55 protein-coding genes and 4 pseudogenes are annotated in these 55,787 nt (G+C 66.8%); 26 read left to right on the forward strand and 33 right to left on the reverse strand.

Annotation, left to right across the window (positions count from 1 at the left end):
* Positions 1–128: 128 nt before the first annotated feature.
* From G9373_RS18440 to G9373_RS18455, 4 genes and pseudogenes are all read right to left on the reverse strand, one after another.
* Complete coding sequence (locus tag G9373_RS18440) at positions 129–821, reverse strand: GntR family transcriptional regulator (RefSeq protein ID WP_120659976.1); 693 nt, start codon at positions 819–821, stop codon at positions 129–131.
* Between the two features lie 277 nt (positions 822–1,098).
* Positions 1,099–1,419 carry a flavin reductase family protein gene (locus G9373_RS18445; protein WP_240482858.1) on the reverse strand — a complete coding sequence of 107 codons (321 nt, stop codon included), beginning with the start codon at positions 1,417–1,419 and terminating at the stop codon, positions 1,099–1,101.
* 125 nt (positions 1,420–1,544) lie between these two features.
* Positions 1,545–1,892, reverse strand: coding sequence for a cupin domain-containing protein (locus G9373_RS18450; protein WP_167116115.1), 348 nt, complete (start codon positions 1,890–1,892; stop codon positions 1,545–1,547).
* Positions 1,893–1,898: 6 nt separating this feature from the next.
* A pseudogene (locus G9373_RS18455) lies at positions 1,899–2,513 on the reverse strand (pyrrole-2-carboxylate monooxygenase subunit); the annotation flags it as partial.
* On the opposite strand from G9373_RS18455, the pseudogene G9373_RS18460 reads away from it, so the two are divergent.
* The 4 genes and pseudogenes from G9373_RS18460 to G9373_RS18475 form a co-directional block, all read left to right on the forward strand.
* Positions 2,512–2,842: pseudogene (locus G9373_RS18460) on the forward strand (4-hydroxyphenylacetate 3-hydroxylase N-terminal domain-containing protein); the annotation flags it as partial. The pseudogenes G9373_RS18455 and G9373_RS18460 sit on opposite strands and share 2 nt — an antisense overlap.
* A 44-nt stretch (positions 2,843–2,886) precedes the next feature.
* The gene (locus G9373_RS18465) at positions 2,887–3,438 is read left to right on the forward strand and encodes a TetR/AcrR family transcriptional regulator (RefSeq protein ID WP_054246727.1); all 552 of its coding nucleotides are present in this window, start codon (positions 2,887–2,889) and stop codon (positions 3,436–3,438) included.
* Positions 3,439–3,566: 128 nt separating this feature from the next.
* The gene (locus G9373_RS18470) at positions 3,567–5,162 is read left to right on the forward strand and encodes a GMC oxidoreductase (protein ID WP_120659973.1); all 1,596 of its coding nucleotides are present in this window, start codon (positions 3,567–3,569) and stop codon (positions 5,160–5,162) included.
* Between the two features lie 2 nt (positions 5,163–5,164).
* Positions 5,165–6,505 (forward strand): lipase family protein, encoded by a 1,341-nt coding sequence (locus G9373_RS18475; RefSeq protein ID WP_120659972.1) that lies wholly within the window; start codon positions 5,165–5,167, stop codon positions 6,503–6,505.
* Between the two features lie 90 nt (positions 6,506–6,595).
* On the opposite strand, the gene G9373_RS18480 is transcribed toward G9373_RS18475, so the two are convergent.
* Positions 6,596–7,678 (reverse strand): VOC family protein, encoded by a 1,083-nt coding sequence (locus tag G9373_RS18480; RefSeq protein WP_005571545.1) that lies wholly within the window; start codon positions 7,676–7,678, stop codon positions 6,596–6,598.
* Between the two features lie 222 nt (positions 7,679–7,900).
* On the opposite strand from G9373_RS18480, the gene G9373_RS18485 reads away from it, so the two are divergent.
* From G9373_RS18485 to G9373_RS18505, 5 genes are all read left to right on the forward strand, one after another.
* On the forward strand, positions 7,901–8,779 hold the full coding sequence (locus G9373_RS18485; protein WP_011596410.1) for an acetaldehyde dehydrogenase (acetylating): 879 nt from the start codon (positions 7,901–7,903) through the stop codon (positions 8,777–8,779).
* On the forward strand, positions 8,776–9,807 hold the full coding sequence (dmpG, locus tag G9373_RS18490; protein WP_120659971.1) for a 4-hydroxy-2-oxovalerate aldolase: 1,032 nt from the start codon (positions 8,776–8,778) through the stop codon (positions 9,805–9,807). The genes G9373_RS18485 and dmpG overlap by 4 nt, the downstream gene beginning before the upstream one ends.
* 15 nt (positions 9,808–9,822) lie before the next feature.
* Positions 9,823–11,301 (forward strand): aldehyde dehydrogenase, encoded by a 1,479-nt coding sequence (locus G9373_RS18495; RefSeq protein ID WP_120659970.1) that lies wholly within the window; start codon positions 9,823–9,825, stop codon positions 11,299–11,301.
* Between the two features lie 77 nt (positions 11,302–11,378).
* Complete coding sequence (locus G9373_RS18500) at positions 11,379–12,131, forward strand: SDR family oxidoreductase (RefSeq protein ID WP_007296210.1); 753 nt, start codon at positions 11,379–11,381, stop codon at positions 12,129–12,131.
* Between the two features lie 26 nt (positions 12,132–12,157).
* On the forward strand, positions 12,158–12,577 hold the full coding sequence (locus G9373_RS18505) for a tautomerase family protein (RefSeq protein WP_005572672.1): 420 nt from the start codon (positions 12,158–12,160) through the stop codon (positions 12,575–12,577).
* A gap of 68 nt (positions 12,578–12,645) precedes the next feature.
* On the opposite strand, the gene nphA is transcribed toward G9373_RS18505, so the two are convergent.
* Entirely contained in the window at positions 12,646–13,176 is a 531-nt protein-coding gene (nphA, locus tag G9373_RS18510; RefSeq protein ID WP_005572670.1) for an NADH-dependent flavin reductase, read from the reverse strand.
* A 27-nt stretch (positions 13,177–13,203) separates the two neighbouring features.
* A complete protein-coding gene (locus tag G9373_RS18515; protein WP_005572668.1) occupies positions 13,204–14,766 on the reverse strand; it encodes a 4-hydroxyphenylacetate 3-hydroxylase N-terminal domain-containing protein in 1,563 nt (520 codons plus the stop codon).
* A gap of 165 nt (positions 14,767–14,931) precedes the next feature.
* Between G9373_RS18515 and G9373_RS18520 the strand changes: the two genes are divergently transcribed.
* Complete coding sequence (locus G9373_RS18520; protein ID WP_043793351.1) at positions 14,932–15,939, forward strand: AraC family transcriptional regulator; 1,008 nt, start codon at positions 14,932–14,934, stop codon at positions 15,937–15,939.
* A gap of 186 nt (positions 15,940–16,125) precedes the next feature.
* On the opposite strand, the gene G9373_RS18525 is transcribed toward G9373_RS18520, so the two are convergent.
* The gene (locus G9373_RS18525; protein WP_043793349.1) at positions 16,126–17,154 is read right to left on the reverse strand and encodes a 2Fe-2S iron-sulfur cluster-binding protein; all 1,029 of its coding nucleotides are present in this window, start codon (positions 17,152–17,154) and stop codon (positions 16,126–16,128) included.
* A gap of 3 nt (positions 17,155–17,157) precedes the next feature.
* Positions 17,158–18,372: a cytochrome P450 gene (locus G9373_RS18530; protein WP_005260734.1), complete on the reverse strand. Its 1,215-nt coding sequence runs from the start codon at positions 18,370–18,372 to the stop codon at positions 17,158–17,160.
* Between the two features lie 124 nt (positions 18,373–18,496).
* On the opposite strand from G9373_RS18530, the gene G9373_RS18535 reads away from it, so the two are divergent.
* Positions 18,497–19,519 (forward strand): AraC family transcriptional regulator, encoded by a 1,023-nt coding sequence (locus G9373_RS18535; protein ID WP_054246735.1) that lies wholly within the window; start codon positions 18,497–18,499, stop codon positions 19,517–19,519.
* A 12-nt stretch (positions 19,520–19,531) separates the two neighbouring features.
* On the opposite strand, the gene G9373_RS18540 is transcribed toward G9373_RS18535, so the two are convergent.
* The 6 genes and pseudogenes from G9373_RS18540 to G9373_RS46510 form a co-directional block, all read right to left on the reverse strand.
* Positions 19,532–20,800 carry an acyl-CoA dehydrogenase family protein gene (locus G9373_RS18540; protein WP_005572661.1) on the reverse strand — a complete coding sequence of 423 codons (1,269 nt, stop codon included), beginning with the start codon at positions 20,798–20,800 and terminating at the stop codon, positions 19,532–19,534.
* 90 nt (positions 20,801–20,890) lie between these two features.
* Positions 20,891–21,127, reverse strand: coding sequence for a tautomerase family protein (locus tag G9373_RS18545; RefSeq protein WP_005572660.1), 237 nt, complete (start codon positions 21,125–21,127; stop codon positions 20,891–20,893).
* Positions 21,127–21,918: a fumarylacetoacetate hydrolase family protein gene (locus G9373_RS18550; RefSeq protein WP_005572659.1), complete on the reverse strand. Its 792-nt coding sequence runs from the start codon at positions 21,916–21,918 to the stop codon at positions 21,127–21,129. Before G9373_RS18550 ends, G9373_RS18545 begins: the two co-directional genes overlap by 1 nt.
* On the reverse strand, positions 21,918–22,712 hold the full coding sequence (locus G9373_RS18555; RefSeq protein WP_054246730.1) for a 2-keto-4-pentenoate hydratase: 795 nt from the start codon (positions 22,710–22,712) through the stop codon (positions 21,918–21,920). The genes G9373_RS18550 and G9373_RS18555 overlap by 1 nt, the downstream gene beginning before the upstream one ends.
* 48 nt (positions 22,713–22,760) lie before the next feature.
* Positions 22,761–23,576, reverse strand: a complete 816-nt coding sequence (locus G9373_RS18560; RefSeq protein ID WP_043793345.1) for an IclR family transcriptional regulator — start codon at positions 23,574–23,576, stop codon at positions 22,761–22,763.
* Between the two features lie 418 nt (positions 23,577–23,994).
* Positions 23,995–24,177 (reverse strand): annotated as a pseudogene (locus G9373_RS46510) (wax ester/triacylglycerol synthase domain-containing protein); the annotation flags it as partial.
* A gap of 239 nt (positions 24,178–24,416) precedes the next feature.
* Between G9373_RS46510 and G9373_RS18570 the strand changes: the two are divergent.
* Complete coding sequence (locus G9373_RS18570; RefSeq protein WP_064080228.1) at positions 24,417–25,088, forward strand: nucleoside/nucleotide kinase family protein; 672 nt, start codon at positions 24,417–24,419, stop codon at positions 25,086–25,088.
* 1 nt (position 25,089) lies between these two features.
* Here G9373_RS18570 and G9373_RS18575 read toward each other — a convergent pair whose 3' ends face one another.
* The 4 genes from G9373_RS18575 to G9373_RS18590 are packed head-to-tail and all read right to left on the reverse strand — an operon-like array spanning position 25,090 to position 29,097.
* On the reverse strand, positions 25,090–26,091 hold the full coding sequence (locus tag G9373_RS18575) for a Gfo/Idh/MocA family oxidoreductase (RefSeq protein ID WP_120659969.1): 1,002 nt from the start codon (positions 26,089–26,091) through the stop codon (positions 25,090–25,092).
* Position 26,092: 1 nt separating this feature from the next.
* The gene (locus G9373_RS18580) at positions 26,093–27,274 is read right to left on the reverse strand and encodes a Gfo/Idh/MocA family oxidoreductase (protein ID WP_005571321.1); all 1,182 of its coding nucleotides are present in this window, start codon (positions 27,272–27,274) and stop codon (positions 26,093–26,095) included.
* An 8-nt stretch (positions 27,275–27,282) separates the two neighbouring features.
* Positions 27,283–27,642 (reverse strand): universal stress protein, encoded by a 360-nt coding sequence (locus G9373_RS18585; RefSeq protein ID WP_005571320.1) that lies wholly within the window; start codon positions 27,640–27,642, stop codon positions 27,283–27,285.
* 36 nt (positions 27,643–27,678) lie between these two features.
* The gene (locus G9373_RS18590; protein ID WP_052024048.1) at positions 27,679–29,097 is read right to left on the reverse strand and encodes a sugar porter family MFS transporter; all 1,419 of its coding nucleotides are present in this window, start codon (positions 29,095–29,097) and stop codon (positions 27,679–27,681) included.
* 176 nt (positions 29,098–29,273) lie between these two features.
* Between G9373_RS18590 and G9373_RS18595 the strand changes: the two genes are divergently transcribed.
* Entirely contained in the window at positions 29,274–29,912 is a 639-nt protein-coding gene (locus G9373_RS18595) for a TetR/AcrR family transcriptional regulator (RefSeq protein WP_005260721.1), read from the forward strand.
* A complete protein-coding gene (locus tag G9373_RS18600) occupies positions 29,909–30,571 on the forward strand; it encodes an enoyl-CoA hydratase-related protein (protein ID WP_054246732.1) in 663 nt (220 codons plus the stop codon). The genes G9373_RS18595 and G9373_RS18600 overlap by 4 nt, the downstream gene beginning before the upstream one ends.
* A gap of 36 nt (positions 30,572–30,607) precedes the next feature.
* On the opposite strand, the gene G9373_RS18605 is transcribed toward G9373_RS18600, so the two are convergent.
* From G9373_RS18605 to G9373_RS18615, 3 genes are read right to left on the reverse strand one after another with little or no spacing between them, the layout of a single operon-like run.
* Positions 30,608–31,807, reverse strand: coding sequence for an acetyl-CoA C-acetyltransferase (locus tag G9373_RS18605; protein WP_167116121.1), 1,200 nt, complete (start codon positions 31,805–31,807; stop codon positions 30,608–30,610).
* 32 nt (positions 31,808–31,839) lie between these two features.
* Complete coding sequence (locus G9373_RS18610) at positions 31,840–32,502, reverse strand: 3-oxoacid CoA-transferase subunit B (RefSeq protein WP_005260718.1); 663 nt, start codon at positions 32,500–32,502, stop codon at positions 31,840–31,842.
* On the reverse strand, positions 32,499–33,266 hold the full coding sequence (locus G9373_RS18615) for a CoA transferase subunit A (protein ID WP_005260717.1): 768 nt from the start codon (positions 33,264–33,266) through the stop codon (positions 32,499–32,501). Before G9373_RS18615 ends, G9373_RS18610 begins: the two co-directional genes overlap by 4 nt.
* A 199-nt stretch (positions 33,267–33,465) precedes the next feature.
* Here G9373_RS18615 and G9373_RS18620 point away from each other — a divergent pair, with 199 nt between their 5' ends.
* A complete protein-coding gene (locus G9373_RS18620; protein WP_007296189.1) occupies positions 33,466–34,248 on the forward strand; it encodes an IclR family transcriptional regulator in 783 nt (260 codons plus the stop codon).
* A 242-nt stretch (positions 34,249–34,490) separates the two neighbouring features.
* On the opposite strand, the gene G9373_RS18630 is transcribed toward G9373_RS18620, so the two are convergent.
* From G9373_RS18630 to G9373_RS18645, 4 genes are all read right to left on the reverse strand, one after another.
* Positions 34,491–34,730: a DUF6400 family protein gene (locus tag G9373_RS18630; protein WP_167116124.1), complete on the reverse strand. Its 240-nt coding sequence runs from the start codon at positions 34,728–34,730 to the stop codon at positions 34,491–34,493.
* A 165-nt stretch (positions 34,731–34,895) separates the two neighbouring features.
* The gene (locus G9373_RS18635) at positions 34,896–35,450 is read right to left on the reverse strand and encodes a YceI family protein (protein ID WP_064080231.1); all 555 of its coding nucleotides are present in this window, start codon (positions 35,448–35,450) and stop codon (positions 34,896–34,898) included.
* A gap of 123 nt (positions 35,451–35,573) precedes the next feature.
* On the reverse strand, positions 35,574–36,050 hold the full coding sequence (locus tag G9373_RS18640; RefSeq protein WP_120659964.1) for a carboxymuconolactone decarboxylase family protein: 477 nt from the start codon (positions 36,048–36,050) through the stop codon (positions 35,574–35,576).
* Positions 36,051–36,067: 17 nt separating this feature from the next.
* A complete protein-coding gene (locus G9373_RS18645) occupies positions 36,068–36,529 on the reverse strand; it encodes a MarR family transcriptional regulator (protein WP_005256464.1) in 462 nt (153 codons plus the stop codon).
* Between the two features lie 100 nt (positions 36,530–36,629).
* On the opposite strand from G9373_RS18645, the gene G9373_RS18650 reads away from it, so the two are divergent.
* From G9373_RS18650 to G9373_RS18675, 6 genes are all read left to right on the forward strand, one after another.
* On the forward strand, positions 36,630–37,139 hold the full coding sequence (locus G9373_RS18650; RefSeq protein ID WP_005569211.1) for a VOC family protein: 510 nt from the start codon (positions 36,630–36,632) through the stop codon (positions 37,137–37,139).
* Positions 37,140–37,191: 52 nt separating this feature from the next.
* A complete protein-coding gene (locus tag G9373_RS18655; RefSeq protein WP_005256469.1) occupies positions 37,192–37,968 on the forward strand; it encodes a pirin family protein in 777 nt (258 codons plus the stop codon).
* 36 nt (positions 37,969–38,004) lie between these two features.
* Positions 38,005–38,208: an alpha/beta hydrolase fold domain-containing protein gene (locus G9373_RS18660; RefSeq protein WP_257237440.1), complete on the forward strand. Its 204-nt coding sequence runs from the start codon at positions 38,005–38,007 to the stop codon at positions 38,206–38,208.
* A 132-nt stretch (positions 38,209–38,340) separates the two neighbouring features.
* Positions 38,341–38,925 (forward strand): hypothetical protein, encoded by a 585-nt coding sequence (locus tag G9373_RS18665; protein ID WP_005256471.1) that lies wholly within the window; start codon positions 38,341–38,343, stop codon positions 38,923–38,925.
* A 141-nt stretch (positions 38,926–39,066) separates the two neighbouring features.
* The gene (locus G9373_RS18670) at positions 39,067–39,267 is read left to right on the forward strand and encodes a hypothetical protein (protein ID WP_005256474.1); all 201 of its coding nucleotides are present in this window, start codon (positions 39,067–39,069) and stop codon (positions 39,265–39,267) included.
* 143 nt (positions 39,268–39,410) lie between these two features.
* A complete protein-coding gene (locus G9373_RS18675; RefSeq protein ID WP_005569213.1) occupies positions 39,411–40,349 on the forward strand; it encodes a hypothetical protein in 939 nt (312 codons plus the stop codon).
* 26 nt (positions 40,350–40,375) lie between these two features.
* Here G9373_RS18675 and G9373_RS18680 read toward each other — a convergent pair whose 3' ends face one another.
* Complete coding sequence (locus tag G9373_RS18680; RefSeq protein WP_182624103.1) at positions 40,376–40,981, reverse strand: hypothetical protein; 606 nt, start codon at positions 40,979–40,981, stop codon at positions 40,376–40,378.
* A gap of 137 nt (positions 40,982–41,118) precedes the next feature.
* A complete protein-coding gene (locus G9373_RS18685) occupies positions 41,119–42,021 on the reverse strand; it encodes a LysR family transcriptional regulator (RefSeq protein WP_005256479.1) in 903 nt (300 codons plus the stop codon).
* A gap of 74 nt (positions 42,022–42,095) precedes the next feature.
* On the opposite strand from G9373_RS18685, the gene G9373_RS18690 reads away from it, so the two are divergent.
* Positions 42,096–43,052, forward strand: coding sequence for a DMT family transporter (locus G9373_RS18690; protein ID WP_043791009.1), 957 nt, complete (start codon positions 42,096–42,098; stop codon positions 43,050–43,052).
* A gap of 28 nt (positions 43,053–43,080) precedes the next feature.
* Here G9373_RS18690 and G9373_RS18695 read toward each other — a convergent pair whose 3' ends face one another.
* The 3 genes from G9373_RS18695 to G9373_RS18705 form a co-directional block, all read right to left on the reverse strand.
* Entirely contained in the window at positions 43,081–44,127 is a 1,047-nt protein-coding gene (locus G9373_RS18695) for a GGDEF domain-containing protein (RefSeq protein ID WP_167116127.1), read from the reverse strand.
* A 70-nt stretch (positions 44,128–44,197) separates the two neighbouring features.
* Entirely contained in the window at positions 44,198–45,097 is a 900-nt protein-coding gene (locus tag G9373_RS18700) for a nitrilase-related carbon-nitrogen hydrolase (RefSeq protein ID WP_005569216.1), read from the reverse strand.
* Between the two features lie 4 nt (positions 45,098–45,101).
* Positions 45,102–46,607 carry an APC family permease gene (locus tag G9373_RS18705; protein ID WP_064080238.1) on the reverse strand — a complete coding sequence of 502 codons (1,506 nt, stop codon included), beginning with the start codon at positions 46,605–46,607 and terminating at the stop codon, positions 45,102–45,104.
* A gap of 128 nt (positions 46,608–46,735) precedes the next feature.
* Between G9373_RS18705 and G9373_RS18710 the strand changes: the two genes are divergently transcribed.
* Both G9373_RS18710 and G9373_RS18715 read left to right on the forward strand, forming a co-directional pair.
* The gene (locus G9373_RS18710; protein ID WP_054246758.1) at positions 46,736–47,332 is read left to right on the forward strand and encodes a TetR/AcrR family transcriptional regulator; all 597 of its coding nucleotides are present in this window, start codon (positions 46,736–46,738) and stop codon (positions 47,330–47,332) included.
* A 258-nt stretch (positions 47,333–47,590) separates the two neighbouring features.
* Complete coding sequence (locus G9373_RS18715) at positions 47,591–50,848, forward strand: protein kinase (protein WP_167116130.1); 3,258 nt, start codon at positions 47,591–47,593, stop codon at positions 50,846–50,848.
* Positions 50,849–51,150: 302 nt separating this feature from the next.
* Here G9373_RS18715 and G9373_RS18720 read toward each other — a convergent pair whose 3' ends face one another.
* Positions 51,151–52,005 (reverse strand): TauD/TfdA family dioxygenase, encoded by an 855-nt coding sequence (locus G9373_RS18720; protein WP_005256492.1) that lies wholly within the window; start codon positions 52,003–52,005, stop codon positions 51,151–51,153.
* Between the two features lie 204 nt (positions 52,006–52,209).
* Positions 52,210–53,565 (reverse strand): MFS transporter, encoded by a 1,356-nt coding sequence (locus G9373_RS18725; protein WP_005569219.1) that lies wholly within the window; start codon positions 53,563–53,565, stop codon positions 52,210–52,212.
* 493 nt (positions 53,566–54,058) lie between these two features.
* On the opposite strand from G9373_RS18725, the pseudogene G9373_RS46515 reads away from it, so the two are divergent.
* Positions 54,059–54,253, forward strand: a pseudogene (locus tag G9373_RS46515) (transposase); the annotation flags it as partial.
* Between the two features lie 426 nt (positions 54,254–54,679).
* Positions 54,680–55,693, forward strand: coding sequence for an AsnC family transcriptional regulator (locus tag G9373_RS18735; protein WP_167116133.1), 1,014 nt, complete (start codon positions 54,680–54,682; stop codon positions 55,691–55,693).
* Positions 55,694–55,787 lie beyond the last annotated feature (94 nt).

The following is a 55,787-nucleotide window of genomic DNA, read 5'->3' on the forward strand; positions in this document are numbered from 1 at the left end:
GACGGGCCTTCGAACTCCTCGACACCACCATCCCCCACACGGTCAGGTAGCCAGAACAACCACAACCGAAAACGACGAACCCCCAGCTCAACCGGGGGTTCGCTCGTTCTAATAGCAGTAACTTCGGATTAGTCGGCCGGTGGGGGGAACTTCAGCTGAAGCGCTCGCCGGGCCGACGACAGATGATGCCGCATCGTCGCCGCGGCGGCCTCCGGGTTGTGGGTGACGATCGCGGCGAGGATGGCCTCGTGCTCCCTGACGGAGTCGGTCCGCGGCTGCTCGCGGTCGGCGTCGCGGTACTGCTGCATGACGAGCGGGTACAGCAGGCTGTCGACGAACCTGGTGAGCGTGGCCTGCCGCGCCGCCCGCTTGACCTGTTCGTGGAACTTGCGGTTGAGATTCGCGTACTCCTCGCGCCCACCCGGTACCTGCCAGTCCCACATGCGCTTACAGGTTTCGGTCATCGCGGCGATGTCCGTATCGGTGGCGCGTTCGGCGGCCTTCGCCGCCAGCGCTGCCTCCATCACCGCGCGGGTCTCCAGTATCTCGACCGCCTCGTCCACCGAGAACGAGCGGGTGCGAGCGCTGCGGTTCGCCTCGGCGGTGACGTAGCCCTCCTGCGCGAGGCGCGCGAGCACGGAACGGATCGTCCCGCGCGAGACCTGGAGCTGCGTGGTGAGCTCCGATTCGGTGAGGCGTGAGTCCGGTTCGTAGTGACCGGAGAGGATCAAAGCACGCAGATCGTGGTAAGCCTGCGATGTCCGGTTGGCACCCGAATCCGGGCTGTCGTTGCCCGGGCCCGTGCCCGTAGCTAGCACCATGGTGTGTCACCTCGAGTAGTCGTGGATCTGGCGGGCAGACGCGTCACGCACAGCGCCCCACGTGATGTTGTACAACAACATCACCGGTTACGTATCGAGCGATCGATGGGAACGCGGTTAGGCGGCAGCAAAACTTTCCCTTCCTGCCTCAACTAGTCAGTACTGACGTCCACATTGTTGCACAATTCGCACCCTCCGGCCCACGAGAAACCCGACCCCGAAATACACGTGCTCGCCGGCGCACCGTCAGTGATGCGCCGGCGAGCACGTTCGCGAATCAGAACAACCAGGGGACCTCGTCGTGACCGAAGTCGTGGAAGTCGCCGAACCGCCCCGAGTAGAACACCAGGCCGGTGCCCTCCCGGCAGCGCATGTCGGTGACTTCGCCGTAGAAGACGCGGTGGTCGCCGATGTCGTGGGCGCTGTGGACCCGGCATTCGAGCTGGGCCAGAGCATCTTTGATCAGCGGCAGACCCGAGCGGCTGTGATCGCAGGGCAGGTCGTCGAATCGGGCGCCGCCCCGCGTGGCGAAGCGACGGGCGAGAGCTTCTTGACGGGAGCCGAGGACGGACACGGCGAACGAGCCCGCGGCTTCCATGGCCTCGGTGGTGCGGGAGCCGTGGGTAAGCGAGACGAGCAGGATCCCCAGTGGTGAACCGGCCCATGCTTCGTCGCATGTCCGTCGGGGTGGGCGCGTGGAATGCCGGTAGGGTCATCGTGGGCCTACTTACTGTGGTACCGGACTTCGAAGGTGACAACGCCCTCGTCCGTGCTCCAGGGGCCGTGCGGCATACCCGGCGGCCGGCAGGCGTACATCCCCGCGGTGAAGGTCTCGCCGAGGGTCAGATCGGTGAACGACCCCTCGAGGATGTAGACCTCCTCCCAGAAGTCGTGTTTCTGCACGCCCATCGGCGTCGAGTCGGCACCGGGTTCGTAGCGCAGGATCCGGGTGGCGACGTTGCCTTCCGGGTCCTTGGCGAGGATGCGTTCGGTGATCTTCGGATCGTCCCACGGACATACTGTCCACTTGACGTCGGTGACCGGGAAGAATTCGAATTCGGGCTTGGACATGATGGTTTACTCGCTTTCCGCTTTGTAGCCGTCGGTGAACTGCTGCACCCGCCGCGACGGTGTTGTCGTAGTTGCGGTACGTGTACGCGCCCTTCACCACGAAAGGGGCACCGGCGTAGAACATCTCGTACTGCTGGTGTCGTCCGGCGAATTCGGAGCCGATGATTTCCAGGCCAGCTTGAAGAGCTTGACGCGCTCCTCGGACGGCACACCGGGGGACTGGACGTAGTGTTCGATGTCCCGGGACGTCAGCGGGCTGGTGAGGTCCTTGACGCTCGACGGGAGTTGCAGCTCGCCGCCGCCGACGAGGTCGCGCAGGATCGCGATCACCCGCGGGTAGATCTCCGACTGCAGGCCCATCGACCCGTACAGGGCCTGCCTGCCCGGCAACCACATTCCGGCCGAATCCGGCTCGGCGGTGTACTCGGCGGCCAGCACCGCGGAACGGACTCCGCTGACGAGTGCGGCGAGCTCGCCGAGCTTCTCCTGAACGCTGGGGATCTTGTCCACCCCGTTGACCTGGGTGACCCGACGCGCAACGCCCGCAATGAATTCCAGCTTCGTCGCGAAGCGGATCTGCGACTGCCAGTTGCCGAGAACGTGGGCGCCCGTCTCGAAGAAGGCCGGCGTGGTCGAGGAGACCCCCGAGGGTCTCATCCGTGGTTCGCAGATGCTACCGGCGGAGCGATCGCCGACGAAATCTTCGTCTCGTGCATCAGCCGCTCGGCCCGGACGACAAGGACTTCGCCGTCGGGTTCGTGGTCCCGACCAACGCCCCCGGTCTCGAGCAGTACGTCCGCCGCCCGTACATCCCGGCCGCGACGAGCTCATTCGACTACCCACTGACCTGCCGCTACGACGAGCCCGATTCGCTCCTCGTCTTCGACGACGTCCTCGTGCCGTGGGACCGAGTGTTCGTCGACCGCGACACCACCGGTGTCCGCCGTCAGTGCGACGGTGCGGGCCCACCGGGATCGTCGTCGATAATGGTCGCATGCGGTCGCGGAGGAAGATCTTGGACGCCACGCTCGACTTGATCGCGAGTGACGGCTTCGAGGGGGTCACCATCGCGGCGGCGGCGCAGAGTGCGGGCGTCACGCGACAGACCGTGTATTCCATCTTCGGGTCGCGCGAAGAACTGGTGTCGCAGGCGATCGCCGGTCTCGCCGTCGAGGTGCTGGGCGGGATCCACTCCCGATCGAACGCCACCGACACCACGTGCGAGTACGTCGTCGAACTCATCGTCGCGGGCCGGGCCGCCGTGCGCGCGCATCCGGTGCTGGCTACCCTGCTCCAGGCGGAACGGGGCAACCCTGTCTTCGACACGGGCATGATGTCCCGCGCGAAACCCGTAGCGCGCGAACTGCTCGCGCCGCTCGTCGAGCGCGACCCCGGCGTGGAGTCGAGTCTGGACGACATCGTGGAGATCGCACTTCGGCTGGCGTTGTCGGTCGTCCTCTTCGACGACGACGCCGTTCACACCGACGACGACCTGCGCCGGTTTCTCACCCGCTGGCTCCTGCCCGCGATGCCGTCCAGCTCGTAACGGCAGTCACAGTAACTTCTTGACACATCTGGCTCAGAGTGTCTAGTTTGAGCTCGCCTAAGAGAAATGCTCCACGCTGATCTTTCGACATCTCGCCGAGTGAGTCCGTCTGTGATCCGGGGGAAGCTGTGTCTGCACTCAATCGCCGCTCCTTTCTGGCCGGGGCCGCTGCCGCGGGGGTCGCGTTGGCGAGTCCGCGCATCGCGCAGGCCGGGACCGGCCTCGCGGGCCGCCGGACGACCGTGCCGCTCACCCGCGAAGATCGCCGGGTCATCGTCGTCGGGTCGGGGTTCGGCGGCGGCGTCGCGGCGCTTCGGCTCGCGGAGTCCGGGGTGCCCGTTCTCGTGCTCGAGCGTGGAATGCGCTGGCCCACAGGGCCGGACGCGGAGACTTTTCCCCGTGCGACCGCGCCGGACAAGCGCATCCTCTGGTACCGGTCCAGTCCGCAGCTGTTCGGTGAGCCGGTGGCGCTGGAGCCGTACACCGGTCTGCTCGAGGCGGTGCCCGGCGACAACATGACCGCACTGTGTGCGGCGGGCGTCGGCGGTGGTTCCCTGGTCTACCAAGGGATGACGTTGCAACCGGCCGAGGCCGTCTTCAACGCGCACCTGCCCGAAGCACTCGACTGGGCCACCATGGACCGAGTTCACTACCCACGGGTCGCGCAGATGTTGCGGCTCGCCGTCGCCCCCGACGAGTTGATCGACAGCCCGAATTACCAGGCCGCGAAAGTGTTTGCGCAGAACGTGCAGCGAGCGGGACTGCCCGTGTCGAAGATCCCGATGCCGATCGACTGGAACTTCGCGCTCGACGAACTCCGCGGCCGCATGAAACCCTCGTACACCAACGGCGACGGCGCCCTCGGGGTCAACAACGGCGGCAAGCACTCGGTCGACGTCACCTACATCGCTGCCGCGGAAGCGACCGGCCGGGTGACGGTGGAAACCCTGCACCAGGTCACCGATGTCGAACGCGCCCCAGACGGCCGCTGGACCGTGTACGTCGACCGGATCGATACGTCCGGCAACGTGCTCGAGAACAAGATCCTCACCACGAGCGCCCTGGTGATGGCCGCCGGCAGCCTCGGCACCACCAAGTTGCTGGTGCGCGCGGCGGCGACGAGCCGGATCCCGGATCTGCCGGACGGACTCGGGACCGGTTGGGGAACCAACGCCGACCGAATCTATGTCTGGACGAGCCTCGAAGAAGAGTTCGGTGCCCCGCAGGGTGGCCCGGTCGTCTACGGCAGTCTGAACTGGGACGACCCCGCCACCGCCGTCACGGTCATTCAGGCGTCGATGCCACCACTGTCCTTCGACGCACGCAGCACCATGCTCGTCGGATACGGCGTCAGCGACGGACGTGGGAGTTTCGTGTACGACTCGGCCACCGACGACGCAGTCCTGCGCTGGCCGAAGGAAGGCGACGCCGTCATCCAGAACGGCCGCATCGACCCGATGGTGCGGAAGATCGCCGGGCCGGGAAGCCTACTCACGGACACCAACGCGCTGTTCCCCTCCACCTGGCATCCGCTCGGCGGGGCGTCGATGGGCTCCGTCTGCGACCTCGAAGGGAGAGTGCTCGGCCAGCGCGGACTGTATGTGCTCGACGGCGCGCTGATGCCCGGGAACACCGCGGCCTGCAACCCGTCGATGACCATCGCCGCGGTCGCCGAACGCGCCCTGGACCATCTGGTCGCCCGAGACGTCGGCACGGTGATCTGACCATGCACACCACCCCTACTCGTCTTCGCCGCTCGCACACACCGCACGCTGTCCGGGTCGCCGTCCTCACCGTCGTCAGCTGCATAGCCGCCGCGGTCGCGCTCACTGCCGGCGCTCATCCGGCACACGCCGCCCACGGCGACGACTTATACACTCCGCCAGCCGAATTCGCGTCGGCTCCGGGATCGATCATCCGCACCGAACCGATGCCGTTGTTCGCCTCGGTGCCCGGAACGGACGGCACCTGGCCGGGCGCCGGGCAGCGGGTGATGTACACGTCGCGGCTGCAGGACGGTTCCCCGACAGCGGTCACCGGGACTTTCATCGACGCCACCCGGCCCTGGAATGGCAGCGGCACGCGGCCGACCGTGATCATCGCGCCCGGCACGGTCGGGCAGGGTGATCAGTGCGCCCCGTCGCACGCGTTCTCCACAGGGCTGAACGTGACCACGGCCCCGTTCTCGTTGTCCGCCAACCAGGAAGCGCTGTCGGCCAACGTGTGGAGCGCGATGGGAGCGCGCGTCTTCGTCACCGACTACATCGGCCTCGGCACCCCCGGAGTCCACACCTACGTCAACCGGCTCGAAGAAGCCCACGCCGTTCTCGACGCCGCGCGCGCCGCGAACGCACTCGGCGGCAGCGGTCCGACGACGCCACTGGCCCTGTGGGGATACTCCCAGGGCGGTGGAGCCGCCGCGGCCGCCGCGGAGCTCCAGTCCTCCTTCGCCCCGGAACTGAACGTCAAGGGCACCTGGGCGGGCGGACCACCGGCCGATCTCCTCACCGTGCTCGGCCAGATCGACGGCAACCTCATCGGCGGTGCCATCGGGTTCGCGATCAACGGCTTCGTCGCACGCCATCCCGAGTTGCAGAAACCACTGCACGAACGCATCACTCCCGAGGGCCAGGCAATGCTGAACACGCTGAGCACCGAGTGCATCGGTGACGTCATCGCCAACCAGCCGTTCCTGCGCACCAGCACGTACACGAACGACCACAAATCCTTGCTCGACAACCTACGCGACATCCCCGAAGCCGCCCCCGTCTTCGACGCGCAGCGCCTCGGCACCCTCACCCCGAGCAGCCCGGTGCTCGTCACCAGCGGTCGCAACGACGACACCGTGCCCTACGAGCAGGCCCGCCAACTCGCCACCGACTGGTGCGACCGAGGCGCACAGGTCACCTTCCGCACCAACGACCTACCGCCCATCGCACCGGGCACCACCATCCCCAACCACTTCGGCCCCGAACTCATCGACGGCTACGACACCAACGGCGCCGTGTCCTACATCGTCGACCGGTTGAACGACACCCCGATCGCCGAGGGCTGCAGAGTGAACTGACACCGGTGGGTCTTCGATCGCGAAGACGACGCGACGCCAGGGTGGTTACGGCACGAGGCCGCGACCACCCTGGCGCTCACCGAGGGTGTGTCAGAGCGACGCGTCGGCGACAGCGCGGGAGTGCTCCAACTCGTCGGGGACGGAGAGTTCCGCCGCGAGGGCGTCGGGATCGGGGGCACCGGGCCCGAAGTGGGCGTACTTTTCGATGTGCTGGTCCAGGGACAGCGGGCTCGGGGTGCCGTAGGTGAAATACGACTCCCACGGCAGCTTGGCGCCTCCGACGGCCAGTCCGGTGTCGATGTCGGACATCTGCCAGGTCTTGGTCTCGGCGTCCGGGTCCAAGTGCAGGTAGCCGGCCTCGCCGAACAGCTCGATGCGGTTGCCGCCCGGTTCGAAGACGTACAGGAACTGGCTCTGCGTGATGCCGTGCTTGTCGGGGCCGGCTTCGATCTGAATGTCGTAGTCGCGGAACATCTCCACGGCGTCGATGTTGTGCTGCCCGGTGCCGTAGAAGAACGCGAGGTGGTGCAGCTTGCCGTGCCCGCCGGTCATGTCGCGCATGCAGGCGACCTCGTGACCGAGCAGGTTCGAGCTCATCCACGCCCCGATCTCGACGTTGCCGTCGACGACCCGCTCGGTGGTCCGGAATCCGAGGTGCCGTTCGAAGGAGTCCTTCACCGCGGTCACGTCGGACGACATCAGGTTGAGGTGGTCGATGCGCTTGACGGGGATACCCTGCAGCGGCTTCTTGGACGGCCGGGTGAGGATCTTGCTCCGCAGTTCCGGGGGAGCGACGTACTTCTCGGCTTCCCACAACAGCTGCAGATTGTGTCCGTCGGGTGACTGGTACTCGAAGGTCTTGCCGTACCCGAACTGGTCTTCGCTCCACGTGCCGTCGACGTTGCCGTCTGTCAGTGACTTGGCCCGTCGCTCGAGCGCTTCGGGAGAACTCGTCCGCATCGCGGCGTGGCCCATCCCGGCCTCGGGTGCTTCGGTGATCTTCAGGCTCCACTGATACGGGTCCTCGTATCCGCGCAGGTACACCGACTGCCCTTCCCTGTGGGTCACGTACATCCCGAGGAACTTCGTGAAGAAGTCCAGCGTCTCCTGCGGCTTGGGGCTGAACAGTTCGGCACGGGCGAGGTGCGCGATGTCGAAACGAGCGTCACTCATGGCTTCTCCTGGTTTCCGACGTCCGGGCCTGCTGCACCGGTTGTGGTCGATGTCACGAGCGTGGCGGACGGGGTCCGGGGCGGTCAGCGCCTTTCGTGATAGCCGAACAGCGGTCGCGTGATGGCGCTCGCTGTCCGGCACAGCCGAATCGCCGGTCCCGGACCTGCGAATTCTTCCTAGCGTCGACCGCATCACCCCGCCTGCCCAGGGAAGGCCTAGAAGATGAGTCGATTGAAAGCCGCGATCGTCGGATCCGGGAACATCGGTACGGATCTGATGTACAAGCTGCTGCGGTCCGAGCACGTCGAACCCGTGTGCATGGTGGGCATCGACCCCGACAGCGAGGGATTGGCCCGGGCCCGCCAGGAGGGCCTCGAAGCCTCCGCCGGCGGACTCGACTGGCTCCTGGCCCAGCCGGAACTGCCGGACTTCGTGTTCGAGGCGACGTCGGCGAAGATCCACGCCGCCGCGGCGCCGCGCTACGCCGACGCCGGAATCACCGCCATCGACCTCACCCCGGCCTCGGTCGGCCCGTACGTCGTCCCCGCGGTCAACCTCGACGCGCACCTGAGCGCACCCAACGTGAACATGGTCAGCTGCGCCGGCCAGGCCACCATTCCGATCCTCTACGCCATCAACGAGGTCGCCGACGCCTCCTACGGCGAGATCGTCGCCGCCATCGCCTCCCACAGTGCCGGCCCCGGCACCCGGCAGAACCTCAGCGAATTCAGCGAGAAGACCGGCCGCGCCCTCGCCCAGGTCGCCGGCGCCGACCGCGCCAAGGCGATCTCGGTGATCAACCCGGCCGAACCGCCGATGAACATGCGCGACACCGTCTACGCCAAGGTCCGCAACCCCGACCCGGCCGCCATCGAACGCGCCGTGGTCGACATGGTCGCCAAGGTCCAGCGGTACGTCCCCGGCTACTCGCTGCGCCTGGTCGACGTCGACGGCGACCTGGTCACCGTGATGCTCGAGGTCGTCGGCGCCGGCGACTTCCTGCCCACCTACGCCGGCAACCTCGACATCATCACCGCCGCCGCCGTCCAGGTGGCCGACGTCATGGCCCAGCAGAACCTCGTCCAGGGAGCAGCACAGTGAGTAAGAAGATCACGATCGTCGACACGACCCTGCGGGACGGCATGTCGTCCGTGTCGCACCGGTTCACCCCGCAGAACGTCGCCGACATCGCGCGCGGCCTCGACAAGGCCGGCGTGCCGACCATCGAGGTCGCGCACGGCATCGGACTCGGCGCCTCCTCGATCCAGTACGGGTTCGCCGCCGCCACCGACCCCGACTACGTGCGCGCCGCGGTCGATGCCGTCGAGAACGCCGACATCGCCGCCCTCTACGTGCCCGGCATCGCGACCCTCGCCGAACTGCAGCAGGCCATCGACGCCGGCATCAAAACGGTCCGCGTCGCGGTGCACTGCACCGAGGCCGACTGCGGGCAGCAGCCGGTCGAGTGGGCCAAGGAGCTGGGCCTGACGGTGATGACGTTCCTGATGATGAGCCACAAGCTCGACCCCCAACCCCTCGCCGAGCAGGCCGCCAAACTCGACTCCTACGGTGCCGACGTCGTCTACGTCGTCGACTCCGCCGGTGCCATGGTTCCCCGGCACGCCGGTGACCGGGTCGCCGCTCTGCGGCAGGCCATCACCGCCGACATCGGGTTCCACGCCCACAACAACCTCGGTGTCGGGATCGCCAACGCGCTGACCGCCGCGGAGAACGGGGCCACGTTCATCGACGGGTCCCTGCGCGGTCTCGGCGCCAGCGCCGGCAACGCGCAGACCGAGGTCCTCGCCGCTGCGTTCGAACGCGCCGGCTGGGACACCGGGGTCGACCTTTTCCCGCTCATCGACACCGCCGAACACATCGTCGCACCGCTGATGAAGGAACCGCAGATCGTCGACGAGACCGCACTGGTCCTCGGCTACGCCGGTGTGTACTCCACGTTCTTCCACCCCACCAAGCGGGCCGCGAAGAAGTTCGGGGTGCCCGCCCGCGACATCCTCATGGAACTCGGTCGTCGCGGTGTCATCGGTGGTCAGGAAGACATGATCATCGACGTCGCCTCCGAACTCGCAGGCCGCACCTACGAGACCCCGGCCCCGGCCGGGGTCTGACAGGCAAGGAGCACCATGACCACGACGGAATCCGTACCCGGGGTGACCGAGGTTCGTCACCTCATCGGTGGCGACTGGGCGGCCGCCTCGGACGGGGCGACCTTCGAAACCTGTGATCCGCACGACGGTTCACTGCTCGGGACGGTCCCCCGCGGAACCGCCGACGACGGCGAGGCTGCGATCACCGCGGCCCGCACCGCATTCGATGACGGTCCGTGGCCGCGGATGTCGCCGAAGGAGCGTGCGAAGATCCTGCACGCAGTAGCCGACAAGGTCGACGAACACCGTGAGGAACTCGCGCTGATCGAGACCCGTGACGGCGGCAAGAGCATCAACCAGTCCCTGCACGCCGAGATCCCGCGGGTGGCACACAATCTGCGGTTCTTCGCCGACTATGTGTCGATGGCCGCCAACGAGGCCTACCCGGACGGCGACCTGCTCTCCTACGTTTTGTACCCACCCGCCGGGGTGGTGTCGGCGATCAGCCCGTGGAACGCGCCGCTGATGCTCGCGACGTGGAAGATCGCCCCCGCATTGGCCTTCGGCAACACCACCGTTCTCAAACCCGCACCGCAGACGCCGCTCACCGCGCACCGGTTCGCGCAACTCGCCCTCGAGGCCGGCCTTCCCGAAGGCGTGCTCAACGTGGTCCACGGATTCGGGGGCGAGGCCGTCGCCGGTCCGCTCACCGCGGACCCGAGGGTCGACCGGATCACGTTCACCGGTTCGAGCGCCACCGGCGTGCGGATCCTCCAGGCCGCCGCGGTGAACCACACCCCGGTCTCGGCGGAGATGGGCGGCAAGTCCGCGAACATCGTCTTCGACGACGCCGACCTCGACGTCGCTGTTCCGATGGCGATCCGGGCGATCTTCGGCGGCAACGGGCAGGTGTGCCTGTCCGGCTCCCGCCTGCTGGTGCAGAACTCGATCATGGACGAATTCCTCGACCGGTTCACCGAGGAGGCGAAGAAACTCACCGTCGGCGACCCGAAAGACCCGTCGAATTTCCTCGGCCCGCTGATCGAGCAAAGACACCTCGAGAAGGTGCACGGCTACGTCGAACTGGCCCAGGAGGAGGGCGGCAAGGTCGTCACCGGTGGGTCGCGGCTCACCGACGATGCGCGGGCGAAAGGCTTCTACTACCCGCCCACGGTGATCACCGGGCTCACCAACGACTCGCGCACCGCGCGTGAGGAGATCTTCGGGCCCGTCGAGACCGTCCTCGGGTTCGACACCGAGGACGAGGCGCTGCGCATCGCGAACGACTCGCCGTACGGGTTGGCAGGGATTCTGTTCACCGACAACCTCAACCGTGCGCACCGCATGGCCGCACGGTGGAAGGCCGGCACGGTGTGGATCAACACCTTCTTCGAGCGCGACCTCCGACTGCCGTTCGGTGGCGAAGGCAGCAGCGGCCTCGGACGCGAGGGCGGCCAGTACTCCCGCGAATTCTTCACCGAGCCCCGAGCGGTCACCATCCGCCTGCGGAGCTGATCGAACTCGTCCACCAGTGGCCGGGGCGGTACCCACCGTCCCGGCCTTCGTCTTCCCGAACCGAGGAGAACTGTGCTGTGACTACACCCGACCTTTGTGTCGTCGTCGGTGCGACCGGTGCGATGGGCACCGAAATCACCCTGCGATTGGCCCGCCGCGGGCTGCGAGTGCTGGCCGTCGCCCGCAGAGGCGACGAACTCGAGAAGCTCGCGATCTCCGACGACCTGATCACGCCGTGCGTGGCCGACATCGCCGACGACACTGCAATCGACACGATCTCTGCGTGTATCGACTCGCCCGTTCGGATGGCGCTGTTCGCCGCCGGCCTCCCGGTGCGGGGTTCCGTCGACACGATTCCACCAGGCGACCTGGCCGTGGCGACGAACATCAAGGTGGGCGGACTCGTCCGCCTCCTGCACGCCGTCCGCGACCATCTCGTCGACGGCTCCCGCTTCGTCACCATCGCCGGCTCCCTCGGTCTCGAACCGGGTCCGCTCGATGCGGCGCCCGGCACGGCGAACGCGGCGGTCTTCAACCTCATGCGCCAACTCAGTGCCCTCTACGGGCCGAAGGGTGTCACCACCCACACGATCGCTCCCGGACCGGTGGACACTCCGAGGCTGCGTGCCTTCGTCGAAACCGAATCCGCCGAAACCGGGCAGGATCCGGAGAAGATCTGGAACCGCTACCGCGCCAAGACCAGCCTCGGTCGGCTGCCGACGCTCCAGGAGATCGGCTGGATCGTCGAGACCCTGCTCGCTCCGGAGGCCGCGGTGCTGCACGGCTCGGTGATCAACGTCGATGCCGGAACCCGCCACGGAATCCACTGACCGACTCCCGAAAAGGATTGTCACCTATGCCTGTCGCCCACTTCCACCTCGTCGACGGCGCCTACACCGCCGAGCAGCACCGAGAACTGCTCACCGCCGCGAGTCGGTGCTACTCCGAGGTTCTCGACTCACCGATGGACCGCGTAAGGGCGTTCATCGTGCGATACCGGCCCGACGATGTCGCTGTCGCGGGAACCACCGTTACAGACGGCGCGCCCGCGGCGCCCTATTTCACGGCGATCGTGCTCGCCGGACGCCCCGCCTCGCAACGTCAGGAACTTGCGGCGCGGTTCACCGATCTGATTGTCGACATCCTCGGTGCGCAGCGTGCGCTCGTGCGCGGACAGATCATCGAAGTCGACCCGGCGAACTGGGCGATCGCGGGGACCGCGGCCGCCACGACTCGTGCCGGTGAGATCACGGCTCGTGCCCAGGCCGTGCCCTGAGCTGCACCACACATACGTATGGGCGGCCGCGACATTCGTCGCGGCCGCGCCAGCCGTCGGCACTCGGTTCAGAACCCCCAGGGCTCGTCGCGCCCGAGGAGTTCCAGCGACCGGAAACTGCCGGTGTAGAAGACGAGCGGGTGCCCGTCGTCGTACCAGAGTTGCTCGACCCGGCCCACGTGCAGCGTGTGGTCGCCCGCGGGGTGCGAGGCGACCACGGTGCACGCGAGATGCACCAGAGCGCCTTCGAGGAGCGGCACGCCCCTGCGCCACACGAACCGAACCCGATCCGGTTCGTGTGCCGCGCCCGCGAAGTGCAACGACACAGGTTCCTGGTCTCCGGCGAGAATCGAAACGCCGTACGTCCCGGTCTCTCTGATCTTCGTGTCCATCTTCGCGCGTGTGGAGATGGACACGAGCACCAGCGGTGGGTCCAGCGACACCGAGGTGAACGCATTGGCGGTCATCCCATGCACCGAGTCCTCGTCTTCGCATTCGGCGGTGGTCACGATGGTGACACCGCTGGCGAACCGTCCCAGCGCCTTCCGCAGGTGTAGCGGCGTCACCTCGGGATCGAGTTCGCCCACTGTCTCGGTCATGGCTGCGCTCCTCGTCGTCGGTTCCACTCAGCCCCGGACGATCCTCAGATCGTCGTTGCCGATCAGGTCGGGCCGGGTCCAGCCGTCCACGTCGTACTCGGACATGCACTGTTCGGCGAATCCCTTGAGCGCCAGATCCTGTCCGGTCGCCTGGTAGGCGAACAACGTCTGGAAGCGGACGGCCTCGTGATCGCCGCCGTAATTGCGCTCGTAGAGTTCGTGCCGCCCACCGAACTCGGTGCCGACGGCGTCCCACAGCAACTTGAGCAACTGGACGCGGTCGATCGCGGCGACGCCGTTCGATCCGCGGACATACTGGTCGAGGTAGGGACGCATGGCCGGGTTCGCCCAGTCGCTCGCATGGGAGTTCAGGTAGATCAGCCCGCTGCCCAGCACCTGCTGGATGATCTCCTTGACCCGCGGGTACCCCACACCCATGAAGGTGCGATAGGCGAGGCCGTAGTTCAGGTTCGGCTGGACGGCGCCGTTCACCCACTGTTCGGGTGACTTGGCCATCGCGTCGGACAGCCCCCAGAACATGTCGCGCCAGTTGAGGATCTCCCCGATCTGCATCTGCACACCGCGGAATCCCGCGGAGCCGGTCATTTCCACACCCTTCATCACACAGCCGGCGATGAAGTCGAGCTTCACCGCGAGCCGAGCGCATCCGTGGAACATGAAGCGGGAGAGAAATCCCGACTTCATGACGAAGCCGTTCGCGGTGTCGGTGTCGTAGGCGAAGACGTTCTCCCACGGCACCAGCACCCGGTCGAACACCATGATCGCGTCGTTCTCGTCGAACCTGCTCGACAACGGATAGTCGAACGGCGTGCCCATCACCGCAGCGTTCATCTCGTAGGAGGTGCGGCAGAACAACTTCAGTCCTGGCGAATCCATCGGCACCGTGAAGATCAGGCCGTATTCCTTCTTGCGCAGCGGCAGTCCGTAGTGGGCGATGAAATTCGCGTTAGTGATCGCCGATCCCGTCGCGACGACCTTCGCGCCGGACACGATCAGACCCGCATCGGTCTCCTCGACCACGTGCACGCACACGTCGGCGGTTTCGTCGGCCGGCTTGTCGCGGTCGATCGGCGGATTGACGATGGCGTGGTTGAGGTAGAGCATCCGCTCCTGCGCGTGCTTGTACCAGCGCAGGGCGTTGTCGCGGTACGGGCCGTAGAAGTCGGCGTTGGCTCCCAGCGTGCCGAGGAACGAGGCCTTGTAGTCGGGCGACCGGCCCAGCCAGCCGTACACCTCACGCTGCCAGGCCACGATCGCGTCACGGGCGAGCACCAGGTCGTCCGCACTTCGAGCGGTCTTGAAGAAGGGGTGCGTGAAGCCGCCGTTTCCGGTATCGGTGGGCACCGCCAGCACGCCCTTCGCCTCCGGCTGGTGCAGTGCGTCGTACATCCGCGCCACCGACCGCGCCGAGTTACGGAAAGCCGGATGGGTGGTGACGTCGTCGACGCGCTCCCCGCGGAAGTAGACCTCGCGGCCGTCGCGCAGCGACTCGAGGTACTCGTCGCCCGTCATGGGCCGGACGTCGTTCGGAACTCCGACGCGATCGTCGACGAATGCTGATGTGGTCATGGAGTCACTCCTGGTCTCGTTGGGCAGGAACCTGTTTCGGAAGGCGAGGACGTCGGCGCGCCTCGGTCACCGCTGTCGGTGTCGTACTCGACGGGGTGGGGTATATTGACCCGAACGCCAAGTTCCTGTGATCTGGAACACTATTAGGCGGAGGTGTGGTGGAACATGGCTGAGCGCGAACAATCGAATGACTCCGCGCGCACCGACGTGCCCGCGATCGTCTCTCTGCGAACACGGGAGCTCGATACCGGGGAGGGCCGTATGCAGTGGGCGAGCACGCTGGAGCGGCTCTACTGCGAGACGGACGTGGCGTGGCCGGAGCCTCGGCGTCACTTCGACGCGGAGTGGGGCGGGCGACCGTTCGGTGATCTGCATGTCAGCACGATCCGGGCCGACGCGCACACCGTCGTCCGATCGCCGGCGATGATCCAGTCCGATTCGGGGGAGGGGTATTTGGTCTGCCTCGTCACGGACGGAAGCGTGGAGGTCCGGCAGTCCGGCCGGGCCACGGTGGTGGAGCCGGGTTCCTTCGCGCTCCTCGACTGCGCCGCACCGTTCGTGTTCCACTCACCCGCCCCGTTCCGACAGGTCGTGGTTCGATCCCCCCGCGAGGTGCTCACGTCGCGCCTTCCGGGACGAATCGTCGAACACGGCACGGCGCGCTCGATTCACGGCGACACCGGGGCTGGCGGACTGGTCGGTCGGTTGTTCGTCGATATCGCGGACATGGACGCGCCGATGTCGCAAGGTGCTGCCGTGTCGTTCGCATCCTCCGCCGTCGACATGTTTGCCACGGCCCTGACCGAGGGCCTATTGGCGACCAGCGCTGCAGACCTGCACCGCACGGAGGACCTCACGCGGGTTCAGCGGGTGATCGAACAGAATCTCCACGACGCCGACATCACGCTGTCGGACATCGCCGCGGCAGCGGGTATGTCGCTGCGCACCGTGCACAAGCTGTTCAATGCGGAGGGCACCACGACGCGGGCCTGGCTGTACCAGGCCCGCCTCGAGGCTGCGCGAAAGTACCTGCTCACCACGGATCTGTCCGTCGCCGACGTCAGCGAGTGCGCCGGCTTCCGCGACGTGTCCCATTTCAGCCGGTTGTTCCGCAGCACCTTCGGCTCGAGCCCCGGCCTGTACCGGAAGGAGCACGCGCGCAGAGGTTCGTGATGCGCTGCGCCAACAAGTACGGTCAGGGAAGAACGGTGTCCTCGTTGCTGAAGAGCATCGTGACACCACCGGTGGCGTAGTACTCGTCGAATTCCGCCGGGTCGGTCGGCGGGTTGTAAATGATGCTCACTCGGTACATGAAATTCCTGTTCTCGGCGTAGTAGGTCGGGTTGGGGGACAGTGGGATCACACGGCCTCGGCCGCCGGCCGCGGAGCGTTCACGGTGAACTCCTCCTTGAAGATCAACCGAGGCGACATGCGGCGGCGTTTCAAGGCCTTGACGGCGGCGACGACCATCGCGGGCGGTCCGCACAGGTATCCGCTGTGGCCACGGCAACTGGCGAAGTCACCCAGCACGGCGTCGGTGACCATTCCCGTTGCCCCGTCCCAGTTCTCCTCACTGAGGACCGGGTGATAGTGGAATCGGGAATCGGTCGCCTCCATCGCGCGGAAGCACTCGACGTCGTAGAGGTCGGCTTCCCGGCGACCACCGTGGTAGAGGTGAATCGCCGGTAGCAGATCGTGATCCAGTGCATGCCGGACAATCGATTTGAGCGGTGCGAGCCCGGTGCCTCCGCCGATCAGGATGGCCGGCTCCTCCCGGGCTTCGACGACACCGAACTGGCCGAGCGGTCCACGCAGATCGATGCGGTCACCCACCGCGAGTGAGTCGAAGATCCAGCCCTCGGTGGCGAGGCCGCCCGCCGTATTCCGGACGTGGAACTCGAGCAGCCGTTGCTCGGACGGCGGGTTCGCCATCGAATACTGGCGCGCGACACCGGAGCCCGGCACGATCAGTTCGGCGTACTGACCGGCGTCGAACTCCATCGGCTCGTCGAGTTCGACGACGAGCCTGCGGGTCTGCCGAGCGATGTCGGACAGTTCCCGTACTGTGCCTGTGTAGTCGCGGAGGGGGTGCATCGGCCGGCCGGGGTCGGCGTCGTTCACGGGGGCGATGGCCAGGTCTCCGTGCGGTTTCGACTGGCAGGCCAGCGCGAGTCCCGACGAGCGTTCGTCGGCGGAGAGGATGGTCTCGTCGGCGGCGCCGTGGTCGACCTCCCCGGAGAGAACCCGGATCTTGCACGTGCCACAGGTCCCCTGTGAACAGGCGTGCGGAAGCCAGCGATTCGCCCGCAATGCGGCTTCCAGGACCGACGTGCCGGGTGCGACCGGGAACGCCCCGTCCTGCCCCGACACCGTCACCATACGGTCCATCGGTCAGACCTCCCAGGTGACGTGCAGGCCCTGCGGTCCGCGGAACGTCCATCCCCAGAACTGCGGGGCGCGGTCGGGATCGGGCTCGATGTTCGGGATCGTCTCGAACAGTTCCTCGAGTGCGATCCGCACGATCGCGGTACCGAGATACGTTCCGGCGCAAGCATGGTTTCCCGCTCCGAACGCCAGATGCGGCATGATGGGCCGGTCGATCTCGTAGGCCTCCGCGTTCTCCCAGACGGACTCGTCTCGATTGGCCGAACCGTATGCCAGCATGACCGGTGTTCCCGTCGGCAGGTCGATGCCGCCGATGGTGACATCGCGGCCCGCGACCTTCACCGCGGCACTCCAGATCGGGGCCACCCAGCGCGCGCCCTCGTTGACGGCGCGCGGAATGAGGGTGGGGTCGTCGATGACGCGTTCGAGCTGGTCGGGGTGCTGGAATAGCCCTGCCAGGGTGGTCGTCATGACGTGCCCGGGCTCCTGAAGGGCGCCGAGCAGGAAGACGTAGATGTTCGGGTAGATCTCGGACCGGTCGCGGACCTGGCCGTCGGGCGTCCCGTCGTGCAGCCAGTGCGAGATCAGGGTGTGGTCGGGATGTTCGGTCCAGTGGTCGAGCATCGGGCCGACAGCGGCGACGATCTCGGCCTTCACCTGGTCACCGGCCTCGAACGGCCCGGGATTGGCGAAGTTTCCGTTCTCGTCGACTTCCGCGTTCCCGTACGACTGCGCCAGCGTCTGGAACCAGCGCACCAATGTCTCCGAAGGGATTTCGGTGAGACCCATCAGGTCCCCAACCGAACGCACACTGATCGGCGCGAAGTAGGCCTCCTGGATGTCTGCGGCACCCAGATCCTCGATCCCTTCCAGGAGGCTGCGCGCCTGCGGCCGGACCAGCGCTTCTACATAGGAGTCCACTGCACTGGGCCGCAATTGGGGATCGATCCATTCGCGAATTTTCTCGTGCTGTTCACCGTTGGCGGCGAGTACGGTACCTTTCCCGAAGGTTCGTCCACCCGAGGGCGCGATCACCGTGGACCAGGTCTCGGAATCCTGCGCGATCTGCAGGCAGAGGTCGCGCGACGACACGACGTGCATCCCTACCGCGGGCACGAACGCAATCGGGGCCTCGCGCCGGAGCCGGTCGTAGATCGGGTTCGGATCGCGGTCGAGTTCCTCCATGGTGATCGATTCGATCCACGTGGTGCTGGTGGTCATGACGCTGTCTCCTCTGAAGTGGTTCGCAAGATTCGAAGTGGGCGCGGCCCGGAGCCTTTCGGGGATCGTCCGCGCGGGGAGTGCCTGTGATCTGGAACACTAGGAGGCGGAGGTGCGATCGAACATGACCGACAGTGCACAGAAGGATGACTCCGCCTGCACCGACAGCGCCGCGTCGATGGTGCTGAGTACGCGCGAGCTGGAGTCGACCGAAGGGCGAGTGCGCTGGGCGGACACCCTCGACTCCACCTACTGCGAGATGGACGTCGACTGGCCCGACAGACACGCCCGGTTCGCCGCGGAATTGACGGTGCGGCCCTTCGGGGACCTGACCGTGAGTGTGGTGCACGCAGACCCGCACACGGTCGTGCGCACGCCCGAGATGATCCGGTCCGACCCCAACGACGACTACCTGCTGTGTCTGATCACTCGGGGGACGGCCACCCTCCAGCAGCATTCGCGGAGTGCGACCCTCGAGCAGGGAGCATTCGGGATCCTCGACTCGGCCGCACCCTTCGTCGTGGACGGCCGGACGGAATTCGAGCAGGTCGTCCTGCGTGCACCCCGCCAACTATTGATCTCCCGGCTTTCCGCCGAGGCCATGGAGGGCGTCGCCGGGCTGGGGATCTCCGGGCAGACCGGGATGGGCGGCCTCGTCTCCCGTTTTCTCGTCGACATAGCAACGACCGACGCCCGGTTGTCGGTGGGGTCTTCGGCATCGGTGGCCGCGTCCGCGGTCGATCTGCTCACCTCTGCCCTCACCGAGCAGGCGCGCCCAGTGACCGCGACGAAACGGGTCCACCACGACGACCTCCGGACGGTGCAGCAGACGATGACGCGGTACCTGCACGACCCCGACCACTCGACGGCCGAGATCGGTGTCGAACTCGGAATGTCCCTGCGCTACATCCACAAACTGTTCAGCTTGACCGGCACCACCCCACGCACATGGCTGTACCAATTGCGCCTCGACCGCGCCCGAGGGCAGCTCCTCGACACCGACTCGACCGTCGCCGAGATCAGCGACCGTGTCGGTTTCCGCGACGTCTCACACTTCAGCCGCGCATTCCGCAAGCGGTTCGGCGTCAGCCCCGCGCATTTCCGTGAACAGCACAACGGCAAAGGCGATTCACGTACGGACCGTTAGGTTTTCTTCGCTCTAGCCGGTGTGGTCGCGCCCGAAGATCTGACGCGCCAGCACCCACCGTTGGATCTCGTTGGCTCCCTCGTAGATCTCGCCGATCTTGCTGTCGCGGTAGATGGCCTCCACCGGACCCTCGGTGTCGTCGGCGCCGAGCGACCGGACGAAGCCGAGTCCGCCGAAGGCCTGCACGGCATCTCGGGCGATCCGCGCGGCCAGGTCCGTGCCCCGCAGTTTCGCCATCGCCGCCTCGGGTTCGGGGAATCGCTCGCCGGCGTCGAGCCGCAGTGCCGCTTTGAGATACAGGCTGCGGGCGGACTCCAGATCCGCGGCGTAGTCGGCCATCACGAACTGCCAGTGCTGTTTCGAGGCGAGCGAACCCCCGAAGGCGTGCCGCGACTTCAGATGGGCGACAGTCCGATCGAATGCGGCCTGCGCCATGCCGACGCCCGCGGCACCGATCCCGATGCGCCCGTAGGTGAGGGTCTGCAGCGCGATGCGCAGTCCACCCCCGACCCGTCCGAGCACCGAATCCGGCCCGAGGCGGACGTCGTCGAGATTGACATCGGCGGTGATCTGCCCGCGGTTCCCCAGTTTTCGGTCGGGGGTTCCGATCGTGACGCCCGACGCGTTGGTGGGCACGATGAAGGTCGTGAGGTCGTCACCGGTGCGTGCGAGCACCACCACCACACAGGCGACGACGGAGTTGGTGATCCACCGTTTCCGGCCGCGGAGGATCCAGCCGTCACCGTCCGGGGTCGCTTCGGTGGACACGGCGTCGGGGGACAGGTCGCTGGACGCACCCGGTTCGCTGGTCGCGAAAGCACCCACGATCTCCCCCTCGACGAGGGGCCGCAGCCAGCGGCGTCGCTGCTCGTCGGTGCCCTGGTCGAGCGCGGTGCCCGCCAGGATGCAGTGCACGTCGTAGATGGCCGCGACGCTGTTGGAGTAATACGCCAATTCCTCCACCGCGGCTGCGGTCGCGGTGGCGCGATGCGACAGACCGTCGCCGCCGACGTCGGACGGGAACGGGATCCGGAACAGTCCCTCCGCCGCCATCGATTCGAACGCGTCACGTGGGAAGCCGTCGAGCCGCTCGTCGCCGCCGGCGATGCGATGCGCGACGGGCTCGATCGCCCGGGTGGCGAAGTCGCGCACCCGCAGACGAAGGTCGCGAACCTCGTTCGGGGACAACAGGTCGTGATACAACTCGTCGGACATGCGCGCGACGGCGGGCGAGGCGGGCGCTGCCTCCGCGACGAGGGTGACGGGACTGTTCGGGGGCATCGGATCTCCTGAGACGGACGGCATGCGTGCCTTCCCTGTGTAACCCGGGTCTGGTTTTCGCCTCGACGTCGAATCGCAATGCCCGACTCCTCAGGTGCCGACGTCGGCGGCCGTTCCGGATACCCGGATGTTCGCCGCTTCCTCCCGCTCGGCGAGCGTGACGTCGCCGGCCGCGAAGTGCGTCTTCGGTGTCTCGCGCAGGATCACACGGACGTTCGCGACGGGCGTCCCCACCGCCCGGTGAGCGGCGTGGGTGAGCTCGTGGATCAGCAGGCGCAGTTCCTCGGGGCTGCGGCCCTCGGCGATGGTGACCTCGATGATCGGCATCAGCGACCTCCCGCCACGGTGATCGTGCCCAGATTCGTGAAGTGCGCCGCAATCCGCGCGCCCGGCTCCACCGGCACCGCGTCGGTCATCCCTCCCGTGAGCACCACCCAGCCGGCCTCGATGGCGTGGCCCCGTTCGGCGAGCGTGTTGGCGGCGAACGCCAGCGCTTCGGCCGGATGTCCGTGTACCGCAGCACCGGTCGCGGAATCGACGATTTCGCCGTCGACCTCGAGCAGGCACGCCTCGAGCGCAAGGTCGAGATCTTCGGGCCGCCGGCTGATCGGCCCGGTGACGTAGCGTCCGGACGAGTTGTTGTCGGCCACCGCGTCCATCATCGAGAACTTGTAGCCCGAGAACCGGCTGTCGATGATCTCGATCGCGCCCACGACGTGATCCACGGCGGCCAAGGCGGTCGCTGCGCTGATGCCCGGACCTTCGAGTCGGCGTCCCATGACGAACGCGATCTCCGGTTCGGCCCGCGCGTGGATCAGGCGGTCGCGGGGCACGGTCTCCCCGATCGGGAGGATCATCCGGTCGGTCAGCCACGCGGTCGACGGTGCGTCGACACCGACCTGACGTTGCTTGGCCTTCGAGGTGACCCCCAGTTTCACGCCGGTGACCTTCTCACCGCGCGCCACCCGGATGCCGAGGGCGATGTCCTGCGCGGCGTAGGCCGTTGCGAGGTCGAGGCTCTCCCACTCAGCTTTGATGGACGTCTGGGCCGTGGCACGATCTTCCGCCTGTAAAAGTCGCTCCGCCACGAGTGCTGCGCTCCATGCGTCGGTACCCATCACTGTTCCTCCTTGGTGCCGAGGACGGCCGTCACACTGCCGAGCCCGCTGATCTGCGCGACGATCGAATCGCCCGGATTCACCGGAAATGCCTTGGTCATCGAGCCGGGAAGCACGACATGGCCCGGTTCGAGTGTCACGCCCATCGGGCCGACAGTGTTCGCCAGCCACACGAGCGCGTTGAGCGGCGAGCCGAGAACGGCACCGCCCGCGCCGGTCGCGACGAGTTCACCGCCGATGTGGAGGGTGCACCCCGCCAGTCGCAGGTCCACCGCGTCGAGCGCGACCGGTCGGCTGCCCAGGATGACGCCGCCCGACGACGCGTTGTCGGCGATGGTGTCGAAGATGCCGATCTTCCAGTCCCGGATCCGCGAGTCGACGATCTCCAGTGCGGGAAGGACGAAGTCGACCGCCCGGACCGCCTCGGCGACGGTGACACCCGGTCCGGACAGAGGCCGGCCCAGCACGAACGCGATCTCGGGCTCGATCCGCGGCTGGAGGAACCGCCCCGCCGGAATGGGCTGGTGCTCGAGATGGAACATGCTCGCGGTCAGATGTCCGAAGTCGGGTTGGTTCACCCCCATCTGCCGCTGAATGGCCCGCGACGCGAGGCCCACCTTGTGCCCCTTGACGACGTCGCCGCCGAGCGTCCACTCTTCGACCTGCACTTGCTGAATGCGATAAGCGAGTTCGATCGACGCGTCGGGATGCTCCGGGGTCAGCGGGTCGATCGGTTCGCCCGTCCGGTACACCTCCAGCAACCGGTCGGCGGCCTTACGTGCGACGGTATCCATGGCACCTCTGCTCTGTGTCATTCGGTTCGGACTTCGGGCGACGGGACGTCAGGAGGCCAGCGCCGGCCGGCCCGATTCGGGAACGTCCCTGGTCGTGGTGGGTGTGGCGTGGTTCGTGTTCGCGACCGCGTGCGAGACGTCGCGGGCTGCCGCCATGACGGCACGGGTGAACTCGACGCGGCGGGGCACGAAACGGCTGACCGGGATGCTCATGCTCACCGCGGCCACCACGGAACCCATGTCGTCACGCACCGGCGCGGCGACGCAGTGGACCTCCGAGACGGCTTCACCGAGGTCGTAGGCGTGGCCGGCAGACCGCGCCACCGACAACGCGTCGAGCAGCGCCCCGGCATTTGTGATCGTCGACGGCGTGTGCCTGCGCAACTGGCGACCGGCCAGGTACCGGTGCAGTTCGTTCTCCTCGAGGCTCGCCAGGAGGACCTTGCCCACCGCTGTGCAATGTGCTTCGAGACGGGCGCCGACGCGTGCACCCTGCACGGTGATGTTGTGCGTACCGACCACCTTGTCGACGTACAGCACGTGCCACCGTTCCATCACCGCGAGGTGACTGGTTTCGCCGTACCGCTCGACGAGGTTCTCGATGACCGGCGCGGCGCAGGACCGCACGTCGACGGTGCCCCGCAGGGTTTCGCCGAGTTCGATCACCCGCCACCCGATCCGGTAGCGACCACGCGTGCGGCACTGGAGCAGTCCGGTGTCGACGAGACTCGACAGCAAGGCGTGCGCACTCGATCGGGGGACGTCGATGGCAGCGGCGACCTCGGAGACCCCCCATTCCGGTTGCGCTGCGGTGAACAGGTCCAGCACCGGCCCGATCTTCTGGACCGTCTGCAGTGTCGCCACGGTGTCCGTCCTTTCTTCCCACGGCTCCGCGGGAAGCGAACGTGCACCTCGCTGAGCGTCTGTGATCTGAAACACTAGGAAGAACGCGGCCACCACACCATGACCACCAGCGCATGAATGGATGACTGCACGCGCACCACCCGCGATGGGGCGGTTAGCCGGATTCCCGAAACCCCGGGAATCTCCCCGATCAGAGGTCGTAGTCCACGACGACCGGAGCGTGATCACTCATCCACCGGTCGGCCGCGGGCTCCCTTCCCGGGGCGTGGTGTGAGGTGACACCGGCCTTGACTGCCTTGCTCACCAACGAGTTCCCGGGGTGCGAACTCCGCCGGACAACCGATGTGGTTGAAATTCGGTGCCGGCCGCGACCGCAGCCTGTGCCAGGCGCGGCGTCGCGAGGTGGTAGTCGATGCCCCACCTCGTCGTGCGGGAGGTGGTCCCATCCCCACTGGCCGAGCGAGGTGACCGAACGGCGGGCCCGCTTACGGAAAGGTGGGGCGACCTGGTTGCCGGCCAGGGCGGTGTCGAACATCGCGCGCATGTCGGCCGCGGACGCCCCGTCCGGTGGGTTGAAGACCGCCAGGCCGCCGACGTGCATCGGATGCTCGCGGGATTCGCCGAGCAGAAACAACCGGTAGAAAATTGGGTGAATCGAGCCCGACGGAGCAGGTCAGTTGTCCAACCCGGCCGCGAGTGCTTGACGGCTGGCGTGGACGTGAGGCCCGTGCCGCTCGCCCCATGTCACACAAGTTCAATCTGATTGGCCGGCGGTGACATTGGGCGACGGGCGACAGGCGGAGGCACCGAGGTCCACGTCGGCTGAGCTACGGTCTGCCTATGGACGACGAGCACGCAGTGGGAACGCCTGGCGGTCCGGTGCGGTATGAAGGTGGACTGCCGGGACTGATCGCGCGCGCCCGCGTGCTCGCCGACTCGGGTCAGCGCCGGCTGCTCGGCATTGCCGGGTCGCCGGGCTCGGGCAAGAGCACCGTCGCCGCGGCAGTGCTCGCGGCACTGGGATCGTCCGCGGTGGTGGTGCCCATGGACGGATTCCACCTGGCGGGTGCGGAACTGGTCCGCCTCGGGCGATCCGGCCGCAAGGGCGCACCGGACACGTTCGACGCCGCCGGCTACGTGGCCCTGCTGCGCCGGCTGCGTGAACCCGACGGCGAGACGGTGTACGCCCCGGAGTTCCACCGCGACGTCGAGGAGTCCTACGCCGGGTCGATCGCCGTCCCGCCGGACGTTCCTCTGGTGATCACCGAGGGCAACTACCTGCTGCTCGACGAGCAGCCGTGGTCGAGGGTGCGCGGCCTGCTCGACGAGGCGTGGTTCCTCGCCCCGGACGAGGAGGAGCGCGTCACCCGGCTCGTCGAGCGGCACGTCCGGTTCGGCAAGTCGCCCGAAGATGCGCGAGAGTGGGTGCGTCGCAGCGACGAACGCAACACCGCGTTGGTCGAGCCCGGCCGTGCCCGCGCTGACGTCGTCGTGCTCGGTGACCCCGTGTAACTCAGACCGGGTATTCGATCGGTTCCATCCGGCCGCTGGTGAGGGAGCGCGCCGCGGCCTCGGCGATCGCCTGCGCCTTCAACGCCTCCGCCAGGGTCGGGCCGATCGCGGCACCGTTCTCCAGCGCGTCGACGAAGTGGTCGAGCGCGGTGCGGTAGCTGCCTCTGATCCGCTCGAACCATCCCGCGTGCAGGCCGTCGTCGACCACGCGGCCGGCGCTGTACCGGGAGACGGATCCGGCGCGCTGGCGACGCGCTTCGACCATGCCGGTCGAACCGAGCACCTCGATGCGTTCGTCGTAGCCGTAGCCGATCCGCCGGGTGCAGTCGATCTGGACGAGCGCGCCGCCGGGCAGACGCAGGGTGACTGCCGACGTGTCGACGTCGCCGTACTCGGCGAGGCGGGGTTCGGCGAGCGTGGAACCGGTCGCGAAGACGGACTCGGGGTCGAGCCCGGAGATCCACCGGGCCAGGTCGAAGAAGTGGACGGTCTGGTCGCGCATCTGCCCACCCGAGACCGCGACGTACTCGAGCGGCGGCATCGCCGGACCGCGGCTGGTCAGCTGGATCAGCTCCACCGAACCGATCTCACCGGACGTGACCACCCGCTGCAGTTCGGCGTAGTCACGGTCGAAGCGGCGGTTGAAATCGACCATCGCCCGCAGTGATCGAGTTTCGGCGAAGCGCACGACGTCGACGGCGCGCGCGAGATCGAGGTCGATCGGTTTCTCACACAGGGCCGGGATCCCCGCCGTGGCCGCGGTGCGAAGGTGCTCGGCGTGGGTGTCGGTGGAGGACGCGATGAGGACGGCGTCGATTGCCGTGGGGTCGAAGGCTTCCGCGAGATCGGTGGTCGCACGGCTGCCGTGCCGCTTGGCGAGGTCCGTCGCGCGAGCGAGGTCGATGTCGAAGACGAGGGCCAGATCGACGTCGGGGTGCGCGGCGAGGTTGGCGCCGTGCACTCCGCCGATGAATCCGGCTCCGATGAGGGCGAATCGCTGCATGTCAGATACCGACTTGTCGTGTGCGAAAGGGAACCACCCAGGCGGAGTCGGCGGCGTGCGAGGCGGCCGTCGCCTCGACTAACTGGACGCCGATCAGCCCGTCGCGTCCGGTGGGGAAGGACAGATCGCGGACGGTGGTGGGACCGCCGTCGCGGCGGGCGCGGAGTTCGTCCGCGAGATCGCGGTAGAAGTTCGCGAACGCCTCGAGGAAGCCTTCGGGATGTCCCAGGCCGGGTCGGGTGAGCCGGCCGGCGTCCTCGGACAGCGTGCGCATCCCCTGCGCGAGGATCGTCGTGCCACCGTCGAGGTCGCGCACCGTCAGGTGCTGGGGGTCCTCGTGCCGCCATTCGATGCTCGCGGTGTCACCGAACACCCGGATGCGCAGGCCGTGCTCGTTGCCGGTGGCGGCCATGCTCGCCCACAGTGTCGCGGGCGCCCCGTTGGAGAGGGTGAGGCGAACGGTGGCGTTGTCGAACACCCGCCGTCCGGGGACGAGGGTGTCCAGTTCGGCCGACACCCTGGTGGCTTCCAGTCCGGTGACGTACCGCAGGAGGTGGAACGCGTGGGTGCCGAGATCGCCGACGACGCTGGGGAATCCCGCGACGCCGGGGTCGGTGCGCCAGCGTGCCTGCCGGTGCTCGCCGAGTTCGACGGGTGCCGCGGCCCAACCGGACGCGTGCTCGACCGCGGCGAATCGGATCCGGCCGAGGTCGCCGTCGCGCACCATCCGGGCCGCGTGCCGGACCATCGCGTACGCCGAATAGCAGTGCGGGACGGCGAGAATCGCACCGGAGGACTCGGCGATCGCGACCAGTTCCGCGGCCGACGCCGAGTCGGGCGTGAGGGGTTTCTCGCACACCACCGAGATGCCCGCCTCCAGGAACGTGCGCGCGATGTCGAAGTGGCTGTCGTTCGGCGTGGTCACGGCGACCACGTCGACGCCGTCCTCGCGTGCGGCTTCCCGTTCCGCCATCTCCCGGTAGTCGCGATACGTGCGATCCGCCGGCACACCGAGGCTCCCGGCGATCCGCGCCGACGATGCGCCGTCTCGCCCGAAGACCCCCGCGTGCAGTTCGTACCGGTCGTCGAGGCGCATCGCGTAACGGTGGGTCTTGCCGATGTCGGCGCCCTGTCCGCCGCCGACCATGCCCGCGACCAGGCGCAGGCTCCCTTGCTTGCTCAACTCGGCTCCTACTGAGGGGTTTTGACCGCGAGGACCGGGATCGGGGATTGCAGGATGAGGCGTTGGCTCACGCTCCCGAGCAGGGCCTTGCCGACCGCGCTGCGGCGTTTGACGCCGATCACGAGGCGTTCGATGTCGGGTCGTTCGTCGAGCAGGTCGAGCACGGCGGTCGCGGGATCGCGGTCTCCGCGGCCGATCCGGTCGAGGACGGTCACGCCGTCGTCCGCGAGCGTGTGCACGTCTTCGGGTTCGGTGAGGGAGAGGTTCACCACCAGAAGGTCGGCACCCAGCATCGCGGCTTCCTTCTTGCCGGCCAGGAGGGCGTGCGATCCTTCGGAGGAGTCGGTCACGGCTACGAGCACTGTCATGGGATCAACCTTTCAGGGGAGGCGGTGCGGCGACTGTCACGAGTAGTCGCGCCGGAACTGATCTTCGAGTTCCTCGAGCGAGCGGCCACGGGTCTCCGGAACCTGAGTTTTGATGAAGACGAGAGCCAGCACGCCGAGGCCGGCGAAGATGAAGAACGTCGCACCGATTCCCAGTGCGGCCACGACGGGCGGGAAGAGCAGCGCGACAACCGCGTTGGCGATCCACAGTGCGAAGATGCAGACACCGATGGCGAAGCTGCGGATCTTCAGCGGGAAGATCTCCGACAGCATCAGCCACACCAGGGGGCCGATCGTGGCCTGCATCGAGAAGACGAACAGCACCACGAACGTCAGGATCAGGTAGGCCTTGAGGGTGCCGTCGGGCAGCAGGAACGCGGAGAGGCCGACGAGCACGTGGAAGGTGGTGGTGAGGGTGAAGCCGCCGAGGAGCATCTTCCGTCGGTCGATCCGGTTGATCAGGGCGACGCCGGTGAGGACGCCGAGCACGCTGAACAGACCGTTGAGAGTGTTCGCGACGATGGCGGCGTTGGAGGAGAATCCGGCGTCGCCGAGCAGCTGGGTGCCGTAGTACATCACCGAGTTGATGCCGGTGGCCTGCTGGAACACTCCGAGGCCGACGCCGATGAAGATGAGGCGGCGGATCCATTTCACCGACAGGTCGGCGGCCCCGCCGGTCTGGGAGAGCTTCTCTTCCTCGGCGAGCGCCCGGACTTCCTCCAACTCGGCACGTGCCCGCTCCGGGGACCGAACCTGGAGAAGCACGGCGAGCGCTTCGTCGTGCCGGTCCTGCGACATCAGCCAGCGCGGACTCTCCGGCATCCGCAGCATTCCGGCGAACAGGAAGATGGCCGGTGTGACGGCGACCAGAAGCATGAAGCGCCAGACGTTCTCGTGCTCGCCCCAGATGTTGAAGATGACGGCGTTGATCACGAAGGCGGCGAACTGTCCGACGACGATCATGACTTCGTTGCGGGAGACCACGCTGCCGCGTCGTTCGGTGGGCGAGATCTCGGAGAGGTAGACGGGCACGGTCGCGGAGGCGCCGCCGACGGCGAGGCCGAGGATGAAGCGGAACAGTGCGAGCACCTCCCACGTCGGGGACAGCACGCAGCCGAGCGTCCCGATCATGAAGATGATCGCGAGCATCAGGATGTTGTGCCGGCGTCCGAACCGGTCGGACATCCGTCCGCCGATGAGAGCGCCGATCGCGGCACCGAAGATCAGGATGCTCACCACCAGGCCCTCGGTGAACGAGGTGAGCTGAAGGTCTTCCGTGAGCGGTTCGAGTGCGCCGTTGATGACTCCGGTGTCGTATCCGAAGAGCAGGCCGCCGAAGGTGGCGACGACGGCGATGATGCCGAGTCTGTGCGAGTGTCGCCCAGGGGCGTCGGCAGGCAGGGACGGGGCGGTAGTTCGGGTGAGATCGCTGGCCATGAACATCTCCTCGACGTGATCTATGTACAGAACACGTAATGTGTTTATGTCCGAACAAAGCTAACTCATTGTGACTCGGGGCACAACGGCAAGCCGATCATCGGGCGGATCCCCTAGGTGAATGCTTACTCCCTACCCGCGAGTAATAGAACGCACGATCTGTTATCGTTCGGCGTATGCCCAGGCCACGAGTTCACGACCTCGACGCCGCGCTCGATGCCGCCGAACGGCTGGCCGTCGAGGGCGGACCGAGTGCGGTGACCCTACGCGCGGTCGCCGCGGCCACGGAGATGTCCAACGGCGCCATCTATCACGCATTCGGCTCGCGGGGAGGGCTGGTCGGGCGCGCCTGGTTGCGGGCGGCGCACCGATTTCTCGACCTGCAACAGGAATCGGTTCAGGAGGCGCTGGGGCGTGGTCCCGTGGACGCCGTCGTCGCGGCCGCCGACACCCCGGCCGTCTTCGCCGAGCGGTTCCCGCAGTCGTCGCGACTTCTCCTCACCGTGCGCCGCGACGAACTGCTCGGATCCGACGTCCCCGAGGACGTCGCCGCCGAGTTGTCGCGCCTCGACTCCGTCCTCGTCGAACTGTTCGTCCGATTGGCGCTGGCGTTGTGGGGGCGCAAGGACGGTCGCGCGGTCGAAGTGATCGAAGCGTGCGTCGTCGGGCTCCCCACCGGACTGCTGCTGCACGCCCGGCGAAAACCGGACGACGCCATGCGCCGACGCCTGGAGGCGGCGGTCCGCGCCGTCCTCGCACTGGACCCCCCGTCCCCGGGGAAACGTCACGACAGCAACACGAAAGGTTCCCAATGACCGCCACCCTGACCTACCGGGACACGATCGCCGTCCTCGACCTCGGCGACGACGAGAATCGTTTTTCCCCCGAGTGGCTCGACAACGTCGACCGGCTCCTCGACGACGCCCACGAACACGGCGCGCAGGCCCTGGTCACCACGGCCACGGGGAAGTTCTACTCCAACGGCCTCGACCTGGACTGGCTGATGGCGAACGGTGACCGCGCAGACTGGTATGTCGGGCGCGTGCAGGCCCTGTTCAGCCGGATTCTGACGCTCCCCCTGCCGACGGTGGCCGCGGTCAACGGGCACGCGTTCGGCGCCGGCGCCATGCTGGGAATCGCCCACGACTACCGGGTGATGCGGTCCGACCGTGGGTACTACTGCTTCCCCGAGGTCGACATCCACATTCCGTTCACCCCGGGGATGGCCGCGCTGATCCAGGCCAAGCTGACACCGCAGACCGCGATCACCGCCATGACCACCGGCCGCCGCTACGGCGGCGCCGACGCGCACACGAGTGGGCTGGTCGACGGGACCGCGCCCGAGGGCGCGGTCCTGGACGCTGCCGTCGACCTGATCACGCCGCTCGCGGGGAAGGACGCCGGCACGCTCGGCGCGATCAAGTCCACCATGTTCGCGCCGGCCGTCGCCGCACTCGCATCGGGCCGATCATGACCCGGTGACGCGAAACCTACTGTGCCGGAGTGATGGTCACTCGCCGGGCACGTGGAGAATCAGGGCGTCGCCCTGTCCGCCGCCGCCGCAGAGAGCGGCGGCGCCGGTTCCACCGCCGCGTCGTTTCAGCTCGAGCGCGAGGTGCAGCACCACCCGTGCCCCCGACATGCCGAGCGGGTGCCCGATGGCGATGGCGCCGCCGTTCACGTTGACCCTCGACGGGTCGACTCCGAGTTGCCGGGTCGACTCGATGCCGACGGCGGCGAAGGCTTCGTTGATCTCGACGAGGTCGAGCGCCGAGGGGTCGAGTCCCTCACGGGTGCACGCCTTGTCGATGGCATTGGCGGGCTGCTGCTGGAGCGTCGAGTCGGGCCCGGCGACGATGCCGTGGGCGCCGATCTCGGCGAGCCATTCGAGCCCCAGCTCCTCGGCCTTGGCCTTGCTCATCACCACGACGGCGGCCGCGCCGTCGGAGATCTGCGACGCGGAACCCGCGGTGACGGTGCCGTTCTTGTTGAAGGCGGGCCGCAGCTTCGACAGCGACTCGGCCGTGGTGTCGGCGCGGATGCCTTCGTCCTCGGTGACGACGAGCGGCTCACCCCGGCGCTGCGGGATGGTGACGGGTACGACCTCGTCGTCGAAGAGTCCGTTCTTCCACGCGGCCGCGGCGCGCTGATGTGAGGCGGCGGCGAAGGCGTCCTGCTCTTCGCGACCGATCTTGTCGGTGTTCGCGTTCCGGTCCTCGGTGAGGGCACCCATCGCCTGCTCGGTGAAGATGTCGTACAGGCCGTCGTAGGCGAGGTGATCGACGAGGGTGGTGTCGCCGTACTTGAAACCGCTCCGCGAGTTCGGGAGAAGGTGCGGCGCCTGGGACATCGACTCCTGCCCACCGGCGACGACGACATCGAATTCGCCGGCGCGGATCAGCTGGTCGGCGAGCGCGATGGCGTCGAGACCCGACAGGCACACCTTGTTGACGGTCAAGGCGGGCACCGACATCGGGATGCCCGCGTTGACCGCGGCCTGCCGGGCCGGGATCTGACCGGCGCCGGCAGTGAGGACCTGCCCCATGATCACGTACTCCACCAGTTCGGGTGCCACCCCGGCCTTGTCGAGGGCGCCCTTGATGGCGATGCCACCGAGATCGGATCCGGAGAGTGACGCGAGCGAACCCGTCAGCCGGCCGACGGGGGTCCGGGCTCCGGCGACGATGACGGACCTGGTGCGAGAAGTCATGGGAGTGTCCTTGGTGTCGTGACGAATGTCGCTCAGACGAGCGCGGATTCGCGAATCTCGAGGGGGGTTCCGGTGGCGGCGACGACCTCGTCGACGGTGACGCCGGGGGCGACCTCACGGAGAGCGAGGGTGCCGTCGCCGACCACGTCGATGACGGCGAGGTTGGTGATGATGCGGTTGACGACGCCCTGGCCGGTCAGCGGCAGGGTGCAGGCGTCGATGATCTTGGGGTTGCCGTCCCGGTCGGTGTGTTCCATGAGGACGATGACGCGGCTCGCGCCGTGCACGAGGTCCATCGCGCCGCCCATGCCCTTGACCATCTTCCCGGGGACCATCCAGTTGGCGAGGTCGCCGGTGCGGGAGACCTGCATGCCACCGAGGACGGCGGTGTCGATGTGGCCGCCGCGGATCATGCCGAACGACAACGCGGAATCGAAGAACGCGGCACCGGCGTTGACGGTGACCGTTTCCTTGCCGGCGTTGATCAGGTCGGGGTCGACGTTCTCGTCGGTGGGGTAGGGGCCGGTGCCGAGGATGCCGTTCTCCGAATGCAGGGTCACGGTGACGTCGGTGCCGAGGTATCCGGGAATGAGCGTGGGCAGTCCGATGCCGAGGTTGACGTATTCGCCGTCGACCATCTCCGCGGCCGCGCGGGCGGCCATTTGCTCACGTGTCCATCCGTTGGTGCCGGTCATCGAGTGGCTCCTTCCGTGCTGCTGACTGTCCGCTTCTCGATCCGCTTGTTCTGGGGGCCGGTCTCGACGATGCGTTGAACGAAGACTCCGGGCAGGTGCACCTGGGCGGGGTCGATGGTGCCTGCGGGGACGAGTTCCTCGACCTGCGCGATGGTCACCTTTCCGGCCATCGCCGCGAGGGGGTTGAAGTTCAGGGCAGACTTGTCGAACACCAGGTTGCCGGCGGTGTCGCCCCGCAGTGCGTGGACCAGGGCGAAGTCGGCGGTGATGCCGAGTTCGAGAACGTAGCGCTTGTCGCCGAACGCACGGGTTTCCTTCGGGGGCGAGGCGAGCGCGACGGAACCGTCGGCGGCGTACCGCCACGGCAGTCCGCCGTCGGCGACCGGGCTGCCCACACCGGCGGGGGTGAAGAACGCGGGGATGCCCGCGCCGCCCGCCCGGAGGCGTTCGGCCAGCGTGCCCTGCGGGGTCAGCTCCACCTCGAGCTCACCGGAAAGGTACTGACGCGCGAATTCCTTGTTCTCGCCGACGTACGACGCGGTGACGCGCCGGATCCGGCGGGCACCCAGCAGAATTCCGAGCCCGTGGTCGTCCACACCGCAGTTGTTGGAGAAGACCTCGAGGTTCCCGACGCCGGAGTCGGCGAGCGCGCGGATCAGCGAGTCGGGGATTCCGCACAGGCCGAACCCGCCCACGGCGATCGATGCGCCGTCGGACACGTCCGCGACTGCTTCTTCCGGGGTGTCGAACACTCTCGATCCCATGTGCATCCTTTCTCCTGGCCGCCGTAGCCGGCGATACCGTCTTCCCGTGAAGATTCGTCCACCTGATGGACGACTCTGCGCGACGAGCTCTGCTCCACTAAAAGGGGTCATTGCATGCATTTCAAGGGTTCCCGGCACAGTGCTCGCGGTCTGGACGTCGCGCCAGTGAGCGTTCACTGAGTGAACGTATACTGCGGTCATGGACGACGCGCAGCGGCCGCAGGTCATTCGACGGGTGGGATCCCTCTTCCGGGCCATCGCGGCCCTCGAGTCGTCGGGCTCCTCGACGTCCGCCCTGGCGCGGGAGACGGGGCTCGCCCGCCCGACCGTGCATCGCCTCCTCGTCTCGCTGGCCGAGGAGGGGCTGGTCGACCGCGACCAGAAGTCGGGGAAGTGGTCGCTGGGACCCGAGCTGTACCTGCTCGGCTCGCTCGCCGCCGGGCGGTACGACATCACGGACCGCTCCCGCGACATCCTGCGCGATCTCGCACGTGAGACCGGCGAGAGTGTCTTCCTGTCCGCGCGCCGCGGTGACGAAACGGTGTGCATCGCGAGCGAGGAGGGCAGCTTCCCGCTGCGTTCCCACGTGCTGTACGTCGGCATCCGCCTGCCGCTGGGGGTGGCGTCGGCGGGTCTGGTCATCCTGTCCCACCTGCCGGACCGCGACATCGACGACTACCTGTCGCGTGCCGACGTCACCGGCGAGTGGGGAACGCAGCACAGGCGGGACGAGATCGCCGAGCGCATCGCGGAGACCCGCCTGAACGGGTACGCCGTCAACCCCGGGCTGCTCGTCGAGGGCAGCTGGGGGATGGGCGCCGCCGTCTTCGACGCCCAGGGATCACCGGCCTGGGCGCTGAGCATCACCGGTGTGGAGAGCCGGTTCCGCGAGGAGCGTCGCCGCGAACTGGGAGAACTCCTCCTCCGCCAGGCGCACCGGCTCACCCAACTCCTCGCCGACAGGCCGCGGAGCCGGGGGTGAGCACGATTCGGTCCGGCGCCTACGCGGCTTTCCGTCGCCGCTGAGGTCGCCCGTGGCGGGTGTCGATACTCCACAGGTGGGTGCAGTCGGGGCACTGGAGATGGACGCGGGTGCCCCGATTGCTCAGCAGGTACTGCCAATGCCGGTCGCAGTTGCGGCTCGACCCGCAGTCGCCGCAGTCCGAGCCGTGGTCGCAGCCCGGGCAGGGCAACCAGGCGCGACGCGAGAAGTCCGCGGTCGGATCAATCGGTAACACGGCCCACCGTCCGATCCGGGAGCACACCCGCCTGGACCAGCTCGTCGTAGGTGCGCTGCTGCTCGGGGTCGAGGCCGGAGTACAACATGTCGTACGCCCGCTCCTCCTCCGCGAGCACGGCGACGGGATCCCAGTCCTCGCCGATCGCCTCGAGAACAGCGGTGCGCCGCCGCGCCTCGTCCAGCGTGAGGTCGAGTGCGAACGAGAGTTCGGAGTCGCTACCCATGTGGTCACCTTCGTTTCGCGGTCGCCGTTATCGAAGGGGCCAGGGTCACTCGAGCCCGCCCAAGACCACAATGACCTGGATCACGTCGACCGAAAGTGTTGCGTCGTATTAACGACGAAACGCCCCGCCATCCGGGTGGATGACGGGGCTGTGGTGCGAGTGGTGTCAGGCCTGCAGGCCGGCCTCGATCTCGAGGGTGATGGTGATCTTGTCGCCGACGACGGCTCCGCCGCCTTCGAGGGGCATATCGATGGTGATGCCGAAGTCCTTGCGGTTGAGGACGGTGGTGGCTTCGAAGCCGGCGACCGGGCCGTTGCCCATGCCGGGGTTGACGCCGTTGAATTCGAGGGCGAGCTCGACGGGGCGGGTGACGCCGTGGAGGGTGAATTCGCCGTCGACCACGTAGTCGTCGCCCTTGGCGCGGACGGCGGTGGAGGTGAAGGTGGCGGTGGGGTACTGCTCGGCGTCGAAGAAGTCGGCGGACTTGATGTGGGCGTCGCGGTCGGCGTTCTTGGTGTCGATGGATGCGACCTGGATTTCGGCGGTGACGGCGGCGGTGCCGTCCTCGGCGACGGTGATCGCGCCGGTGAAGTCGTTGAACGTGCCGCGAACCTTGCTGACCATGAGGTGGCGGACGGAGAAGCCGACGGTGGAGTGGACGGTGTCGATGGCCCAGGTTCCGGCGGTGAGGTTGGGCAGGGTGGCGGTGGCGGTGGTCATGAAAACTCCTTGGGCTGTCGAACGGTCACTCGAAATCGAGGTAATTGAATCTGCAACTACTACGTTAAGCCGATGTCGTTGCAATGTCAACTAAATTCTGCGAAACGCAGGTGAACTGCGGTGTTACTGCTTGGGCCGGACCGGATGGCGGCTGACGATGGAGATCCGGTTGAAGGCGTTCATGGTGACGGCGATCCAGCTCACCGTGGAGATCTCCTGCTCGGAGAGGAATCGCCGCGCGAAGGCGTAGTCGGTCTCCTGGGTATGCGCGTCCGGGAGGGTCGTGATCGATTCGGCCAAGGTGAGCGCCGCGACCTCACGTTCGGAGAACAGCGTCGTCTCTTGCCAGGCAGGCAGAACCGCGAGGCGCTGCTGGGTCTCGCCGGCCGCGAGCGCCGCGGCGACGTGAACGTCCAGGCAGTACGCGCAGCGGTTGATCTGGGAGACGCGCACGTTGATCAACTCGACGAACCGCCGGTCCATCCCGGCCTCGGTGGTCGCATGACGGATGGCCTTGGCGACGCCGATCTGCGCCTGATAGACGGCCGGACTCTGCTTGTCGATGTGAACGTAGTCGTTCTCCGCTGACGTGCTGCTCATGGCCGACCTTTCCGGGCTCAGGGGTGTTCCAGCAGGTGGGTGCGCATTTCGCTGAAGTCGTGACCGAGGATGCCGACGTCGCGGGGGCTGAGCAGGTCGAACATGTTGCGGCGCACCTCCGCGACATGTCCCGGGCTGGCGGCGGCGAGCTTCTCGGCGCCGGCGTCGGTCAGCTCGGCCAGTGTTCCCCGCTTGTCGTCTTCGCATTCGACCCGGCGCACCCAGCCGGTGTCGACGAGCCTGCTGATGGCCCTGGTCACGCCGCTGCGGGTGGTGGTCACCGCGTCTGCGAGTTCGCGCATCCGCAGTTGTCGCTGGGGCGCCTCCGACAGCACGACGAGCAGTTCGAAGTCCGTGAACGAGATGCCGGCGTCGCGGGTGAGCTGTCGATCGAGCGCCTGCAGGAGTAGGCGTGTGGCGTCCAGGTAGGCGCGCCAGGTGTTCTGTTCTTCGGCGCTGAGCCATCGGGTCGGTTCCACGGCACCAGCATAGCCCAAGTAGTTGACAACGCAACGAGTTGTTGTAGTCTGAATTTAGTTGAAAGCGCAATTACTGCGCTCCGCGGAGAGGGGCAGGGCAATGAGCACCACAGACGAGCAGGAGCGTTCGCAGAGGTTCGCGGAGCAACGCGACCGGATCCGCGCCGAGCATCTGAAGCCGGTGGCGTCGAGGCCCGCGTCCTCGGCCCGCGGCCTCCATCACGCCGCGCTGATCAGTAGTGACGTCGAGCGCACGGTCCGGTTCTATCAGGACCTGCTCGAATTTCCGCTCACCGAGCTGATCGAGAACCGGGACTACGCCGGGTCTTCGCATTTCTTCTTCGACATCGGCAACGGCAACCTGCTGGCGTTCTTCGACTTCCCGGGACTCGACGTCGGCCCGTACCGGGAAGTTCTCGGCGGACTCCACCACATCGCGATCAGCGTCGAACCCGGCCGCTGGGATCACCTGCGCACGAAACTGATCGACGCCGGCGTCGAACTCGTCGAACACAGTGAGGTGTCGATGTACTTCCGCGACCCCGACGGTGCCCGCCTCGAACTCATCGCCGACCCGCTCGGCGAAATGTACGGCTCACACGTTCTCTGAGAACCCTGACTCCGGGAACCCCTGCTCTGAGAAACCTGGAAAGGATTCGCTGATGACTGCCGCCATCACCCCACCCCGCCTCGACGTCCGCCGAGCCGACGACCGGTTCAAGACCAACGCCGGCTGGCTGGATTCCAAGCATTCTTTCTCGTTCAGCCGCCACTACGATCCGGCCAACACCCATCACGGGGTGCTGATGGTCAACAACGACGACATCGTCGTCCCGGGTCAGGGCTTCGACACCCACCCCCACCAGGACATGGAGATCGTCACCTGGGTGCTCCAGGGTTCACTGGTGCATCAGGATTCGATGGGCCACTCCGGCGTCATCTACCCGGGACTCGCCCAGCGGATGAGCGCGGGAACCGGAATCCTGCACTCGGAGAAGAACGACTCGTGGCGACTGGACGGCGTCACCGGCGAGCACACCGACCCGGTCCATTTCATCCAGATGTGGGTCGTGCCCGACGAAGCCGGCATCACACCCGGTTACGAGCAACTCGAAATCGACCACGAGTTGCTCGCCGGGGGACTGGTGCCCGTCGCATCGGGCATGCCGGACCATGCGGACCACTCGGCGATCCGGATCAAGAACAAGTACGCCGCAATGCATGTCGCACGACTGCAGCCCGGGCAGGCGCCGATCACCCTGCCCGACGCACCGTTCCTCCACGTGTTCGTCGCGCGCGGTGAAGCGTCGATGGAAGGCGTCGGCATCCTCGCCGAGGGTGACGCCGTCCGGCTCAGCGGTGGCGGCGGCCAGCAGATGACCACCGGCGCCGGCGCCGAGATCATCGTGTGGGAGATGCACGCGACGATCGCTGGGTGACGCGTCCGCCGATCCACCGTCGAGTACGCCCCCGATCTGCTACTCGATCTTGTCCGTCCCGCCGAAGCGGAGCAGCCCTTGCCTGCGGTCGTGTGGATTCACGGAGGTGGTTGGCGGCTTCAAGACCAAACTGCCTGCCCAGATCTGGTGCAGCACTTCGCAGAGCACGGTTATGTCATGGTCAGCATCGACTACCGGCTCGTGCCCGAGACCCGGCACCTCGGCCCCGCACAGCGCTGAGCGGGGCCGACTCCGGTCTGCCCGCCGAGTGTGAGACTCGTCAAGTTTGTCCATTTCGGTTTCCCTGTTGCCTGATCAGTGGCGACACTGGTGAAGCAGACATTTAACGTGGACGAAACAATGAGGTGGATTGTGTTGGGGCGCTCGAAGGCAGCCGTGGTGTACTCGGTGTCGGGTCGACCGTCCAACCCGTTCGCGCGACCTGTCGATCGGTTCGCGGCCACCCTGAAATCCGTCATCGTCGCCCTCGCGGGTGTCGCGATCGTGATCGCCGCCGTGATCGGCACCTGGGAATACCACCAGGAGAGTGCGCGGGCCGCGCAACAACGCGCCACCACGACCCTCGTCGAGGCCGTCACCAACGCCGACGCCCCCATCACCCTGTCGCCCCGCGGCTCCGTCCGGACCACCCCGATGGTGAAGGCGACGTGGGCCTGGGGCTCCGAGTCGCGCACCGACAGCATCGAGGTTCCCTCGGGAACGCCGGCGGGCACCGAGAAGACCATCGCCGTCGACGACGACGGAAACTGGGCCGGCCCGAGGATCACGACCTCCGACGTCGTCAGCGCCGCGGTCGCGGCAGTGCTCATCACCCTCGCCGCGAGCGCGTTGCTCCTGGGTGCGGTGTGGGCGATGTTCTCCCGCGCCGTCGAACGCCGCCGCCAGCAGTACTGGGACGAGAGCATCCGCAGGCTGTTCGCGACCTACCGTCGCTGACCCTCCGTAGGCCCGGTTCGACACGGCCTCGTACACGCGGATGTGAATCCGCTTCGGACGACACCCGATCGCGCTGTGCCATGTCGGTTTCGGTGGACCCACTCCGGGCTATTCAGTTGATGCCGAGGAAAGGTGGGAGCCATGTCCGACAGGGATGCTTCTATATTCGAGAGCGAACGCGAGCTCGACGAAGAGTCCGTCCGTAAGGCTCAGCGGACCGTCGCCCACCACTCGATCGATGCCGAAGACTGCCGGATGCTGCTCGCGGCCCTCGGCATTCCCCTCGTGCGCGACCTCGACAACGAGTCGGTCTCCGGCGCAGCCGGTGCAGAATCCCTGTGACCGACGCGTCTCGCTGAGACAGACCCAGGCGACCGCCGCTGGGCGACAGGCGTTCACAGCGACTCCACAGCGGAGCTCGAGGCTGCCTGCACCGGCGACCGCTTGTATGGGATGTAACCCGAACAGCCCATGGAGAGGTCCTCATGACGAACAGCCCGCGTCACCACGCCGACGAAGTGCACGAGCACGACCGCGGACTCAGCCACGACCTGAAATCGATGTTGTCGCGTCGCCGCGCATTGTTCGTGTTCGGCGCGGCGGGTGCGACCGCGCTCGCCGCGTGCTCGACGGCGGGGTCCACGGCGACCTCGTCCTCGTCCTCGACGGAGGCGGCCGCGTCCACGGCGGAGACGGTGAGCGGCGGCACGTGCGTGGCGGCGGCGCCGCAGGAAACGGCCGGCCCGTATCCCGGCGACGGGTCGAACGGTCCGAACGTGCTGGTCGAGTCGGGGATCGTGCGTCAGGACATTCGCAGCAGCTTCGGTGCGTACTCCGGGACCGCGGAGGGTGTCGCGACGACCATCGAACTGAACCTGCAAGACCTGACGAAGGACTGCGCGGCCGGCGAAGGAATGGCGGTCTACCTGTGGCACTGCGACCGGGACGGCGAGTACTCGCTCTACGGTCAGGGCATCACCGAGCAGAATTACCTGCGTGGCGTTCAGGTCGCGGATTCCGCGGGCAGGGTGTCGTTCACGTCGATCTTCCCGGCCTGCTACTCGGGCCGCTGGCCGCACATCCACTTCGAGGTGTTCGACTCATTGGAGTCTGCGGTGGCGGGCGAGGACGCCCGGTTGACGTCTCAGATCGCGGTGCCGCAGGACGCGTGCACCACCGTCTTCGCCTACGACAGCGGCTATGCGAACAGTGTCGGCAACCTGTCGAAGGTCTCCCTGGACTCGGACAACGTGTTCGGTGACGGCTGGGATGCCGAGTTGGCCACCGTGTCGGGCGAACCGGCCACCGGTATGTCGATCTCGATCACGATCGGTGTCGCCGAGAAGTCGGCGAACACGCAGTCTGCGCCGAGCGGTCCGGGTGGGGGTGGCGGACAGCCGCCGAACGGGGCACCCCGCCGGTAGCCGGCGCGGCTCGGTTCCGCCGTCCGTCAGCTGACGTGCCACCCGGGTGGTCTGTCGAGTTCGTTCCATTCACGGGTCAGCTGAGCCTGCTGCCGGCGGGACGCAACCCAGTGGACGACGAGGAAGAGGAGGCAGTAACCGCCGGTCGCTGTCACCCAGATCCCGCACGCGACGCTCACCGCCGTGGCGGCGTTCTGCGAACCGGTCTCCGGCGCCGCGACGAGACCGCCGTTCGGATCGAGCCAGACGGTGACGGTCTGACCGGCCTTCGTGCCCGATTCGGTGGGAACGTCGGCGGTGCGTGTCTGTCCGTTCGCCGACCACTGCACCCGTGCGTGCGCTTGATACTGGGGAGCGGCCGGCAGGGGTTCTCCCGTGCTCCCCGTGCGGGAATCCTCGACGAGCGTGGCGGGTGTCGGGTGGTGGGTGGCGAGTTCGGCCTGCGTCTCCTGGTCCAGTCGCGAGTACGTCTCGGTTCCGACGGCCGCGGCCAGCGGAACCATCATGAGCACGAAGAACACCCCGATGAGAACCATCGCGGAGCGGAGCCGGTCGCACCCCCTCATGAGCGGGTTGCGGCTCCATGGACCCAGACGCCACAGGCGTATCGGCGCTGCACACGTTTCACTCATCGCGCACCTCCGGGTGGTTGCCCACCACCATTGTGCAACCGAAACGCCTGCACGTGTAGGGCCTTCTGGCAGGTGTTCGCACGCGGCCGGTGTTGCCGGGTCAGACCCTTCGCGACAGGTCGGGCCACGGGGAGCTGTCACGCATCGATGCCGGCGAAGGCTTCGGTCAGTGCCTCGATCCCGGCCCGGACCGTGGGCCGGTCGTTGTCGGCGCGGCGGAGCGCGTAGATCTCGCGCTCGAGTGTGGGACGCACCGGGACGATCGCCACGTTGTCCGGCACCCAGACGCGGGCCAGGCGTGGCACGAGAGCGGCGGCGAGTCCGTGCGCGACGAACTCGAGTTGCGCCGCGAATTCGGGCACCTCGTACCTGATATCCGGTTCGACGCCGCGGTTACGCAACGTCTGCACCAGCCAGGTGTGGTACACCGCGCCCTTCTTCCACGTCGTCCACGGCATGTCCGCGATCTCGTCGAGATCGACGTGGTCGCGCGACGCCAGCGGATGGTCTCGGGACAGTGCGACGTCGGCCGAATCCCGGTGCACCAGGGTGTGCACTGCGTCCTCGGGCAGGTGCAGCGGCATCGTGACCCAGCTGTCGACGACGGCGAGGTCGAGTTCCCGGCGCACGATCGCGGGTATGAGGTCCTCGGTCTCGCCGGCGAAGAAGCTGACCCTGAGCTGCGGGTGGCGCCTGCGCAGCGTCGCCACGGCAGTCGGCACGACCACCCTGCCTGCGGAGGAGAAGGACCCGATTCGCAGGTCTCCCACCACATCGCGGTCCAGGGAGACGACCTCGGATTCGGCCTGCGCCAGAAGCGATATCACTTCCTGTCCGCGACGGGCCAGGAGCCGGCCCGCATCGGTGAGCTGAACGCCGCGGCCCGCGGGTACCAGAAGTTCGACGCCGACCTCCCGTTCGAACTTGCCGAGTTGCTGCGACACCCCGGACGGCGTCACGTGCAGGGCGCGGGCTGCGGCACCGATCGATCCGTGTTCGGCGACAGCGCACAACGCGCGGAGGCGATCGACACTCAACATGGTAGTAACTCTACTTCTTTCATGACACGACTATTCACTTGTTGTAATGGTTGGAGCCTCGGAGAATTTTCGGTGTGACTACCGCCCTCCGTTTGCGTCCCCGTGCCCTCGTCCGCCCCTCTTTCAGCGTCGCGTCCGTGGATCCGCGACTGCTGGTGCTGGCGGGTGCGGTGGCGACGTCGCTGACCGGCAGTCTCATCAAATTGTCCGGGGTGGAGCCGGCCACGTCGACGTTCTTCCGGTGTGTGCTGGCGCTGCCCATCCTCGGACTTCTTGCGCTGCAAGAATTTCGGCGGTACGGCGGGATCCCGCGCAGGGTGATCGCGGCCCAGGTACTCGGCGGGATGATGCTCGGCGTCGACTTCGCGTTGTGGGCGCGATCGATCCACCTGATCGGCGCCGGCATCTCCACCGTCGTCGTCAACGTGCAAGTCGTCGTCGTGCCACTGCTCGCGTGGGTCTTCTTCCGTGCACGGGTGCCGGTCCGGTTCGTCGTGGCCGTTCCCTTCCTGTTCGCCGGTGTGGCTCTCGCCGGTGGAATCCTCGGCGGCAGCGGCGAGGGTGACCAGCTGTTCCTCGGAACTCTGCTGTCGCTGGCGGCGGGCGTGGCCTACGGGATCTACATCTTCGTCATCGGCCGCGCCGGATCCGCACACCGGGCGTCGTCGCAGGTCTTCGTGTCGACGATCGCCGCCGGCGTCGTCGGAACCGCAGTGGGATCACTGTGGGGAACGGTGGACCTCACGCCGGGATGGCCCGCGCTGGGATGGCTGGCGGCACTGTCGCTGAGCAGCCAGGTACTCGGCTGGGTCCTCATCGGATTCGCCCTGCCGCGGCTCGCCGCCGAGGTGGGCGCCACATTGCTGCTGCTCCAGCCGGTCCTGGCGATGCTGTTCTCCGTCGTGATCGTGCACGAGCGGCCCAGTATCGGGCAGTTCGCCGGCTGCGCGCTCGTCGTCGCCGCGGTGTGGATGGTCACCCACGTGAAGCCGGCGGACCGTCGTCCGGTGACCGCGCGAATCGCCGAATGACTCGGAGTGCGGCGTCTGCCCGGGCGTTTCACCCCGTCCGCAGTGTGGGTTCGTCGCCGGGCGGTTCGGGTGGGTGCTGCCGCTGCTTCGCCGTGTACAGCTCGCAGTCGGCGGTTCGATAGAGCGCGGTGAGTGGGTCGGCCTCGCCGGTGCACGACGCGGCGCCGAGGCTGAACGGGGTAGGGCTCTGCCGGGCGAGTTGCGCCATCACGCCGGGCAGCTCGGCGTGGTGCTCGCCGACCACGCAGGTGACGAACTCGTCGCCACCGACCCGGGCGAGAAGGGCGCCGCGGGGCATGTGCTCGGCGAGGTAGTTCGCGAGGTCGACGAGAACCGCGTCGCCCGCGGCATGGCCGTAGTGATCGTTGGTGGACTTGAACTGGTCGACGTCGATGAGGACCAATGTCACGGAGACCTGTCCGGTGCCCGCGCCTTCGACGGCGTGCCGGAACGCGAGCTCGAAACCGGCGCGGTTGAGCAGGGCCGTGAGTCCGTCGGTGCTGGCCGATTCGATCAGCGTCCGGGTGAGGGATCCGAACATCTCGGCGGCGCCGACCACGCAGGTGACGGCCACGACGAGAACGGCGGCCTTCACGGTCACCGTGTCCACCTCGACCGGCACCAGCGTGAAGGCAGTGGGGGCGACGACGACTCCGACCACCATCAACCCGGTGAGGCATCCGACGAGGAGCCGCGACTGCCGCTTCGGGTAGAACACGACGAAATACATCGCCAGGAACATCGCCGCGATCGCGCAGAGCAGTTGGGCGACGGCGAGAACGAGACCGGACATCACGATCGGAGTGGCGAGCAGTGCCGCCGCCGTGCAGACCTGGTAGGCCCGTCGGCTCGGCCTGCGTCCGCCCCGGTACAGCACGACGAGTGCGAACACTCCCAGGAGGATGCCCGCCGTGCGAGCGGCGACGGTCTCCGGCCGGATCGGCAACCCGACCATGGGAGGAAGGACGAATCCCGCGAGGTGCAGCGCAGTCGTGATCCACAGGTAGCGGCGCAGGATGCGCGGCTGATAGTCCTGCAGGACCGTGTCGACGGACGACGCAGCGAGGGGCCTCACTCTCGCAATTATCCAGGACCGGTCCAGGAAGGGGCGGGTCTCTCGTGACCGCCCCTTCCGGGAGGGCGAGTCAGCTGGGCGTGGACGCCGGGATCGGCACGGCGGTTTCGTGCCACGGAGGCGTGTGGATGCCCCCGCCGCCGTACATCGGGAGTCGGATCCCGTCGCCGTACCGGGCGATCTGGTCCCAGGGGCGGTTGAGGCCGAACGTGCCGTAGGTGCGGACCCGGGTCACGGCGTCGAGGTCGAGGGTGTCGACGAGCACTTCTTCGCCCGACCCTGCCTGCTGGCGGATGATGCCCTCGGGGTCGACGACGACGCTGGCACCGACTGCGGCCGGGTCGGCGCCGTTGACGTTGACGACGTACACCTGGTTGGTCCACGCGTTGGCGCGGGAGCAGACGAGTTCCATCTCGCGGTCGCGGGTGGTGGTGAGGGTGGGTTGGATGATCACTTCCGCGCCGAGCCAGGCCAGTTGGCGTGCGGTCTCCGGGAAGGAGCCGTCGTAGCAGATGGCCAGACCGATCCGGCCGGTACCGGGAATGTCGAAGACGACGAACTCGCTGCCGGGCGCGGTCTGCTCGTACGGCTGCCAGGGGAAGACCTTGCGGTAGTGGGCCACGACCTCGCCGAGGGGCGACACGGCGATGGCGGTGTTGTAGATCTTGTCGTCGTCGCCGCGCTCGTAGAGGCTTCCCGGCACCAGCCACAGTCCGGTCTCCTCGGCGAGTGCGCAGATCCGGTCGATGTGGGGGCCGGCGAGTGGCAGTGCCACCCGGTCCATCCAGTCGGCGCGGGCCTGCAGGAGGGGTGCCTCCGCGGCCAGCACGAGTTCGGGGACCACAACGAGTTCGACGTGTGGGAAGGTGTCGCGCACGGCGCGGACCTGGTCGGCGAACCGCTGCCAGGTGGCCTCCACATCGAACGGGATCGGGGCGGTCTGGACGGCGGCGATGGTCAGTGTGCGCATGGTTTCAGTCCTCTGTGACGGTCAGTTCGGTGACGGCGGTGCGGCCGTCTCGGAAGAAGCGGCGGAAGCGGGTGCGGACGAGCAGCATCGCCACGGCGCCGACGGCGATCGAGCCGACACCGAGCAGGAACACCCCGCCGATGCCGTGGAACGAGGTGGCCCCGTAGCCCGGGTCGAGCATGTCGTGGGCGCTGCGCGCGAAGGCGGCGAGCATGATCGTCCCGCCCAGTGCGGGCAGGATGCCCCGGAGGAACAGGTCGCGCGGGGAGTTGTTCAGGCGGTGGCGGAAGTACCAGACGCAGGCGAGACCGGTGACGCCGTAGTAGAACGCGATGAGCAGGCCGATCGAGAGGATCGCGTCACCGAGGAAGTTGCCGGAGACGAGCGTGAGGGCGGTGAGCAGGACCGCGGCGGTCGCCCCGAAGAACACCGTGCCGAACGCGGGGGTGCGGTAGGTGGGGTGGATTCGGGTGAAGGTGCGGGGCAGTGCGCCGTGGGCGCCCATGGAGAGGGTGGCGCGTGAGCTGCCGATGACACAGGTGAGCAGCGCCGAGATCGCCGATACGCAGATGGCGAGTTCGACCACCTTCGACAGGCCCGCGCCGAGAACCGGCGGCCCGAGCGTGGCGAGTACGTCTCCCGCGTTGTCGGGATTGCCCAGGCCCAGCCCGTCGGTGCCGATGCCGGCGAAGCTGATCGCGGCGAATCCGGTGAAGAGGTACGTGCCCAGCAGGACGAGCGTGGAGATCACGGCGGCCTGACCCGGGATGCGGTCGCTGTCACGGGTTTCCTCGTTGACGGTGATCAGCGCGTCCCAGCCCCAGTAGATGAACAGGCACAGCAGCACCGCCTCCGCGAAGGGGCCGAAGCCGCCGAACGCGAACGGGTTGAGCCAGGACAGGCTCGGTGCGGAGGCCCCGGTGCGGGCGAACGCGGCCGCTCCGAACCCGAACAGGGCGACCAGTTGCAGCCCCAGCAGCACGTATTGCACGGAGGCCGCGAGTTGCAGCCCGCGGTAGGCGATGGTGGTGACCGCGGCGACGATCAGGACCGCGGTGACGATCACCGCGACGTTGTCGGACGCCAGCGAATCCAGGCCGAGCAGGGTCAGGAGGTACCCGGCTCCGACTCGGGCCAGTGCCGTCATCGCGATGAGGGTCGCGATCTGCACCACCCAGCCGCCGGAGAGCCATCCCGTGTGTGGACCGAACGCGCGGGTGGTCCAGACGAACGTGGTGCCGCAGTCCGGCATCTCCCGGTTCAGCTCGCGAAAGGCGAACGCCGTCAGAAGGATCGGCACGAAACCGAGGAGCAGGGCGGCGGGGGCGAGGTTGCCGACGACCATCGTCACGAAACCGAGCGTGACCGCGATGCTGTAGGCCGGCGCGACCGAGGACAGGCCGAGCGCGACTGCGGCGAGCAGACCCACGGAGCCGCCCCGCAGTCCCTTCCCGGTGGGTGCTGGTGGTGGGTCGAGACTCGTCTCGGCGTCGGTGGGATTGGTCGACACGGTGACTCCTGAGATCGGATTGGATTCTTTAAATAGAAATTTAAGAACAGTGTGATCTACCTGTCAATAGCTGGGCAGGTATTGTCTAAATCTCCATATAGAAACCAGGAAAGAGCGGAGCGAGGGCAGTGGCGCGGAAGAAGGATCAGGGGGCCCGTCGGGCCGAACTCGGTGAGGCCGTCCAGCGGGCGGTGCTCGCGCGTGGACTGGAGGGCCTGCGTCTGCGTGACATCGCGGAGCAGGCCGGGGTCACGCCTGCGGCGGTGCTCTACTACGGCGACCTGGACGCGTTGATCTACGAGACGTATCAGCGGGCCATCGAGCGGTTCAGTCAGGAGCGCGAGCGCGTCGCCGACCAGTTCCCCGACGCGCGCGACCGCCTCCGGGCCTGCATCGACCACGGCGTCGCGAGCGGGCCGGACGACGAACTGGTCCGACTGCTGTTCGAGTGCTGGCCGAGATCGCTGCGCGACGCCAAGGTGGCGGCCCTGGACAGTTCGCTGACCGAACGCCAAATCGCCGTCTACTACGGCATTCTCGTCATCGGTGAGACTCAGGGGCACTTCACGCTCACCGACCCGCCACGCCTGCTCGCAGCGAATTTCGTGGCCATGGAGGACGGTTACCAGATGGAGGTGCTGGCCGGACGTCGCAGCCGCGCCGAGGTGATCGCCAGCCTCCACTCCTACGCGCGTGCGGCCACCGGCCACGATCTGAGCAGCTAGGCCGAGTACGGGAAACTGGGAGTAACAGATAGGTTGGATGCGCGTCGCCAGGCCCGGCCGCCGAGCACCGACAAGGAGCCTCCCATCAAGATCCTGCAGAACGTCTCTTCTCCGGACTAACGACCGCCAGTGGATTTCGGAGAGGGCGGTGGTGTCCGGCTCGAGCGTTGCAGCGATATCCTGGTAGGACGTTTTCGTGAGGTGAGCGCCGTGCTGCATCGTCAAGGGTGTCTCGGATCGGGTGAATCGGCGTAGCCGATGGTTGATGCCGATCCGTACCGGACGCAGCGCGAGGTTGGCGCTTCAGTCACAGCGGAGCTAGAAGCCGCTGGACTCGAAGACGCCCAGGAAATCGGCCGCGGTGGCTTCGGCGTTGTCTACCGGTGTATCCAGACTGAGCTGGACCGAACGGTCGCGGTGAAGGTCCTCACCGCCGACATGGAAGCGGAGAACCGGGCACGGTTCTTCCGGGAACAGCAGGCGATGGGCAGGTTGACCGGTCACCCGAACATCGTCCCTGTCCTGCAAGTCGGTGCCACCGCCACCGGCCGCCCCTACATCGTCATGCCCTATCACCCGCAGGACTCCTTGCAGGTGCGGATCCGAGACCACGGTCCCCTGCCATTGGGCGACGCGCTGCGGCTCGGAGTAAAGCTCGCTGGCGCGGTGGAGACGGCGCACCGGCTCGGCATCCTGCACCGCGACGTGAAACCGGCGAACATCCTGCTCACCGACTACGGCGAACCCGCGCTCACCGACTTCGGTATCGCGCACATCGCCGGAGGATTCGAGACCGCCACCGGCACCGTGACCGGCTCACCGGCCTTCACCGCGCCCGAGGTGCTGGCAGGCGATCCGCCGACCTCCAGTTCGGATATCTACGGGCTCGGGGCGACGCTGTTCTGCGCGCTCACCGGCCACGCCGCGTTCGAACGGCGCAGCGGTGAGCAGTTGGTTGCCCAGTTCCTGAGGATCACAACACAGCCGGTACCGAATCTGCGTGAACAGGGAATCTCCGACGACGTGGCGGCAACGATCGAGCGGGCGATGTCGACGAATCCGCACAACCGCCCGTCCGCGGTCCAGCTCGGAGACGAACTCCGTGAGATCCAGCTCCACCGGGGGTTTGCGGTCGACGTGATGGCCCTCCACGGCGATACGGGGTCCGCGCCGCGGAAACTGCCGAACTCTGTCGTGCAGCGCCTGACGATGGCGCGCACCGTCGGGGACGTCAAGACGAACATTCGCCTGGAACTCACCAGTTTCGTCGGCCGACGGAACGAGGTGACAGAACTCAAGAACCTGTTGTCGGTGTCCCGTTTGGTGACGCTCACCGGGATCGGTGGCGTGGGGAAGACGCGTCTGGCGTTGCGGGTTGCGACCATCACGCACCGCGACTACGCCGACGGAGTGTGGCTCGTGGAGCTGGCCGAGCTGCGGGACGAGTCGTTGCTCGTCGACATGATCGCCGCCTCCCTCGGAATAGGTGATCACTCGGCCAGGCCGTTGATCGAGGTGCTAGCGGAATTTCTGGTGCCGCGCGAGCTGCTGCTGGTATTCGACAACTGCGAGCACATCCTGGATGGCGTCGCCGGGCTGGCCGAGACCCTGCTGCGGGCGTGTCCGGGATTACGCATCCTCGCCACCAGCCGCGAGCCCCTCGGTATCGGCGGGGAAACACTGCTCCGGGTGCCCCCGCTCACTGTCCCCGACCCCGACCGACCGCCCTCCCTGCAGGGTCTGCCCCGCTACGACGCGGTGACATTGTTCGCCGAGCGCGCAGCCGCAGCTGTGCCCGGATTCGAGCTCACCGAGGACAACGCCGCCGCGGTCGCCGGGATCTGCCATCGGCTGGACGGATTACCGCTGCCGATCGAACTAGCGGCGACTCGGTTGCGGGCGATGTCGCCCGAGCAGATCCTTGCGCGGCTGACCGACCGTTACACGCTGCTGACCCGCGGCAGCCGAGGCGCTCCCTCTCGTCAGCAGACCCTTCGGCTGTGTATCGATTGGAGCTACGAGCTGTGCACCCCGCAGGAGCAACAGTTGTGGTCTCGGCTGTCCGTGTTCGCCGGTAGCTTCGAACTCGATGCGGTGGAACAGGTCTGCGGTATGGGACTGGCATCATCGGATCCGCTCGATGTCGTGGCCTCCCTGGTGGACAAATCGGTCGTGATCCGGGTGGAATCCGGCTCGGCCGTGTGCTTTCGGCTGCTCGAGACCCTGCGCGAGTACGGGCATGAGAAGCTCCAGGCCACCGAGGAGTATGTCGAACTGCGTCGACGGCACCGCGACTGGTATGAGCAACTGACCGCCGAGTCTGAGGCCGAGTGGATCAGCTCCCGGCAACTGGACTGGATCGCCCGACTCGAGCGTGAACAAGCGAATCTACGGGAGGCGATGGAGTTCTGTATGTCCGACAGCCCCAACAATGGACTTCGCATCGCCGCGAGCTTGCTCCCCTTCTGGCTCTCCCGGAGCTTGCTCAGCGAGGGGCGGTACTGGCTGGGTCGCGTCCTTGCACACCTGCCAGCGGAGCCGACCCTGGAGCGGATCAAAGCGGTCTACGCCTGCAGCGTGCTGGCCGAATTGCAGGGCGACCTCTCCGCGGGGGCGGCACTGGTGGAGGAGGGCCGCAGACTGGCCGAACAGACGACCGACGCGGTGAGCCACGCATACATCGAGTACGCGGACGGCCTCCTCGCCCTTTTCAGGGGTGATCCCACTCGCGCCTGCGCGCGACTCGAAAGCGCCGGCACCGTTTTCCGCACACAGGAGGACGTTTCACACGTCGGGGTCCTGCACCGGCTGGGGATGGCCTACGAACAACTCGGCGAATCCCAGCGGGCGAGTGACTGTTACGAACAGATCGTCGCGATCACACAGGCGCACGGTGAATCGATGTACCAGTCGTTCGCGCTGTGGGCCATGGGCGATGCGGGGTGGCGCCACGGTGATACCGATCGGGCAGTTCAACTACTCGAACAGTCACTGCAGTTGACCCGGCAGGTGAACACCCCGCGCACCGCCATCGCGTGCCTCGAGACACTGGGCTCGATCGCCGCCGTAGCGCATGACGCGCGACGCGCGGTCATCCTGATGGCGGCCGCTGACGAACTCGGACGCACCGTGGGCAGCCCCACGGTGGGGTTCCCCCATCTACTCGTCTCCCGCGAGGAGTCCGAACAGAGAGCCTATGGAGCGCTCGGCAAGAGCTCCGTGGAGGCGGCGCGCCGAGAGGGGCGGCGCTTGGGCTTTGACGCCGCCATCGCCTATGCCCTCGGCGAACGGATCCCGGACGCGCCGCCTGATACCTCAGTGAAACTGACCAAACGTGAACGGCAGGTCGCCGAACTGATCGCCGCCGAGGGCCTGACCAACAGGGCGATCGCCGCACGACTGGTGATATCGCCCCGCACCGCGCAAGGCCATGTGGAGCGTGTACTCAGCAAACTCGGCTTCACCTCCCGCGCGCAGATCGCAGCCTGGGTGGTCGAGCAGGCCCAGCAACGATGACACACGGCCTCGTGATCGATAGCGCCGGAAATCCTCAATTTCGCTGCATCGGTTAGATATTGGAGCGGACGGTCCGTTGTCCGGGCCTAGAGAGGAAGGGAGGTCCAGGTCCGCTTCTCTTCACCCCGAACACCGACGGCGCCGTGGAGCACGCCTATCGCGTTCGGATGATCTCCGGAATGTGCACCGCCCGCCTGTGTTCTCCTCCTCGATGGTGCTGTCACCGTCATTGATCAGCCCATCGAGGGGATGAGTGCTGCTGGGCGACCCTTGATCGGGTCGCCCAGCGCCGCGAACAGGTGTCAGGCCGGGCGGTCGCCTCTGAGGGTGACGCGGTGCATACGCCGGTAGTGCGGGTGGTAGTCGCCGACCGCGTAGTGTTGCGTCGATCGGTTGTCCCAGATCACCAGGGAGTTCGGTTCCCAACGGAATCGGACCTGGTACTCCGGGGTCTTGGCCAGGCCCGTGAGCATGTTTCGTAGCGAGTCGCTCAGTTGCGGAGGAACCCCGGAGATGCGGGAGGTGAACAACTCGTTGACGTAGACGAGTCTGCGACCGGTTTCCGGATGCTTGCGTACCACGGGGTGGGTCATCGGAGGATACTTTCGGCGTGTTTCCTCGTACCGTGCTTCCGCGTCCTCTCCTTGGCGGACGACGCCGGTCAGTTCCTTTTCCCAATCGTGCACGGCCTCGAGCCCGTCGATGAGGTTCTTCATCGTCTCCGGTAGCGCGTCATATGCGGCAGTCATGCTCGACCACAGTGTGTCACCGCCGCAGGGCGGGATGTCCTGGGCGTGGAGGCAGGTCGCGGAATTTGGAGTCGCCTGCCAGGTCAGATCGGAGTGCCAGACGTCGGTTCCGGCTGCGCGACCGCGAGATTCGAGCACCTCGATGAACGGGTTTCCCGGAAGGGAGGGAAAGAATGCACTTACTTCCTGGGGGTCTCCGAACACCTTCGCGAATCGGAGCTGATCTTCTGGCTCGAGGTGCTGATCGCGAAGAAACAGGACTTCGTGTTCCAGGAAGGCTGTGCGCAGTTCGGTCTGGCACTGCGGTGTGATCTCGTCACGAAGATCCAGGCCGTGGATGAATGCCCCGATGGTGGGTGTTGCGCGTTCCAGGGTGAATGTTTCGTAGCGTGATTCATTGCTGCTCATAGGGTTTCCTTCCGTCAGCGTGTTATCTGTTACTGGATGGGGGCGAATTCTGTGCCGCGGCGGGCGGAGCCTGAACCCCTAGAGCACAGGACGGTGAGCACCCCTTCTCCGAGAGGTTGTTCTTTCGGGAGTTGTGGGACCCGATCAGAGTTCGTTGTCATTGTGAGTGCTTCCGTGCCCGAGAGGCGACGTCCATGAGGGGTATCACTCCGAGTAGGTGGGAGTGCGGAGCCCGCTCACGTTATCGGTGCCGATTCCGCTGTCGGCTTGCGTGTCTTTTTTCCGGTTCGTCCGTCCGAGCACCAGTACGCAGACGAACGATAGTGCTGCGGTGACGAAGACATACAGGGAAATGGAGATGGACGCATGGGTTGCGCTGAGTAGTGTTCCGGCGATGAGCGGCGCGATGGCGCTGCCCAAGAGGTTGCCGAGGGTGGTGGCCAGCGACAGCCCGCTGTAGCGGACTCGTGCGTCGAACGCCTCGGAGAAGTATGCCGGCTGCAGCGCCCACGGGATGTATACGGCGATGGTCGCGGCGACGTAGCAGACAGCGATGAAGCCGTACGAGCCCGAGTCGAGCGCCCAGTAGAGCGGGAAGGCGAGAGAACCGATGAGGGCAAGGCCCAGCAGGAAGAGCCGTTGCCGGCCGAACCTGTCGGAGAGCGCACCTGCGATCGGGGTGACCACGAATCCGACCGCGGAGGTGACGATCACCAGAATCAGCATGGAGCTTTGACTCAGGCCGCCCGCCTCTTGCGTGTAGACGAAGTTGTACACGGTCAGGAGGTAGAAGAAGATGCCCGGCGACAGGCTGGCGCCGGCGACCAGGAGGACCTGCTTCGGGTGTGTGCGAAGAACTTCGATGATGGGCAGGCGCACGACCGCGTGCACATCCTTGACCCGGTCGAACTCCGGACTCTCGGCGACCTGTACCCGGATGATCAGTCCGGTGATCACCAGTACCGCGCTGAGGAGGAACGGAACACGCCACCCCCAGGCCATGAAGTGATCATCGGCCATTGCATCGAGGGGTAGGTACACGGTCATCGCCAGGATCAGTCCGACCGCCACCCCCGCCTGCGGCCAGCTGCCGAAGAAACCACGTCGGTTATCGGGGGAATGCTCCGTGGCCATGAGCGCAGCACCGCCCCATTCGCCGCCGAGCGCGAAGCCTTGTGTCAGTCGCAGCAGCACCAGCAGCACCGGAGCGAAGGCGCCGATGGTGGCATATGTCGGCAGCAGGCCGATCAGCACGGTGGCGACGCCCATGATCAAGATGGTGACGACCATCATCGATTTTCGGCCCACCCTGTCCCCGAAGTGACCGAACACGATGGCTCCGATCGGGCGGGCGACGAAGCCGGCGGCGAAGGTCGAGAAGGCCAGCAGCGTTCCGATGGCCGGGTCGAAGCTGGGGAAGAAGTGATGGTTGAATACGAGCACCGCTGCGGTGCTGTAGATGAAGAAGTCGTACCACTCGATGGTTGTGCCGATCAGGCTCGCCAGTGCGACCTTCTTCGGCGAGCCTGCGCCCGCTGGTCGTGCGACTGCACCACCCATACTGTGCCTCCCGGCTATTTGACGAACATGCGATCACGCGGCGCGTGAACCGCGTGGCGAATCAGAGCGTTCTAGGGACCCTCTGTTTCTGGAATAACGAGCACAATGGAAAACCTTCAAATTATTTAAGTGGTCAATATCTTAACGCTGAGGCTAGTTGTGCGCAAGCTCTCATTTCTTAAAGTTTGAGCCCTCAACCTGCTGTTATGCCGAACCGCGAGACCGCAAGATTCAGGCACTGAGTGACAGATGAAATAGAGCGGGAAATGGATTCCCCGGCCCGAAATGCCGCTACACACCTCGGCGGAATCGGCCACGCATGGCTCGCACGAAGAAATAGACCGTGTGCACAGTTAACGATTTCCACTCGTGGGCGGAAAGCAAGAGAAATCCACGTGGGGGATTAATTGCGAAACATGGTCAGCGGCAAGCTGGCACGCCACGAACAGAAATGTCCGCAGAGATGCGGATCCTGACGGGATTGCCGGCACTCACCCAAGCCGCGCGGGGTGCGATCGTGTGGGACGTCAGCGTGGATTCGACCATCGCGCAGGCTCACCAGCATGCGGCGGGCGTGCGCTGGGCTCCCGAGGCGCAGTCCGTGCCGCCCGGCGAGGTCGAGATCGAGCCCGCCGACCACGCGTTGCGGCGCTCCCGAGGAGGGTGGACCACCAGGACGCATCTGGCCTACCTGGCCGCAGCGGTCCCTGATTACCTCGGCCGCGGCGTCAGCGTAGTCGTCCAGGTCGAACCGACGTCCGGGATCCCCGCTGCGCCCGGAACCGGGGGCGTCCCACGCGAGCAGCCTCAGGGAACTGTTGAGCTCACCGAATTGTGGTGCGAAACTGTCGGCGCTACCACCGATTCCGCGCAGCAGGTGAGCGGGAGCGGTGCCAGCCCCGACTGCGTGCGCCACAACGCCCGCCCGCTGTCTACCCGCCCGTTGGACGGCACCTTCCTCACCCCTGACTGATTGTGTCCACATGCATCGACCTCGACTTCTTGGGCCGGGAGTCCCGGTTGCGCAACTCGCGCTCAACCACTCTGAGTGGCGCACCTCACGAGACCTGGGTTTTGGCCGATTTCCATAATTTTTACGGCCATAATGTCCAATATGACCTCTCAGGCTGCAGCAGAACTGGACCTTGCAATTATCGGCGCGCTGCAGCTCAACCCCCGCGCTGACTGGGCGGACTTGGCGGAGGCACTTCAGTACTCGCCGAAGACACTCGCCCGAAGATGGAAGCTGTTGTCCGAGAGCGGCTCGGCATGGATCGCGGTGGCTCCGGGCCCGACCTTCCTGAAATTCGGATGTGCCGCATGGCTTGCGATCACCTGCAGACCCCAGAGCAAGCATGACGTTGCAGAAGCCCTGATTGCCGAACCAGCAGTCGACACGGTATCGAGCACATCCGGGACGTCGGACTTCCATGTGATCGTGTTCGTGTCCAGCATTGCCGACCTCGCCCGTCTGCTCACCGACCGCATCGAGGTGATCGAAGGAATCAGGTCGGTGGCAACGACGGTCGTGCTCACCAACTACACAGAAGGCGCGCGGTGGCGCGTCCAGGCGTTAGACCTGGAACAGGCCCATCTTCTCCAATTACCCCAGGCAGCGCCCACACGCAGGAAAACGATTCCATTCCTGGACGATCTCGATCGTTCTCTGCTCGGAGCTCTGGCGAAAGATGGGCGTCAAGCATGGACCACACTCGGCGAGCAATGCGATGTGACCGGACCGACCGCGCGACGCCGCGTCGAAAGGCTGATCGACGGGGGCCGCGTGGCCCTGCGCTGCGAGGGAGCGAACACACTTGTCGGACCAGTCGTTGAGACGACTTTCATGATCACGACCGCACCGAGCGAGTTGAACACGGTCGGCAACCTATTGAGCCGAATTCCAAAATGCCGAATTGCAAACGCCACTACCGGAACCTCGACAATCGTCGCCACGATGTGGTTTCAGACGGTTAGCGAGATTGCGCCATTCGCGGCTGCACTCACGCGAGAACTTCCGTCCATCACCATTTCGGACCGGTTCATCAGCCTCCACACATTCAAGAGGGCAGGACATGTCCTTGATCAGGATGGACGAACCACCGGATTGATCCCACGGGCCATCTTCTAGCGGGAACCGAACAACCCGTAACCAGCCGACACCCGGAGCTCTTGGGGGTGACCGGTCATCGATCCGCTTCCGGAAGGCAGGTCATTGACATCGA

It is taken from the genome of Rhodococcus sp. A14, assembly GCF_011603105.1.
In the GTDB taxonomy this organism is placed as follows: Bacteria; Actinomycetota; Actinomycetes; order Mycobacteriales; family Mycobacteriaceae; genus Rhodococcus_F; species Rhodococcus_F opacus.

Bases quoted from the DNA above. Each gene is read 5' to 3' on its own strand.
- G9373_RS18575 (WP_120659969.1), bottom strand. From the start codon at position 26,091: ATGCAGCGATTCGCCCTCATCGGAGCCGGATTCATCGGCGGAGTGCAC.
- G9373_RS18655 (WP_005256469.1), top strand. From the start codon at position 37,192: ATGACTGCCGCCATCACCCCACCCCGCCTCGACGTCCGCCGAGCCGAC.
- G9373_RS18615 (WP_005260717.1), bottom strand. From the start codon at position 33,266: ATGGGATCGAGAGTGTTCGACACCCCGGAAGAAGCAGTCGCGGACGTG.
- G9373_RS18585 (WP_005571320.1), bottom strand. From the start codon at position 27,642: ATGACAGTGCTCGTAGCCGTGACCGACTCCTCCGAAGGATCGCACGCC.
- G9373_RS18570 (WP_064080228.1), top strand. From the start codon at position 24,417: ATGGACGACGAGCACGCAGTGGGAACGCCTGGCGGTCCGGTGCGGTAT.
- G9373_RS18590 (WP_052024048.1), bottom strand. From the start codon at position 29,097: ATGGCCAGCGATCTCACCCGAACTACCGCCCCGTCCCTGCCTGCCGAC.
- G9373_RS18485 (WP_011596410.1), top strand. From the start codon at position 7,901: ATGAGTCGATTGAAAGCCGCGATCGTCGGATCCGGGAACATCGGTACG.
- G9373_RS18535 (WP_054246735.1), top strand. From the start codon at position 18,497: ATGACCGACAGTGCACAGAAGGATGACTCCGCCTGCACCGACAGCGCC.
- G9373_RS18680 (WP_182624103.1), bottom strand. From the start codon at position 40,981: ATGAGTGAAACGTGTGCAGCGCCGATACGCCTGTGGCGTCTGGGTCCA.
- G9373_RS18520 (WP_043793351.1), top strand. From the start codon at position 14,932: ATGGCTGAGCGCGAACAATCGAATGACTCCGCGCGCACCGACGTGCCC.
- G9373_RS18715 (WP_167116130.1), top strand. From the start codon at position 47,591: ATGGTTGATGCCGATCCGTACCGGACGCAGCGCGAGGTTGGCGCTTCA.
- G9373_RS18670 (WP_005256474.1), top strand. From the start codon at position 39,067: ATGTCCGACAGGGATGCTTCTATATTCGAGAGCGAACGCGAGCTCGAC.
- G9373_RS18595 (WP_005260721.1), top strand. From the start codon at position 29,274: ATGCCCAGGCCACGAGTTCACGACCTCGACGCCGCGCTCGATGCCGCC.
- G9373_RS18445 (WP_240482858.1), bottom strand. From the start codon at position 1,419: ATGGAAGCCGCGGGCTCGTTCGCCGTGTCCGTCCTCGGCTCCCGTCAA.
- G9373_RS18605 (WP_167116121.1), bottom strand. From the start codon at position 31,807: ATGACTTCTCGCACCAGGTCCGTCATCGTCGCCGGAGCCCGGACCCCC.
- G9373_RS18630 (WP_167116124.1), bottom strand. From the start codon at position 34,730: ATGGGTAGCGACTCCGAACTCTCGTTCGCACTCGACCTCACGCTGGAC.
- G9373_RS18540 (WP_005572661.1), bottom strand. From the start codon at position 20,800: ATGCCCCCGAACAGTCCCGTCACCCTCGTCGCGGAGGCAGCGCCCGCC.
- nphA (WP_005572670.1), bottom strand. From the start codon at position 13,176: ATGACCGAGACAGTGGGCGAACTCGATCCCGAGGTGACGCCGCTACAC.
- G9373_RS18650 (WP_005569211.1), top strand. From the start codon at position 36,630: ATGAGCACCACAGACGAGCAGGAGCGTTCGCAGAGGTTCGCGGAGCAA.
- G9373_RS18600 (WP_054246732.1), top strand. From the start codon at position 29,909: ATGACCGCCACCCTGACCTACCGGGACACGATCGCCGTCCTCGACCTC.
- G9373_RS18505 (WP_005572672.1), top strand. From the start codon at position 12,158: ATGCCTGTCGCCCACTTCCACCTCGTCGACGGCGCCTACACCGCCGAG.
- G9373_RS18450 (WP_167116115.1), bottom strand. From the start codon at position 1,892: ATGTCCAAGCCCGAATTCGAATTCTTCCCGGTCACCGACGTCAAGTGG.
- G9373_RS18720 (WP_005256492.1), bottom strand. From the start codon at position 52,005: ATGAGCAGCAATGAATCACGCTACGAAACATTCACCCTGGAACGCGCA.
- G9373_RS18530 (WP_005260734.1), bottom strand. From the start codon at position 18,372: ATGACCACCAGCACCACGTGGATCGAATCGATCACCATGGAGGAACTC.
- G9373_RS18725 (WP_005569219.1), bottom strand. From the start codon at position 53,565: ATGGGTGGTGCAGTCGCACGACCAGCGGGCGCAGGCTCGCCGAAGAAG.
- G9373_RS18640 (WP_120659964.1), bottom strand. From the start codon at position 36,050: ATGAGCAGCACGTCAGCGGAGAACGACTACGTTCACATCGACAAGCAG.
- G9373_RS18620 (WP_007296189.1), top strand. From the start codon at position 33,466: ATGGACGACGCGCAGCGGCCGCAGGTCATTCGACGGGTGGGATCCCTC.
- G9373_RS18465 (WP_054246727.1), top strand. From the start codon at position 2,887: ATGCGGTCGCGGAGGAAGATCTTGGACGCCACGCTCGACTTGATCGCG.
- G9373_RS18440 (WP_120659976.1), bottom strand. From the start codon at position 821: ATGGTGCTAGCTACGGGCACGGGCCCGGGCAACGACAGCCCGGATTCG.
- G9373_RS18480 (WP_005571545.1), bottom strand. From the start codon at position 7,678: ATGAGTGACGCTCGTTTCGACATCGCGCACCTCGCCCGTGCCGAACTG.
- G9373_RS18550 (WP_005572659.1), bottom strand. From the start codon at position 21,918: ATGGGTACCGACGCATGGAGCGCAGCACTCGTGGCGGAGCGACTTTTA.
- G9373_RS18525 (WP_043793349.1), bottom strand. From the start codon at position 17,154: ATGGACCGTATGGTGACGGTGTCGGGGCAGGACGGGGCGTTCCCGGTC.
- G9373_RS18515 (WP_005572668.1), bottom strand. From the start codon at position 14,766: ATGACCACATCAGCATTCGTCGACGATCGCGTCGGAGTTCCGAACGAC.
- G9373_RS18475 (WP_120659972.1), top strand. From the start codon at position 5,165: ATGCACACCACCCCTACTCGTCTTCGCCGCTCGCACACACCGCACGCT.
- G9373_RS18685 (WP_005256479.1), bottom strand. From the start codon at position 42,021: ATGTTGAGTGTCGATCGCCTCCGCGCGTTGTGCGCTGTCGCCGAACAC.
- G9373_RS18610 (WP_005260718.1), bottom strand. From the start codon at position 32,502: ATGACCGGCACCAACGGATGGACACGTGAGCAAATGGCCGCCCGCGCG.
- G9373_RS18545 (WP_005572660.1), bottom strand. From the start codon at position 21,127: ATGCCGATCATCGAGGTCACCATCGCCGAGGGCCGCAGCCCCGAGGAA.
- G9373_RS18495 (WP_120659970.1), top strand. From the start codon at position 9,823: ATGACCACGACGGAATCCGTACCCGGGGTGACCGAGGTTCGTCACCTC.
- G9373_RS18555 (WP_054246730.1), bottom strand. From the start codon at position 22,712: ATGGATACCGTCGCACGTAAGGCCGCCGACCGGTTGCTGGAGGTGTAC.
- G9373_RS18635 (WP_064080231.1), bottom strand. From the start codon at position 35,450: ATGACCACCGCCACCGCCACCCTGCCCAACCTCACCGCCGGAACCTGG.
- G9373_RS18700 (WP_005569216.1), bottom strand. From the start codon at position 45,097: ATGCGCACACTGACCATCGCCGCCGTCCAGACCGCCCCGATCCCGTTC.
- G9373_RS18675 (WP_005569213.1), top strand. From the start codon at position 39,411: ATGACGAACAGCCCGCGTCACCACGCCGACGAAGTGCACGAGCACGAC.
- G9373_RS18735 (WP_167116133.1), top strand. From the start codon at position 54,680: ATGACCTCTCAGGCTGCAGCAGAACTGGACCTTGCAATTATCGGCGCG.